Here is a 57,671-nt window from a genome sequence, read left to right as displayed (position 1 = left end):
TTCGGGCCGGCTCTGGCCCTGGAGGGCACGAACAGTGGCGTCTCTGCGGTCGATCGGGTTACGCACACTCCTCCGACTCGACGCGGAATCGGTACCGGAATTCTTCGAGCATTTTTTCGATCTTCCCCCGCATGTGCAGGCGGCCTACCTGTCCGACCGTGCACATCCGGCCGCGACGTTGTCGGCAATGCGACGGATGTTCCTCGCTTCGTCCGCGGATATTCGCGGTGCAATGCTGCGCTCGGCGCTTCACCGGGAAGTTCGATGAAGTGTCGCGCGAAGTCTGAAAGGGGACCATTATGGAACGCATGCGGTCGATATGGAAGGGCTCGATAGCGTTCGGTCTCGTCAACGTGCCGGTCAAGGTGTATTCGGCAACCGAGGATCACGACATCAAGTTTCACCAGGTCCATGCCAAGGACGGCGGGCGGATCAAATACAACCGGGTGTGCACCGAATGCGGCAATGTCGTTCAGTACGCCGATATCGACAAGGCCTACGATTCCGACGACGGTGTCCGAGTAGTCCTGACGGACGACGACTTCGGGAAGCTTCCCGCCGCCGAGAAACACGAAATTCCGGTTCTGCAATTCGTGCCCACCGATCAGATAGATCCCATTCTGTTCGAAAAGAGCTATTACCTCGAACCGGATTCCAGCTCACCGAAGGCGTACGTGCTGCTGGCGACCGCGCTCTCCGAAAGCGACCGTACGGCGCTCGTGCACTTCACGCTGCGTCAACGCACTCGTCTGGCGGCGATGCGCTCCCGCGACGGCGTCCTGGTCATTCAGACGCTGCTGTGGCCTGACGAAGTACGTGAAGCGTCCTTTCCGTCGCTCGACAACGTCGACAAACCGAAGGCGAAAGAACTGGCGATGGCCGAAACGCTGGTCGACAGCATGGCCGAGGATTTCGATCCCACCGAGTTCACCGACGACTACCAGGTTCAGCTACGGGAGCTGCTGGACGAAATGATCAGCTCGGGTGGCAAGAGAGTCATTCCCGTCGCGGAAACCGAGAAGGCCGGTGAAGACGCCGAGGTGGTCGACCTGGTAGCAGCGCTACAACGCAGTGTCGACGCCGCTGGCAAGAAGGCGGCTCCCGCGAAGAAGAAGCCTGCCAAAAAAGCCCCTGCGAAGACCGCGGCGAAGAAACCCGCGTCGAAGTCCACTGCCTCGGAGCGCAAGCGCGCTTGAACGGGCATTCACGCGCAGGGCCCGGCGAGAAGATCTCGCCGGGCCCTGCGCGTGAATGACGGTACCGTCAGACGGTGAAGCCGAGAGCGCGTAGTTGCTCGCGCCCGTCCTCCGTGATCTTGTCCGGACCCCACGGCGGCAGCCACACCCAGTTGATCCGCAAGTCGTTGCACAAACCGCTGCGCACCAGTGCGCCACGCGCCTGATCCTCGATGACGTCGGTCAGCGGGCACGCCGCCGAGGTGAGGGTCATGTCGAGAATGACCACGTCCTCGTCTTCGGTGATGCCGTAGACGAGTCCCAGATCGACGACATTGATGCCGAGCTCCGGATCGACGACGTCGCGCATCGCTTCCTCGAGTTCCTCGAGCCGCTCAGGGGCGGGAACCGCTCCTGAGGTGGAGGGCTTCTCGGTCTGGTCGGCAGTCGGCTGCTCCGTTCCGGCAGCGACATCCGTGTCCGGGGTCTGCGTCTCGCTCATGATGCCTGTCCTCCGATTCGAGCTGGTTCGCCGTCTTCTGTCGCGACCGGATCCTTGTCGGCCACGATCTGAACAACGGCGTCCTTGAATGCCATCCATCCCAGCAGCGCGCATTTGACGCGGGCCGGGTACTTCGAGACGCCGACGAAGGCGATGCCGTCACCGAGGACGTCCTCGTCTCCCTCGACGGTACCGCGACTGCCGACCATCTCGCTGAACGCCGCGACCGTCTGCAACGCCCTGTCCACCGGCATACCCACGACCTGATCGGTGAGAACGGAGGTGGATGCCTGGCTGATGGAACAACCCTGGCCGTCGTAGGACACGTCGGCGACCGTGCCGTCGTCGGTCACGTGCACCCGCAAGGTCACTTCGTCACCGCACGTGGGATTTACGTGATGCACCTCCGCACCGAACGGCTCCCGCAGGCCCCGACCGTGTGGATGCTTGTAATGGTCCAGGATCACCTCCTGGTACATCTGTTCCATTCTCACGCGGGCGCCTCCCCGAAGAAGTCCTGCGCTCGACGGATCGCAGCAGCCAACGCCGCGACCTCGTCGAGTGTGTTGTACAGGGCGAACGAAGCCCGGGCGGTGGCTGCGACTCCGAACCTCCGGTGCAGTGGCCACGCGCAATGGTGTCCGACGCGGATCGCCACGCCCTCGTCGTCGAGAATCTGACCGAGGTCGTGTGCGTGGATCCCGTCGACCACGAATGAGACGGCGCCACCCCGGTCCGCTGACGAGGTCGGACCGATGATCCGTACTCCGTCGATGGCTCCGAGAGCCTCGAGCGTGGCTTCGACGAGCGTGTGCTCGTGCGCCGCGACGGCGTCCATCCCGATGTCCTCGAGGTAGCGCACCGCTGCGCCGAGACCGACTACCTGCGACGTCATGGGCACGCCCGCCTCGAACCGCTGCGGCGGTGGCGCGTATGTCGTGCGCTCCATGGTGACGGTCTCGATCATCGATCCGCCGGTGATGAACGGCGGCATCGCGTTGAGCAGCTCGCGCTTGCCGTAGAGAACGCCCACCCCGGAAGGCCCGAGCATCTTGTGACCGGAGAACGCCGCGTAGTCGACACCGAGCGCATGGAAGTCGACAGCCATGTGCGGCACAGATTGGCATGCGTCCAGCACGACGAGAGCGCCGACTGCGCGGGCACGCCGGACCAGCTCCTCGACCGGCGCTACTGCTCCCGTGACATTCGACTGGTGCGTGAACGCGATGACCTTGACTGCGTCGGTCAACTCGAGGGAGTCGAGATCGATCCGGCCGTCGTCAGTGACTCCGTACCAGCGCAGCGTGGCGCCCGTGCGCCGGGCAAGTTCCTGCCACGGCACAAGGTTCGCGTGGTGTTCGAGTTCGGTGATCACGATCTCGTCGCCCGGTCCGAGGTGCCGATCGAAACGGTCGTCACCGAGCACGTGGGTGACGAGGTTCAGCGACTCCGTCGCGTTCTTGGTGAACACCAATTCGTCGCTGTCCGCACCGACGAACGCCGCGATGGCCGCACGAGCGTTCTCGTAGGCATCGGTGGCCTCCTCCGCGAGTTGGTGCGCGCCCCGGTGCACCGCCGCATTACATGTCGTCAGAAACTCCCTCTCGGCGTCGAGCACCTGAGTCGGGCGCTGCGATGTCGCGCCCGAATCGAGGTACACCAGCGGTTTTCCGTCGCGCACCGTTCGAGCCAGGATCGGGAAATCCTCCCGGATCCTGGTGACGTCGAACACGCTCACCGAGGTGGTCATCTGCGTTTATGCTCCTTGCGTTGCGGCAGCCTGGGTGAAGCGCTCGTAGCCGTTGGCCTCGAGCTCGTCGGCCAGTTCCGGCCCGCCCGACTCGACGACACGTCCGCCGACGAACACGTGCACGTATTCGGGCTTGATGTACCGCAGAATGCGGGTGTAGTGCGTGATGAGCAGGATTCCGCCGTGGTCGCGCTCCTTGTAGCGGTTGACTCCCTCGGAGACGACACGCAGAGCGTCCACGTCGAGGCCGGAGTCGGTCTCGTCGAGAATCGCGATCTTCGGCTTCAGGAGACCGAGCTGCAGAATCTCGTGGCGCTTCTTCTCGCCACCCGAGAACCCTTCGTTGACGCTGCGCTCCCCGAAGGACGGGTCGATGTCGAGCTCGGTGAGAGCCTCCTTGACTTCCTTCACCCAGTGGCGCAGCTTCGGCGCCTCGCCGCGCACGGCGGTGGCCGCGGTGCGAAGGAAGTTGGACATCGACACACCGGGAACCTCGACCGGGTACTGCATGGCGAGGAACAGGCCGGCGCGGGCCCGCTCGTCGACGGTCATCTCGAGGACGTTCTCACCGTTGAGGGTGATCGACCCGGAGGTCACCTGGTACTTGGGGTGCCCGGCGATGGCGTAGGACAGCGTCGACTTGCCGGAGCCGTTGGGCCCCATGATCGCGTGGGTCTCGCCGGAGCGCACCGTCAGGTTGACGCCCTTGAGGATGTTGATGGGTTCCGCGTTCTCGTCGGTATTTGCAACGTCGACGTGGAGGTCCTTGATTTCCAGGACGGAGATTTCGGGGGAAGCGTCAGGGGTAGACATGGGAATCCTTCGAAGAAATGGGCAGTAGTGGTCGAGCCTCGTCAGACGCCGACTGCGGCGAGTTCGGCCTCGACGGCGGCTTCGAGACGCTCGCGGATCTCGGCGACGGCGATCTTGTTGATGATTTCGTGGAAGAACCCACGCACGACGAGTCGCCTCGCCTGGTCTTCCGGGATACCCCGGGCGCGGAGGTAGAACAGCTGCTCGTCGTCGAATCGACCGGTGGCACTCGCGTGCCCGGCGCCGACGATCTCGCCGGTCTCGATCTCGAGGTTCGGGACCGAGTCGGCTCGCGCTCCGTCGGTGAGGACGAGGTTGCGGTTCAGCTCGAACGTGTCCGTACCCTCGGCAGCTGCCCGGATCAGCACGTCGCCGATCCACACGGTGTGCGCGTCGGGCTTGCCCGAGTTCGGGTCGCCCTGCAGCGCACCCTTGTAGACCACATTCGACTTGCAGTGCGGCTGTGAATGATCCACCAGCAGGCGCTGCTCGAAGTGCTGTCCGGCATCGGCGAAGTACAGGCCGAGCAGTTCGGCATCGCCACCGGGACCGTCGTACTTGACGGTTGCAGACAGACGCACCAAGTCTCCACCGAGGCTGACCGCGTTGTGCCGCAGCACCGCATCGCGCCCGAGGCGCGCGTGGTGAGCTGCCACGTGGACGGCGTCGTCGGCCCAGTCCTGCACGGCGACAACGGTGAGGCGGGCGCTGTCGCCGAGAACGAACTCCACATTCTCGGCGAAGGTTCCGCTGCCCCGTTGGTCGAGCACGACAGTGGCCTTGGCGAACGCCTCGAGCCGGATCTGCAGGTGGCCGAACGCCACCTTGCCCTCGCCCGGACCCGTGACCGTGATGTTGATCGTCTCGGGAACCTCGACCTCACGGCCGACGGTCACGACGGTGGCCGACTCGAATCCCGAGTACGCCTGCGCGGCGACACGGTCGGCGGGCACGCCTGCCTTGCCGAGCCGGGAATCGTCTCGGCCGACGGTCTCGACCTGCACCGTGTCCGGACCTGCGACATCAACTGTGACGGCACCGTTCGCGACGGCCGTTCCGTCGTGCAACCCGCGCAGGCGACGCAGCGGAGTGAATCGCCAGACCTCGTCGCGACCCCCCGGAACTTCGAAGGCTTTGACGTCGAAGGAGGTGAAAACCTCACCCTTGTTGACGATCGGCGAGCCGGTCGCGGTTCGCTCTATCCGCGGATTCTCTCCCGCGACAGCGCCTTCGACGCCGAGCTTCTCAACACCGGTTTCTGGCGTGGTCACTAACCCACCGCCCCTTCCATCTGCAGTTCGATCAGGCGGTTCAGTTCCAGGGCGTACTCCATCGGGAGCTCCTTGGCGATCGGCTCGACGAAGCCGCGCACCACGGTTGCCATGGCCTCGTCCTCGGTCAGCCCGCGGCTCATGAGGTAGAACAGTTGGTCGTCGCTCACCTTGGAGACGGTCGCCTCGTGGCCCATCGTCACGTCGTCCTCGCGGATGTCGACGTAGGGGTAGGTGTCGCTACGGCTGATCTGATCGACCAGCAGAGCGTCACACTTGACGGTCGACTTCGACCCGTACGCTCCCTTGTTGACCTGAACGAGTCCGCGGTAGGACGCCCGTCCACCGCCGCGAGCCACCGATTTGCTGATGATGGTGGACGACGTGTGGGGCGCGAGGTGGAGCATCTTCGCACCGGTGTCCTGGTGCTGTCCCTCGCCCGCGAACGCCACGGAGAGAACCTCGCCACGCGCGTGCTCGCCCATCATCCACACGGCCGGGTACTTCATCGTGACCTTGGAGCCGATGTTGCCGTCGACCCATTCCATGGATCCGCCGGCCTCCACCTTGGTGCGCTTGGTCACCAGGTTGTAGACATTGTTCGACCAGTTCTGGATGGTCGTGTAGCGGCAGTGGCCGCCCTTCTTCACAATGATCTCGACCACGGCGGAGTGCAGAGAATCCGACTTGTAGATCGGCGCAGTGCAACCCTCGACATAGTGCACCGACGCACCTTCGTCGACGATGATCAGTGTTCGCTCGAACTGGCCCATGTTCTCCGTGTTGATACGGAAATACGCCTGAAGCGGGATGTCCACGTGCACGCCCGGCGGCACATAGATGAACGATCCACCCGACCAGACGGCCGTGTTCAGGGCGGAGAACTTGTTGTCACCGGCGGGAATGACCGTGCCGAAGTACTCACGGAAGAGCTCGGGGTGCTGCTTCAATCCGGTGTCGGTGTCGAGGAAGATGACACCCTGCGACTCGAGGTCTTCACGGATCGAGTGGTACACCACCTCGGACTCGTACTGTGCTGCGACACCTGCCACGAGGCGCTGCTTCTCCGCCTCGGGGATGCCCAGCTTGTCGTACGTGTTCTTGATGTCCTCGGGCAGATCTTCCCAGCTCTCGGCTTGCTTCTCGCTCGAGCGCACGAAGTACTTGATGTTGTCGAAGTGGATGCCCTCGAGGTTGGAACCCCAGTTCGGCATCGGCTTCTTGTCGAAGGTCTTCAGCGCGCGTAGGCGGATGTCCAGCATCCAGTCGGGCTCGCTCTTCTTCGCGGAGATGTCGCGCACGACGTCCTCGGACAGACCGCGCTTGGCGCTGGCACCTGCCGCGTCCGAATCGGACCAGCCGTACCCGTAATGCCCGAGCGAGGCGATGGTCTCTTCCTGCGTGAGCGGCTCGGCATTTGCCGACGCAGCGGATGTCACCTGGTCTGATGTGACGGTCATGCGAGCTCCTTCCGGAGTCTTGTTACGTGACCGGCGAGGGCTGGTCGCCGGGGATCGGTGGCAATGGGGTGTATCGGCGGCACTATTTCGGCCCCGCCGGCGGTACGAGTGGAACGTGCGTGGTGCAGGCGCAGTCACCGTTCGCGATCGTGGCGAGCCGCTGAACGTGCGTGCCCAGTAACTGCGCGAACGCTTCCTGCTCGGCGTCGCACAATTCGGGGAACTCCTCGGCGACATGCGAGACCGGGCAGTGGTGCTGGCAGATCTGGACACCGTTTCCGACCGGGCGCGTGGACGCCGCGAATCCGGCGCTCGTGAACGCATCCGCAATGGCATCCGCGGTCTGTTCGAGATCCTCGGGGGTCTGAGCGGAGGCGGGCTCGACCTCACCGACGATTGCCTGGACGCGGCGCCGGGCGAAGTCGGTGATCGCAGCGTCTCCACCAACTTCGCGCAGTTGACGCATCGCTGCACCGGCAAGATCGTCATAGGCGTGGCCGAGCCGCCCACGACCCTTGGCGGTGATTTGAAAGTACTTGGCGGGGCGTCCGCGACCACGATGGCGCGCCGCACCTGCGGACGCTTCCCGGGCCTCGCCCGACTCCAGCAGCGCGTCGAGGTGACGACGTACACCCGCGGCACTGAGACCGAGCCGAGTGCCGATCTCCGACGCGGTGATGGGCCCGTCCTCGAGCAGGAGCTTCACCACGGCCGCCCTGGTGTGGCCTTCGTGGCCGGCGGCGACGGGAGATGCGGTGCCGGCCGGCAACGCAGAGGAACGCGCCTGAACAGCGCTTTCCTTGCTCGCTCGGGTGGTCGCATCCGTTTTCACAACACCAGTGTGACGGAATTCCGATCGCAGGTCTACTAAGGGTGCCCTGCCTTACACCTGTGATTATTCACCCGTTCCCGGTGGGAATGCTGGCCGGACGAACTGTGTTCGAACCACCGCTACGCTTCCTGTGTGCCGCAGATCCCCGAGAACCCGGACTCGTCCCGCGTCCAGCCGATCCGCGCGGCTCGCGTCGCTCTCCGACACTCCACCGCATTCGGACGCCGGGCACTGGGAATCGACGGCCGGTCGCCGCGTCCGTCCGTCGCGGCCGTTCTCCATGGTGACGAGGTGGAAACCGCCGGACTCAACGCGCAGGAGACCGCGCAGCTGCGCGGAATCCGCAGATTCGGCGCCACCGGGGCCGTGTTGATGGCGGTGGGTGCGCTCGGCGCCGGCGCCCAACCGGTGTTGCAGAACCCTGTGCAAGGGCTGCGATTCATCGGCCTTCCGGCGAGAATCCCGAGTGTCGCACTGACACTGACCATGACCGGAACCGTGATGATCGTCCTCGCGTGGCTGCTGCTGGGGCGATTCGCGATCGGCAACCTGCAGTCGGGTCCGGTCCGGCGGTTGAACCGCTCGCAACTCGATCGCACCCTGCTCTTGTGGGTGATCCCACTGTCCGTGGCGCCCCCGATGTTCAGCAAGGACGTCTACTCCTACCTCGCGCAGAGTGAGATTGCGTCACGGGGGCTCGATCCGTATGCCATCGGTCCGGCGGGCGCACTCGGCGTCGACCACGTCCTCACCCGGACCGTTCCCACCATCTGGCGCGACACCCCCGCACCGTACGGTCCCCTTTTCCTCTGGATGGGCCGGGGAATCAGTGCTCTGACCGATGACAACATCGTCGCCGGCATCTTTCTGCACCGGCTGCTCGCACTGGCCGGCGTAGCGATGATCGTGTGGGCACTGCCGCGGCTGGCGCGGCGCTGCGGCGTCGCCGAGGTGAGCGCGTTGTGGCTGGGCGCGGCCAACCCACTCCTGCTGTTCCACCTCGTCGCCGGCATCCACAACGAGGCCTTGATGCTCGGATTGATGCTCGCCGGCATCGAACTCGCGCTGCGGTCCATCGAACACGCCGGACCGATTCGTGGCCGATCACTACTGCTGCTGCTGTCGGGAGCGGCGCTCATCGCCCTGTCGTCGACGATCAAGATCCCGTCCCTGCTGGCACTGGGCTTCGTCGGGATGGCGTTGGCGCGGCGCTGGGGCGCGAACCTGCGAGCGGTAATCACCGCCGCAGCCCTGCTCGGTGGCGTCGCACTCGTCGTCACACTCGCCATCAGCACATCCAGCGGGCTCGGGATCGGGTGGGTCCACACGCTCGGGACGGCGAATGCGGTTCGCAGCTGGATGTCGATCCCCACCCTTCTCGGCCTGGGCACCGGACTCGCCGGCGTCCTCCTCGGCCTCGGCGACCACACGACGGCGGTGTTGAGTCTCACTCGGCCGATCGCGTCGGTAGTGGCCGCGTTCATCACACTCCGCATGCTGGTGGCCGTCCTCATGGGACGCATTCACCCGGTCGGCGCACTCGGTGTGTCGCTCGGGGCGGTGGTACTGCTGTTCCCGGTGGTCCAGCCCTGGTATCTCCTGTGGGCAGTCCTCCCGCTCGCGGCGTGGGCGACGGCACCGGCCTTCCGGGTGCCTGCCATTGCGTTCTCCTCGGTGGTCAGCGTCATCCTGATGCCCAACGGCGGCGAGTACCAGCCGTTCGTCATCGTCCAGGCCGCCATCGCGACCGTGTTCACGGCGGGAACTTTGATCGTCATCACGCGCAACCGGCTGCCCTGGCGTGTCGGGCCGGAACCTGTCCGCGCCGTCGCCGACACACTCCGACAGCCCGCCGCAGGCGCGGACGCCGAAAGCCGGGGCACCGGCCGGGTCACACCAGGCCAAGGCTTACGCTGATTCCCCGTGACCTCGCGAACGCCCGGATCGGCGCAACCCGCTGTACGCCTGGAAGGCGTGGTGAAGACCTTCGACGGCGTGCGGGCAGTGAACAACCTCGATCTGCTCGTCGAACAGGCGCAGGTCGTTGCACTGCTGGGTCCGAACGGGGCAGGCAAGACCACCACGGTCGAGATGTGTGAGGGCTTCGTCCGGCCCGACAGTGGACGCGTGCAGGTACTCGGCCTCGACCCGATCGCCGACGCGGGGAAGGTTCGCGCACGGATCGGCGTGATGCTGCAAGGTGGCGGCGCCTACCCGGGGTCGCGGGCCGGGGAGATGCTCGACCTCGTCGCCGCTTACTCCGCAGATCCGCTCGACCCCGACTGGCTGTTGCGCAGCCTGGGTCTCGAGGATTCCCGTCGTACCCCGTACCGCCGGTTGTCGGGTGGGCAGCAGCAACGGTTGTCGTTGGCGTGCGCCCTGGTCGGTCGCCCCGAACTGGTGTTCCTCGACGAACCGACCGCCGGGCTCGACGCCCAGGCGAGGCTGATGGTGTGGGAACTCATCGACGCCCTGCGCCGCGATGGAGTCGGTGTGCTGTTGACGACGCACGTCATGGACGAAGCCGAAGAACTCGCGGATCAACTCGTCATCATCGACCACGGGTCGGTCGTGGCGGCCGGCACGCCCAGCGAGGTGACGAGCCGCGGCGCCGAGGGTCAGCTCCGACTTACCGCGCCGGCCGGCCTCGACCTCGCCCGGCTCACTCTTCCGGACACGTTCCGTGTCTTCGAGTCCACGCCCGGGACCTACCTCGTGGAGGGCCCGATCGATCCTGCGGTGGTGGCCGCGATCGCCTCCTGGTGCGCTGATCTCGGCGCACTGATTCACGACATCCGGGTCGACCAGCGCAGTCTCGAAGACGTGTTCCTCGAACTGACCGGCCGGGAACTGAGGGGATGACCATGAACGCCAGCGACCGTCTGACGGACAACCGATTCGCGCCGGGCACTTTTTCCCCCGATCCGCGTCCCAGCGCGGCCGCAGTCATGCTTCGAGCACAAACCGTTCTCGAACTGAAGCTCCTGCTGCGCAACGGCGAACAGCTTCTGCTGACGATGTTCATCCCGATCACCCTGCTGGTCGGTCTGTGTCTACTTCCTATCGGTGATCTCGGAGCGACCCGGGTCGACAAGGTGGTCCCGGCTGTGATGATGGTGGCCGTCATGTCCACGGCCTTCACAGGCCAGGCAATCGCAGTCGGCTTCGACCGCCGCTACGGCGCCCTCAAGCGGTTGGGCGCCACTCCCCTTCCGACCTGGGGAATCATCGCGGGAAAAAGCGCCGCAGTCGTCCTGGTCGTGGCACTGCAGTCGGTTCTGCTGGGTGCGATCGGCGCCGCCCTCGGATGGCGGCCGAGCGTGTGGGGTCTGGCACTCGGGGCGGCGGTCATCGCGCTGGGCACGGTGACCTTCGCCGCCATGGGACTACTCCTGGGCGGAACGCTGCGGGCCGAGATCGTTCTGGCGTTGGCGAACATTCTGTGGTTCATCATGGTCGGCGTGGGAAGCGTCGTCTTCGTCACCGGTGAGCTCTCCGTGTTACTTCACACAGGCGCCAGGCTGATCCCCTCCGGCGCTCTGGCCCTGGCGTTGGACGCCGCGCTCAGGGGAGCGATAGACGTAGTCAGCGTCGTTGTTCTCCTGGTATGGGGCGTCGCCGCCGGGGTTCTCGCGGCGAGGACGTTTCGGTTCACATGAGGATGTTCGCGCGCCGAATTTCCGGTCGGCCCCGGTCCGCTGCGACAGTTCTCGTGGTGCTGGGTGCGCTGCTGGCCTGTGTCGCTCCGCCCGCCGGTGCCGCACCTCACTGGGGGCCGCCGGCACCACCGAATCCGTATCTGGGCCCCGCAGGCACCTCGACCATGCACGGTGACGCCGGTTCCACCGACGTCACCCCGCTTCCAGGCCCCGGCACCGGTCGGCATTCGCTCTCCGCATATCCGCTGGTATCGGCCTGCCCGACCTTGCTCCAGGGGTCCGACCGGCTCGTCGTCGCACTCTGCACCGCAGTGGCCGGGCAGGTTCCCACAGTTCACCTCATCGACCCGGCAGCCCCGGCTGCACCATTCGGTCGCTCGCTCGCTCGATTCGAACTCGCGAAAGGCAGTCTCCTCGGCGGCGTCTACGCGTATCTCGACAACGACAATCGCCTGGTCGTGGTCGACGGTAACCGGCAACTTCTACGACTCGGCCACTCGAGGGACGCCGGCGGCGCCTGGCGGCTGACCGTTGATTCCCGGGTCGACCTGTCCGGCAGCGTCCCCCCGGGCGACAACGTGACCGGACTGACGCCCGACTGGAACGGCAACGTGTGGTTCGCCACCGGAGGCGGAGTGGTCGGTGCGGTAGACCGCGCAGGCATCGCCCATGCTCGCGCCCTTCCCGCCGGAGAGGAGGTACAGAACAGCATTTCCAGCTCACCCGCCGGAACCGCCGTGGCCAGCACACACGCGCTGTACCAATGGTCCTTCCGGGACGGTGACCTTCACCTCGACTGGCGGCGCGACTACGACCGAGGCGGCTCCCGCAATCCGGGTCAGCTGAGCTGGGGTACCGGTTCCACTCCCACCTACTTCGGGCCGTCCACCGGCAGCGATTTCGTCGCGATCGTGGACAACGCCCAGCCCCGCGCGCAGCTGCGCGTGTTCCACACCGAGTCCGGCGACGAGGTGTGCACCCTGCCCGTGCTGGCCGATCCCGGCGGAAGCGAGAACTCTCCAGTCGGTGTCGGCAACTCGGTGTACGTGGCCGGAACCTACGGCTACCCGTATCCGGTGACTCCCCCCGGTGCCGGGCCGGCCGAACCCGCGAGTGCACCCTTCACCGGGGGTATGGCCCGGATCGACATCGATCCCATCGGTTGTCACGAGGTATGGAACAACGACGTCCGCAGCGCTGCGGTCCCCCGCCTCTCGACCGGCGACGGCCACCTGTACACGGTGATCCGTGAAGGCCCTGCGGTCACCACACCGCTGGACGACTTCTCCTTCGTCGTGATCGATCCCGCCGACGGGTCGCTCGAGCACACCAGTCCACTGCCGGGCACAGCCGTCAACGACACCCTCCAGATGTCCGGTCTCGTCACCGACACCGGCGATTTCTGGCAGGGCACCGTGACCGGCATACTGCGGATACGCGCGGAGTAGTTCGCCGTCGCCGGAGATCCGCCGCAAAGGCGGACGCGAGACGAATCGAGTTCTCGACCCCCAGCCCAACGACAGCGTGTAGTTGATCGCCCTCTACCATCGACATCGTGCTATCTCGCGGGTTTCTGAGCCTGGTCGACCGACTCCCACTTCCGTCGCTCGCCGTGCAGCGTGTCATCGCCTTCGCGGTGATCCTCACGCAGGGCGGAATCGCCGTCACCGGCGCCGTAGTACGGGTCACGGCCTCAGGCCTCGGTTGCCCCACGTGGCCGCAGTGTTTTCCGGGAAGTTTCGTCCCGGTTGGGCACGGTGAGATCGCGGTGCTCCATCAGGCCGTCGAATTCGGCAACCGGCTGCTCACCTTCGTCGTCGTGGTCGCCGCCGCACTGATCGTCCTGGCCGTGACTCGCGCACGCCGCCGCAAGGAAGTGCTTGTCTACGCCTGGCTCATGCCGCTCGGCACTGTGATGCAAGCCGTCATCGGCGGCGTGACCGTGTTGACCGGCCTGCTCTGGTGGACAGTCGCAGTGCATCTCCTCGCCTCCATGGCGATGGTCTGGGTCGCCACCGTGATGTATGCCAAAATCTCCGAACCCGACGACGGCCACGTCATCGCCGTGATTCCCGCGCCGCTGAGGTGGCTCACGGCACTGTCCGGTGTCGCGCTGGCCGGAGTGCTGATCGCCGGAACCCTCGTCACCGGAGCCGGCCCGCACGCTGGTGACAAGAGCCTGGATCGCGTCGTTCCCCGCCTCGAAGTGGAGATCGTCACCCTCGTGCACCTGCACTCGCAGTTGCTGGTCGGCTACCTGGCCCTGCTGGTCGGCCTGTGCTTCGGCCTCTATGCCGTGGGGGCCGACCGCACGGTGAAGGTCCGACTGCAGGTCCTGCTCGCCCTCGTGGTGGCGCAGGCGCTGATCGGAGTCGTGCAGTTCTTCACAGACGTTCCCGCCGCCCTCGTCGCCTTCCATGTGGCCGGGGCTGGGCTGTGCACCGCAGCCACGGCAGCGGTGTGGGCTGCGGGACGCACAAGGGAGCACGTTCCGCAGCCCGCGACTGCCAGGGTTTAACGCTCGTTACGCGCCTTGGGGAATCGTGTCTGCCGCGCAACCCAGCCGGCCATCTTCTGGAAGTGCCCCTTCCGGGGAGTCACGATGCTGGTGAGGGACCGGTCCCATTCGCCGATCGTCACGTTGTCGACAGCGGCGACCACCGCGTTGGCGGTTGCCAGATCGTTCACCAACTGATCGCCGAGGATGCCGTCGGCTCCGACGAGGGTGATCCGGACACTGGCGAGACCGACCGGCTGGATCACGGCGCTGGCGGAACCACCGTGCTCGCTGACGAACTTCTTGATTGCATCGACCGTGTGGGACGGCAGTGAAGGCGCCGCGCCGGCTGACGCCTCTTCGGCGTGGGTATCGGTACTCATGCCCCGAGAATACTGGGCGGTAGCCGCCACCTGCCCGTCAGGTTCCGGGCGGGTCGCACGTGTAGAACAGAAACCATGCGCGCAATACAGGTTTCACGTCTCGGTGGTCCCGACGTCCTCGAACCGGCCGACGTCCCCGAACCTCGGATCGGGCCCTCGGATCTCCTCGTTCGCACCGAGGCGATCGGCATCAACTACATCGACACCTACTTCCGGTCCGGCCTCTACCCGCGCACGCTCCCCTACGTTCCCGGTGACGAAGGCTCGGGTGTGGTGGAGTCTGTGGGCACCGAGGTGACGGACTTCGAGCCCGGAGACAGGGTGGCCTGGTGCACCGCTCCCGGTAGTTACGCCGAAAAAGTGCGGGTCCCGGCCGCAGCAGCGATCGCCGTCCCCGACGTCGTACCCGCATCGCAGGCCGCGTCCGCGTTGTTGCAGGGCATGACGGCGCACTACCTGGCGTACTCCACCTACCCCATCCGCGAAGGGGACACCGTGCTGGTACATGCCGGAGCGGGTGGTGTCGGCCTGCTGCTGACTCAGCTCGCGACCCGTCTCGGGGCGCGCGTCATCACGACAGTGTCATCGGATACGAAGGAAGAGCTTTCCCGGAGCGCGGGCGCGCAGGAAGTACTGCGATACGACGAGGACATCGCCGCCCGGGTGCGGGAGCTGACCGGCGGGGAGGGCGTCGCGGCCGCCTACGACGGTGTCGGCGCCTCGACATTCGAGGCGAGCCTGGCTTCGGTCCGCATCCGGGGCACGCTCGCACTGTTCGGTGCCGCGAGCGGTCCGGTGCCGCCGTTCGACCCGCAACGGCTCAATCCGGCAGGCTCGCTGTTCCTGACCCGCCCGACACTGGCACACCACATCCGCGACCGCGAGGAATTGGTGTGGCGAGCGGGCGACGTCTTCGCGGGTGTGGCGGACGGCGCGCTGACAGTGCGGGTCGGCGCCGAATACCCGCTCGAGCGAGCGGCAGATGCACACCGCGATCTGGAGGGACGGGCGACGACGGGGTCGATCGTGCTTCGGCCCTGACCGGGACGGATCAGGTGAACAAGCTGCTGACGGTCGGCAGCCCGAGAACGGAGTCGACAGCCAGACCGACGAAGACGACGGCCAGGTAGTTGTTGGACTGCAGGAAGAGCCGGAGCGGCTTCACGGCCGCTCCGCCTCGCACGCTGCGATACAGCTGGTGCGCCATCAGAAGGAACCAGGCGCCGGCGACGAATGTGACGGCCATGTAAACGACCCCCGCTGCGGGTACCAGCGCAAGGGACGTGACGACCATTGCCCAGCTGTACAGCAGGATTTGTTTGGTGACGTGCTCCTCGGTCGCTATGACCGGGAGCATGGGCACGCCCGCCGCCTTGTAATCCTCCTTGTAGCGCATCGCGAGCGCCCAGGTGTGCGGCGGCGTCCAGAAGAAGATGACGAGGAACAGGACGAGTGGTTCCCAGTCGAGCGAGCCGGTGACGGCCGACCATCCGACCATTACGGGCATGCAGCCGGCCGCGCCGCCCCACACGACGTTCTGCCAGGTCCGACGCTTGAGCACCATCGTGTAGATCAGCACGTAGAACGCGATGGTGAGAACGACCAGGCACCCGGAGAGGAGATTGGCCCGCCACCACAACCACAGGAACGACGCGAGACCGAGGGTCATGCCGAACACGAAGGCGTGCGACGTGGGCACAGCTTCGCGCGCCAGCGGGCGGCGGGCCGTGCGTTTCATGACCTTGTCGATGTCGGCGTCGACGACGCAATTGAGTGCATTCGCGCTCGCCGCGCCCATCCAGCCGCCGAACAGGGTGCTCAGGATGAGCAGGATGTCGACGTTGCCGCGATCCGCGAGGAGGATCGCAGGAATGGTGGCCACGAGGAGGAGCTCGATGACCCGCGGTTTGGTGAGCGCGATATAGGCCAGAACCTTGCCCGTGGCGCGGCCGATCACCGTGCGAGTGTTGGTCACGCGGGGGGCGGCGCTGGGGCTACCGAAGCCGTGTCCGCTCGGCTGATGCCCTGTCCGCACGTTCTCTCCTCGCACCACGCGTAATTCCACATCTGATAGCCGGTGTCTGCCCGCACGCCGCCCAAGGACAGCCGGGGTCTACTACAACCGATGGTAGACCGCCCCAATGCACGAACCGAATCGACCCGGATAGGACTGCACACTAGGCTGGGGTGGCACAAGAGGCTCACGCATCCTCAGGCTCCACGTTCACCCATGTCAGGAGACTTCTGCCCGTGTCGATCACAGACGACATCCACGTCCTCACGCAACCGGTTCACCCAGCAGACTGGACCGAACTGGACACCAAGGCCGTCGACACCATCCGCGTACTCGCCGCGGACGCGGTGCAGAAGGTGGGTAACGGCCACCCCGGCACGGCCATGAGCCTCGCACCCCTCGCTTACACGCTCTTCCAACGCGTCATGCGCCACGACCCCACCGACGCCGACTGGATCGGCCGCGATCGTTTCGTCCTCTCCTGTGGGCATTCGAGCCTGACGCTCTACATCCAGCTCTACCTCGCCGGCTACGGCCTCGAACTCGACGACCTGAAGCAGCTGCGCACGTGGGGCTCGAAGACCCCAGGACACCCCGAGCACGGTCACACCCGCGGCGTGGAGATCACCACCGGTCCACTCGGTCAGGGTCTGGCCTCTGCCGTCGGCATGGCGATGGCGGCTCGCCGCGAACGTGGCCTGTTCGACCCGGAGCCCGCACCCGGTGAGAGCCCGTTCGATCACCACATTTACGTCATCGCCTCCGACGGTGACATCGAAGAAGGTGTGACCTCCGAGGCGTCGTCGATCGCCGGCGTTCAGCAGCTGGGCAACCTCACCCTGATTTACGACGACAACAAGATCTCCATCGAGGACGACACCGCGATCGCCTTGTCCGAGGACACCGCCGCCCGCTACGAGGCGTACGGCTGGCACGTCCAGATCGTCGAGGGCGGCGAGAACGTCGTCGCGATCGAGGAAGCGCTCCAGAAGGCTCGCGACGTCCTCGACCGCCCGTCACTGATCCTGTTGCGCACCATCATCGGCTACCCGGCGCCCACCAAGATGAACACGGGTGCCGCCCACGGTGCGGCGCTCGGCGCCGACGAGGTTGCCGCAGTGAAGACGGCACTCGGCTTCGACCCCGATAAGACGTTCGAGGTCACCGACGAGGTCATCGCGCACACCCGCAAGGTCGTCGAGCGCGGTGCCCAGGCGCACAAGGAGTGGCAGGCCGGCTTCGACGAGTGGGCTGTGCGCGCCCCCGAGGGCAAGAAACTCCTCGACCGCCTCACCGGTCGCGACCTGCCCGCCGGCTGGTCCGACGTACTTCCGACCTGGGAACCGGACCCCAAGGGTGTCGCCACCCGCAAGGCGTCCGCAGCGGTCCTGAACGCTGTCGGCCCGGTGCTCCCGGAACTCTGGGGCGGTTCCGCCGACCTCGCCGAAAGCAACAACACCACCATCAAGGGCTCCGACTCGTTCGGCCCCGCCTCCATCTCCACGTCGATGTGGAACGCCGACCCCTACGGCCGGACCCTGCACTTCGGTGTCCGCGAGCACGCGATGGGGTCGATCCTCAACGGCATCGCCCTACACGGGCCCACCCGCCCCTACGGCGGCACCTTCCTGGTGTTCAGCGACTACATGCGTCCCGCCGTGCGGCTTGCGGCGATCATGAAGACCCCGGTCACCTACGTCTGGACTCACGACTCCATCGGTCTCGGCGAAGACGGCCCGACCCACCAGCCGATCGAGCACCTCGCCGCGCTGCGCGCCATCCCGGGCCTGAATGTGGTGCGCCCCGGTGATGCCAACGAAACCGCCCACGCCTGGCGGGCCGTCCTCGAGAAGGGTGCCGACGAGGCGACCCGCGCGCCCTCCGGCCTGGCCTTGACTCGCCAGGATCTGCCCGTCCTCGAAGGAACCAGCTACGAGGGAGTGTCCCGTGGTGGGTACGTCCTCGCCGATGCCTCCTCCGGTGTTCCCGAGGTCATCCTGATCGGCACCGGTTCCGAACTCCAGATCGCCGTGGCCGCCCGCGAGACCCTCGAGGCCGAGGGCATTCCCACGCGGGTGGTGTCGATGCCGTGCGTCGAGTGGTTCGACGCCCAGGACGAGGCCTATCGGGACGGTGTGCTGCCTCCGACCGTCAAGGCCCGCGTCGCCGTCGAGGCCGGCATCGCGATGCCATGGTACCGCTTCGTCGGCTCGGACGGCGAAATCGTCTCGATCGAACACTTCGGCGCCTCTGCCGACTACAAGACCTTGTTCCGCGAGTTCGGCTTCACCGACGAAGCCGTCACCGCGGCCGCACAGCGCTCGCTCTCCCGAGTGAAGGGATAGAAAAACGTCATGACTCAGAATCCGAATCTTCAGAAGCTCTCCGAGGCCGGGGTCTCCGTGTGGCTGGACGACCTCTCGCGTGACCGCATCGAGTCCGGCAACCTGGCCGAACTCGTCGCCACCAAGAGTGTCGTCGGCGTCACCACCAACCCGTCCATCTTCCAGGCCGCGCTGAGCAAGGGCCACGTCTACGACGCGCAGGTCAACGAGCTGGCCGAGCGGGGCGCCGACGTCGAAGCCACCATCCGCACGGTCACCACCGACGACGTGCGCGCTGCCTGCGACATCCTCGCCCCGCAGTACGAAGCGAGCCACGGAGTCGACGGCCGGGTCTCCATCGAGGTGGATCCGCGGCTGGCACACGACGCCGACAAGACCGCCGCGCAGGCGGTGGAGCTGTGGAAGATCGTCGACCGGCCCAACGTGTTCATCAAGATCCCGGCCACCGAGGCCGGCATCCCCGCCATCGCGAAGGTCATCGGCGAAGGCATCAGCGTCAACGTCACCCTGATCTTCTCGGTCGAGCGATACGAACTCGTCATGGGCGCCTACCTCGACGGGCTCGAGGCTGCCAAGGCAGCAGGACACGACCTGTCCCGCATCCACTCGGTCGCGTCGTTCTTCGTCTCCCGCGTCGACACCGAGATCGACAAGCGACTCGAGGCGATCGGTACGCCGGAGGCACTCGAACTCCGCGGCAAGGCGGCGCTCGCCAACGCACGACTGGCGTACGCGGCCTACCAGCAGGTGTTCGAGGTCCAGCCGCGGTTCCAGGGGCTTCTCGGCGACGGCGCCCGGCCCCAGCGTCCGCTGTGGGCGTCGACGGGTGTCAAGAACCCCGACTACTCCGACACCCTGTACGTCACCGAGCTGGTGGCACCGAACACGGTGAACACCATGCCCGAGAAGACGCTCGACGCCGTCGCCGACCACGGTGACATCACCGGTGACACGGTGTCCGGCACCGCAGCCCAGTCGCAGGAGGTCTTCGACAAGATCGCCGCCGTCGGCGTCGACTTGACCGACGTCTTCCTCGTCCTCGAGAACGAGGGTGTCGACAAGTTCGAGGTGTCGTGGAACGAGCTGCTCGAGGCCACGGCGGAGCAGCTCCGTACAGCAGGGCAGAAGAGCTGATTCGTGAGGGTGCCCGCAGCGTCAGACGATTGGGTCAATCCGCTCCGCGACGGTAGGGACAAGCGCCTACCGCGCATTGCCGGGCCGTGTGCGCTGGTGATCTTCGGTGTCACCGGCGACCTCGCGCGGCGCAAGCTGATGCCGGCCGTCTACGACTTGGCCAATCGTGGTCTCCTCCCCCCCGGCTTCGCCCTCGTCGGGTTCGCCCGGAGGGACTGGGACGACCAGGATTTCGGCAAGGTCGTGCACGACGCGGTGCGCGAGCATTCGCGCACCCCGTTCCGGGAAGATGTGTGGGATCGGCTGTCGGAGGGCCTGCGGTTCGTGCAGGGCTCCTTCGACGACCCGGCATCGTTCTCGGAGCTTGCGTCCACCCTCGACACGCTCGACCGCGAACGTGGGTCCGGCGGCAATCACGGGTTCTACCTCGCGATTCCGCCGGCCGCGTTCCCGGTGGTTCTCAAACAGTTGTCGGAAGCCGGGCTCGCCCAGTCCGACGACGGCCAGTGGAAACGAGTAGTGATCGAGAAGCCGTTCGGCCACGATCTCGACAGCGCTCGCGAGCTCAATGCGGTCGTGAACCAGGTCTTCCCCGAGGACACCGTCTTCCGGATCGATCACTACCTGGGCAAGGAAACCGTTCAGAACATCCTGGCACTGCGATTCGCCAACCAATTGTTCGATCCCATCTGGAACGCCCACTATGTGGACCACGTCCAGATCACGATGGCCGAGGACATCGGTCTCGGTGGACGGGCCGGCTACTACGACGGAATCGGGGCGGCGCGCGACGTCATCCAGAACCATCTCCTCCAACTCCTCGCCTTCACCGCGATGGAGGAGCCGATCAGTTTCGAACCGTCCGAACTGCAGGCGGAGAAGATCAAGGTTCTCTCAGCAACCCGGCTCGCGGAGCCGCTCGACGAAACCACCGCCCGCGGCCAGTACGCCGGCGGCTGGCAAGGCGGGCTTCCTGTGGTCGGTCTGCTGGAGGAGGAGGGTTTCGCTACCGACTCCACTACCGAGACCTTCGCCGCGATCACGCTCGAGGTCGATACCCGGCGGTGGGCGGGAGTGCCCTTCTATCTGCGAACCGGAAAGCGACTGGGCAGGCGGGTCACCGAGATCGCCGTCGTGTTCAAGCGTGCACCGCACCTTCCGTTCGACCAGACGATGACGGAGGAACTCGGCCAGAATGCTCTCGTCATCCGGGTGCAGCCGGACGAGGGTGTGACCATGAGATTCGGGTCCAAGGTTCCCGGGTCGAGCATGGAAGTCCGGGACGTCAACATGGACTTCAGCTACGGGCAGGCCTTCACCGAGTCGTCTCCGGAAGCCTACGAACGTCTCATTCTCGACATGTTGCTCGGTGAGCCGTCGCTCTTCCCCGTCAATGCGGAAGTCGAGCTGTCGTGGGAGATCCTCGATCCGGTACTCGCGCACTGGGCCGCGGAGGGCAAACCGGAACCCTACGAGGCCGGAACGTGGGGCCCACACTCGGCGGACGAGATGATGCGCCGCACCGGCCGCGAATGGAGAAGGCCGTAGATGATCATCGACATTCCCTCGACTACCACCGGCCAGGTCAACAAGAAGCTGGTCGAGCTACGTAAGACCGGCGGCGCTGTCACGCTCGGCCGCGTGCTCACCCTCGTGGTGTGCACGCGCGACAGCGACAACTCCGAGGACATCATCGATGCCGCCAACGAGGCGAGCCGGGAACATCCCTGCCGTGTGATCGTCGTGGCCCACGGTGAGCGGGAAGCGGCGCCGCGGTTGGACGCTCAGATCCGTGTCGGTGGCGACGCCGGCGCATCCGAGGTCGTCGTGCTCCGACTCTTCGGCGAATTGGCCGACCACGAAAGCAGCGTGGTGGTCCCCTTCCTCCTGCCGGACACACCAGTGGTCGTCTGGTGGCCCGAGATCGCTCCGGCCGTTCCTGCCCAGGACCCCGTGGGCAGGCTTGCGATCCGCCGCATCACCGACGCCACAGGCCGCGACGATCCGACGGCGGAAATCAAGGGCCGGCTCACGTCGTACACGTCCGGTGACTCAGATCTCGCGTGGAGTCGCATCACGTACTGGCGGGCGCTGCTCGCGTCCGCGGTCGATCAGCCGCCGCACTCGGCGATCACCTCAGCGGTGGTGTCGGGTCTGGTGGACGAACCCGCTGTCGATCTGATCGCCGGGTGGCTGGCGAGCCGGGTCGACATGCCCGTGAGTCGCAGGACCGGCCCGCTGTTCGTGGAATTGACCTTTGCCGACGGCGGATCGCTGACTATCAGTCGCCCTCAAACGGGAACGACAGCAACACTGTCGCGGACTGGGAAACCGGACGCGCTGGTGGCCCTGGGCCGCCGGGAAACGCGCGACTGCCTGGCGGAGGAACTGCGCCGACTCGATGCCGACGAGGTCTACGAAGCCGCATTGTCCGGCCTGACGAAGGTGACGTATGAGTGACATTCACGTAGAGGTCCATCCCGACACGGACACGCTGGTGGCTGCGGCCGCCCGACGTTTCGTCGACACGGTCGTCGCCGCCCAGAAATCTCGTGGGTCGGCGTCGGTGGTTCTCACCGGTGGCGGAACTGGGATCGGGATGCTCGCGGAGGTGCGGAAGAATCCCGGTGACATCGACTGGCGTGAACTCGACATCTATTGGGGCGACGAACGATTTCTGCCCACCGGCGATCCGGAACGCAACGACGTGCAGGCGCGGGCCGCGCTCCTCGACCACGTCGATGTCGACCCGGACCGGGTCCACACGATGCCCGTGTCCGACGGTATCTACACCGACGACCCAGAGGCCGCTGCGGTCGCCTACGCGCAAGTATTGGGCGCGCACGCCAATGGCAAGCAGGTTCCGGTGTTCGATGTCCATCTCCTCGGCATGGGCGGCGAGGGTCACGTCAACTCCCTGTTCCCCGATACCGACGCGGTACGTGAAGAACACCGATTCGTCGTCGCGGTGACGGACTCCCCCAAGCCGCCGCCCGTGCGCATCACCCTTACCCTTCCCGCTGTGCGACACGCAGACGAAGTCTGGCTGGTCGTCTCCGGTGAAGCCAAGGCCGAGGCGGTGGCCGCCGCCGTCGCGGGCGCACCCCCGGTGGAGATACCGGCCTCCGGCGCGCGGGGACTGACCGCCACACGTTGGCTGCTCGATTCTTCGGCCGCATCGCGACTGCCGAGCTGATCCATTCACAGGTGGGGGTCCTTGTCGTCCTCGGCCGGCAACGTCGCCGAGGGACGAGGGCCCTTCTCCGCCTCGATCCGCGTCACGTGGCATGCGGTACTGATCCGGCCGCCGCGGTGCGCGCTCGACCGGCCCGTCCCCCTCTGTCCGTAGCCCGCTCGCCAGTGCTGAGGTTTCCCCGCGCAGCGCCCCATCCTGTAACCCCATTCCGCCTCGAGAGGGTCACGGTCTGTCCCGTTTCGACCCCTTTCCCCGTTTGACGCAGTGGGCCGACAATCGGTTCCCCCGGACCGAAAGTCGCGTGGCGGCGTTGGTGCAGGACAGCTAACCGCTGTTCCGGAGCGCGGTGGCCAGCCCGTTCATCGTGAGCTGGATACCGCGGCGGGTCTGGTCGCTGTCGTCGCCGGCGCGGTATCGGCGCAGCAACTCCACCTGAAGGTGGTTCAGTGGTTCGAGGTACGGGAAGCGATTGTGCACCGACCGTTCGAGCCCCGGGTTGTCGGCGAACAACGTGTCGTTTCCGGTGATCGTCTTGTACATCCGGATGGTGCGTTCGTGCTCCTCGGTGATCTTCCCGAACACCCGTTGCCGCAGCCCCTCGTCGGGAACCAACTCCGAATACCGTGCCGCCAGACCCATGTCGGATTTGGACATCACCATCGCCAGGTTCGACAGGACCGTGCGGAAGAAGGGCCACGTGTCATAGAGCCGTGACAGCGTGGCGACCTTCTCGGGGTCGCCGGCAGTCCACTGCTCGAACGCGGAGCCGGTGCCGTACCACCCTGGCAGCATCACCCGCGACTGGCTCCAGGACAGCACCCAGGGGATCGCGCGCAGGTCGGCGATCGACGTCGTCTGCTTCCGGGACGCGGGCCGGCTGCCGATGTTGAGTGCCCCGATCTCCGCGACGGGCGTCGACATCTCGAAGTACTGAACGAATCCTGGTGTGTCATGGACGAGTTCGCTGTACGCACGGCGCGCGAGTGCGGCGAGTTCGTCGAGGACGCGATAGGCGGGTTCGGCGGCGGCGCCGAGTCCCTCCACGTCGAGCAGGGTGGCCTCGAGGGTTGCCGCGAGAAGGGTTTCGAGGTTGCGTTGCGCGAGGCGGGGTTCCGCGTACTTGGCGGCGATCACCTCGCCCTGCTCGGTGATCCGCAGCGAGCCTGCGACGGCTCCCGGCGGTTGCGCGAGGATCGCCTCGTAGCTGGGTCCACCGCCACGCCCGACGGTGCCACCGCGACCGTGGAAGAGGCGCAATCGTATTCCCGTTTTCCGGGCCGCCTCCACCAGATCGAGCTCGGCCCGGTACAGCGCCCAGTTCGCAGCGAGATACCCACCGTCCTTGTTGGAGTCGGAGTATCCGAGCATCACTTCCTGCGAGTCGCCCCGGGACGCCACGAGGGCCCGGTAGAGCGGAATCGCGAGGGTCGCCTCGAGCGTGGATGCGCCGTGCTGGAGGTCCTCGATCGTCTCGAAGAGCGGCACGATCCCCACCGGACACGACGGGTTCTCCCCTGGGCCGGGATCGAACAGCCCCACTTCCTTGAGCAGGATCGCCGCCTCGAGCATGTCGCTGACCGAGGTACACATACTGATGATGTAGTTGGGCACCGCTCCGGACCCGAGCGTCCGCACCGCCTCGGCCCCGGCCTCGAGTATGGCGAGCTCCTTGGTGGTCAGTTCGCTGAACTCCGCCTTTGCTGCCGTCAGTGGGCGCCTCGTCGAGAGCTCCGCGGTGAGCAACTCGACCCGTTCGTCCTCGGACAACGACGTGTAGTCGGGATGCACCCCGGCCCAGGCGAGCAGCTCGGCGACGACCGTTTCGTGCACCTCCGAGTTCTGCCGCATGTCGAGGCCCGAGAGATGGAACCCGAACACGTCCACCGATTCGCGGAGGCGGGCGAGGCCGTCGTCGGCGATCGTGCCGTCGCCACCGCGCCGCAGGGACTCGTCGACCACATCGAGCTCGTGGAGCATTTCCCGCGGTGAGTCGTAGGGCGCAAGCCCGAGGTCGAGGGCGTACGCGGGCACCTCCCCGAGGATACGGAGCGCGGTGGCGGTCAGGCGGCCGCGGATCCCGCGGACCGCACGCCGGTACGGCTCGTCGGCACGGAACGGCGAGTCGTCCTTCGAGGCCGCTGCCAGAAGGTCGAGGTCGGGAGTGACCGTTACCAGGCGGGCAGACATCGACAGTTCCCGTTCGAGCGTCGCCAGTTCGCACAGATGATGCTCGACGGCGGTTGCGGCGGCGCGGCTCGTCGCCTGCCTTACGACGTCCGCGGTGACGTTGGGATTGCCGTCCCGGTCGCCACCGATCCACGACCCCGGCCGGAGAATCGGTTCCCGCCCGAGATCGGTGTCGGGCCACCGAGCTTGGAGAGCGTTGCGGAGTTCGGCATTGATCGTGGGCACGACCTCGAAGAGCGCGGCGTCGTAGTAGCGCAGCCCGACTTCGATCTCGTCCTGAATACGCAAGCGGGACAGCCGGATCAGTGCGGTCTGCCACAGGGTGAGGATTTGGCGCCGAAGCCGCACGTCGACGTCGGCGATTTCCGACTCGGTGAGCGCGGTCCGCTCCCGGAAGCGCATCAACTCAGTGATCCGCGTCTGGGTGTCGAACACCGTCCGTCGACGTGTTTCGGTGGGGTGGGCGGTGATCACCGGTGAGACGAGCGCCCCACGTAGGGCTGTCGCGACCACTTCTCGGTCGAGGTCGGCGGCATCGAGCTTCGCGAACGTGGCCGCGAGAGTGCTGTCGGGAGCCGGTTCGCCTGCTGCCACGTGCACAGCCCGCCGACGTTCCCGGTGAATGTCCTCGGCAAGATTTGCCAGAAGAGCGAAATGGCTGAAGGCGCGGATGACGGGGATGGTGTCCCCGGTGGCGACCTGCGTGAACATGTCGGCCAGTTCGGCGCGGTCGATTTCCGAACGCCGAACACGGAACGATTCGACCCGGGCCTTCTCCACGAGATCGAAGATGTCGTCGCCGGCCTGTTCGCGCACGATCTGACCGAGGATGCCGCCGAGCAGCCGAATGTCTTCGCGGAGTGGTTCGGTGGCTTCACGGGGGGTTTCGGTCATGCACCCAGTATCAACTGCCACTGCGGGGTCCGCATGGTGAAACTGCGGGGTCCGCAGGGTGACGGCTGATCAGCCGAACTTGATCTCCAGGCCGATGCCGATGATCGAGATCAACCAGATCAGGCCGGTGAAGACGGTGAGGCGGTCGAGGTTCTTCTCAACCACGGTGGAACCGGACAGGCTCGACTGGACGCCGCCGCCGAAGAGGCTGGACAACCCGCCGCCCTTACCGCGGTGCAGGAGCACCAACAGAATCAGCAGCAAGCTGGTGGCAACCAGCAAGATATCCAGGAACAGTTCCATGTCTGTCTACGTCCACCCATCGAGTAGCAACAACTACGACCTCGTACACCCTACAGGCGCTCCGCGCTCGTGCGCCTTTCTGGTAGCGGTGGCTACCAGAAAGGCGCACGAGCGCCGGAGGCGCCTCAGGGCAGGGGCCCGCCGGCAGCGATCGCCGACAGCGTCGCGAACTCGTCGGCCTTGAGTGAAGCGCCGCCCACGAGGGCGCCGTCCACATCGGACTGCCCGACGATCTCGCCGACGTTCTTGGCGTTGACGCTTCCGCCGTAGAGCACACGGACCGTGGAGGCCACCGCAGGGGTGGCCAGTTCGCCGAGGGCGGCGCGGACCGCAGCACAGACTTCCTGGGCGTCCGACGCACTGGCGACCCGGCCGGTGCCGATGGCCCACACCGGCTCGTACGCAATGACGACCTTGGCGACGTCTTCGGCGGACAGCCCGGCGAGCGAGCCCCGCAACTGTTCGACGTTGTACGCCACGTGCTCGCCGGCCTCACGGATGTTGAGGCCCTCACCGATGCAGACGATCGGGGTGAGCCCGTTCTTCAGTGCTGCCTTGGTCTTGGCCAGCACAGTGTCGTTGTCCTCACCGTGCAGGGTCCTACGCTCGGAGTGTCCGACGACGACGAACGTGCACCCCAGCTTGGCCAGCATGGAACCGCTGATCTCGCCGGTGAAGGCACCCGAGTCGTGCGCCGACACGTCCTGCGCCCCGTAGGTGAGCAGGAGCTTGTCACCCTCGACGAGGGTTTGGACACTGCGGATGTCGGTGAACGGTGGGAGCAGCGTCACGTCGACCTTGTCGAAATACTTGTCCGGCAGCGAGAAGGCAATCTTCTGAACCAGCGCGATCGCCTCGAAATGGTTCAGATTCATCTTCCAGTTGCCGGCGATCAGCGGCTTGCGCGCCATCAGCCCTCCAGAACCGAGATGCCGGGCAGTTCCTTGCCCTCGAGATATTCGAGGGAGGCTCCACCACCAGTCGAGATATGCGAGAAGCCGTCCTCGGGGAGATCCAGCTGACGCACCGCGGCCGCGGAGTCGCCGCCACCGACGACGCTGAAGGCGCCCTTGCCGGTGGCCTCGATGATGGCCTCGGCAACACCCTTGGTGCCCGCCGAGAACTTCTCGAACTCGAACACACCCATCGGGCCGTTCCAGAACACCGTCTTCGCGCTGGTGAGGATCGCCGCGAATCGGCGCACCGACTGCGGTCCGATGTCGAGGCCCATCCAGCCGTCCGGGATCTCGAGTACCGACACGGTCTTGGACTCGGCATCCGCCGAGAAGGAGTCCGCGATCACCACGTCCTGCGGGATGTGAATGACGTCGGCGTACCGGTCGAGTAGCCCCTTGCACGTCTCGATCATCGACTCCTCGCACAGCGAGTTGCCCACCGAGACGCCCTGCGCGGCCAGGAACGTGTAGAACATGCCGCCACCGATGACGAGGGTGTCGACCTTGGGGGCCAATGCCTCGATCACCGCGAGCTTGTCCGACACCTTCGACCCGCCGAGCACCACCGCGTACGGCCGTTCGGCGTCCTGGGTCAGCTTGCCGAGAACCTCGACCTCCGCGGCGACGAGTGTGCCCGCATAATGCGGAAGCAACTTGGCCACGTCGTAGACGGACGCCTGCGCGCGATGGACGACACCGAAGCCGTCGGAGACGAAAGCACCGTCGTCTCCGACGAGCTCGACGAGCGCCTCGGCGAGCTTGGTGCGCTCCGCCTCGTCCTTGCTCGTCTCGCGCGCGTCGAAGCGGATGTTCTCGAGCAGGAGCACGTCGCCGTCCGTGAGACCCTCGGAGCGGGCCAGAGCGTCCTGGCCGACGACGTCCCCGGCGAGCTGGACGTTGCGGCCGAGTACCTCCGCCAGCTTCACTGCCACGGGTGCGAGCGAGAACTTCGGATCGGGCTTGCCGTCGGGACGGCCCAGGTGGGCGGTGACGATGACCTTGGCCCCGGCTTCCGCCAACGCCTTCAAGGTGGGGGCGGACGCGATGATGCGGCCGGGATCGGTGATCTTGTCACCGTCGAGCGGAACGTTGAGGTCAGAGCGCACCAGCACGGTGCGACCCTCCACCCCAGCGTTCAGCAGATCCTGGAGAGTCTGAACTGCCACTGTTATCTGACCTTTGCTCAGAGAGACTTGGCGACGAGACCGATGAGGTCGGCCAAGCGGTTGGAGTAGCCCCACTCGTTGTCGTACCAGGACACGACCTTCGCCTGATCCTCGATGACCTTGGTGAGTCCCGAATCGAAGATGGACGAGTGCGGATCGGTGACGATGTCGGAGGACACGATCGGCGCGTCGGTGTACTTCAGGATGCCCTTGAGCGGTCCCTCGGCCGCAGCCTTCATCGCGGCGTTGATGTCCTCGACGCTCGCCGACTTCTTCAGGTTTGCGGTGAGGTCGGTGACCGAACCCGTGGGGATCGGCACGCGCAGCGCGTAGCCGTCCAGCTTGCCGAGGAGCTGCGGAAGCACGAGGCCGATCGCCTTGGCCGCACCGGTACCGGTGGGAACCACGTTGAGAGCGGCGGCGCGGGCCCGACGCAGGTCGCTGTGCGGGCCGTCCTGCAGGTTCTGGTCCTGGGTGTAGGCGTGAACCGTGGTCATGAGCCCCTTGACGATGCCGAACTCGTCGTCGAGCACCTTGGCGATGGGCCCGAGGCAGTTGGTGGTGCACGAGGCGTTAGAGATGATGTTCTGGCTGCCGTCGTACTTGTCGTCGTTGACGCCCATCACGATGGTGATGTCCTCGCCCTTGGCCGGGGCGGAGATGATGACCTTCTTGGCTCCGGCGTCGAGGTGACCCTTCGCCTTCGCGGCGTCGGTGAAGATACCGGTGGACTCGACGACGACGTCGACGCCAAGGTCACCCCACGGAAGTGCCGCGGGACCTTCCTTGATCGCGAGAGCCTTGATCTTCTGGCTTCCGACCACGATCGTGTCTTCACCCTCGAGCGAGACGTCGTGCGGAAGACGACCCAGGATGGAGTCGTACTTCAGGAGATGCGCGAGCGTTGCGTTGTCCGTGAGGTCGTTGACCGCCACAATCTCGATGTCGGTGGTTCCGAGCGCCTTCTGCGCATCCACCGCCCTGAAGAAGTTACGCCCGATACGGCCGAAACCGTTTACGCCTACCCGGACAGTCACAATCTGCTCCTTTGCGCATGATTCTGGTGTACAGCTCTGCTGCTCCCGCACCACTCGAATCCACGTGTGCATGGCCGGGCGCGAGGGTCCATCGGTCGATGTGATTCTTACCCTAGTGCTCAGGATCGCCCGGCGCGCACTCCACCCACGCACACCACAGTCCCGCACTCCGGCAAACGGGACCGTGGGCGGGCCGGACAGCTACGCGTCGTCGAGAAGGTCTGCGGTGACGGCCGACTCGGTGTCGGGGATCCCGGTTTCCTTGGCTTTGCGGTCCGCCATGGACAAAAGACGCCGAATTCGCCCTGCGACAGCGTCCTTCGTCATCGGCGGGTCGGCGAGCTGGCCGAGCTCTTCCAGCGACGCCTGCCGGTGCTCGACGCGCAGATGCCCGGCCGCCGCCAGGTGGTCCGGCACCTCGTCGCCCAAAATCTGGAGGGCCCGCTCGACGCGGGCTGCGGCTGCCACTGCCGCACGGGCGGAGCGCCGCAGGTTCGCGTCGTCGAAGTTGGCCAGCCGGTTGGCGGTGGCCCGAACCTCACGGCGCATCCGGCGTTCTTCCCACACGAGGCGGGTGTCCTGCGCCCCCATCCGCGTGAGCAGAGCCCCGATAGCCTCGCCGTCGCGAATGACGACACGGTCGGTGCCGCGGACCTCCCGCGCTTTCGCCGAGATCCCGAGCCGGCGAGCGGCGCCGACGAGCGCGAGCGCGGCCTCCGGACCGGGGCAGCTGACTTCGAGTGCCGAGGACCGTCCCGGTTCGGTGAGCGAGCCGTGCGCGAGGAACGCACCTCGCCACGCCGCCTCCGCGTCGGCGACACTGCCGCCGACGACCTGGGCCGGCAGACCGCGCACTGGACGTCCCCGCAGGTCGAGGAGCCCCGTTTGACGGGCGAGGGCCTCACCCTCCTTCGCAACACGCACGATGTACCGCGACGACTTCCGGAGTCCCCCGGCGCTGAGGACATGGACGTCGGCGCTGTAGGTGAACAGGTCGAAAATTTCCCGGCGTAGTCGCCGAGCCGTGGAGCCGAGGTCGACTTCGGCCTCCACCACCACACGACCACCGACGATGTGCAATCCCCCGGCGAACCGCAGCAGCGACGAAACCTCGGCCTTCCGGCAACTCACATGAGTGACGACGAGACGACTGAGTTCGTCTTTGACCTCTGCTGTCATTGCCACGAAGCGCTCTCCCTTTCCTCTGGTGTCTCGGCCACAACGCTCCCCCGAGACCCCGGGTCGGGGCCGCTCCAGAGCTGTTCGAGAACGGACGCAAGTTTGCCTGCATGGTGCGTGTGGGTGCCGTGTTCCGACACGTCGGCGTAGACGACGCGGGCCCGGAACTGCTCCGCGGCGCGGTCGAGATGCTCGCGTTCCCGGCCCGGGGGGACGGACGCGGAATCGACGACCACGAAGTCGACGGTGAGCCCCGGTGCGTGCCGGGACAGGACGTGTAAGTGCCGTTCCGTGGAGAAACCTGCGGTCTCACCCGGCTCCGGCGCGAGGTTGAGCACCAGAACCTTCCGGGCGACGGTCGCGATCAGCGTTTCGAGAAGTTCGGGTACCAGGACGTGCGGGATGACACTGGAAAACCACGATCCCGGACCGAGGACCACCATGTCGGCGGCCTCGATCGCTCGCACCGCGTCGGGACATGCCGGTGGGTTCGCGGGCAGCAACCGAACGCGGCGCACCTTGCCCGGGGTGGTCGCGACCGCGACCTGCCCGCGGATGCAGCGGCTGACTCGTGGGTCGGCCTCGAGGCCTTGCACATCGGCTTCGATATCGAGTGCGATCGGCGACATCGGCAGCACCCGGCCGTCGATGCGGAGCAGCCGGGCGAGTTCGTCCAAAGCGGCAACGGGGTCGCCGAGAACTTCGGTCAGGCCCGCCAGCATGAGATTTCCCACCGAATGCCCGGCCAGAGCGCCGATACCCCCGAACCGGTGCTGGATGGTGTCCGTCCAGTCCTGCACGTCCGGGTCGTCCGCAGCGAGCGCCGCCAGCGCCATCCGGAGATCTCCGGGTGGGATGACGCCCAGTTCCGCGCGCAGGCGACCCGACGAACCTCCGTCGTCGGCGACGGTGACGACGGCGGTGACGTTCCGGCTGAGTCGGCGCGCCGCACTCAGCGTGGCGAAAAGCCCATGACCTCCGCCGAGCGCGACCACTGCGGGATAGGCGTGCTCCGCCGTCATTCGCGCCCCAGATCACGGTGGACGACACGCACGCCGAGCCCGGAGTCGTTTCCGAGCCGGCCTGCCAAGGCCTCGGACATCGCGACACTGCGATGCTTACCGCCGGTGCAACCCACCGCGATGGTCATGTAACGCTTCCCCTCCCGACGATATCCCGCGATCGTCAGATCCAGCAGATGGTGATAGGTGGTCAGATAGTCGTCCGCGCCGTCCTGCGACAACACGTAGTCCCGCACGTCCGGGCTCTGCCCCGTGTGCGGGCGCAGTTCGGGGATCCAGTGCGGATTGGGAAGAAACCGGACGTCGCAGACCAGGTCCGCGTCCATCGGAAGACCGTACTTGAAACCGAACGACTGGACCGTCACCTGCATCGTGCGGTGCTCGGCGTCCCCGAAGGCGTCTTCGATCTTCTGCCTCAGCTGGTGCGCGGCGAGGGACGAGGTGTCGATCACCAGATCCGCGGCGGCCTTGACCTTGGCGAGTTGGTCGCGCTCGGCGGCGATGCCCTCGGACAGGGTTCCCTGGGCGCCGCCCCCGGACAGCGGATGACTTCGCCGAACCTGCTCGAAGCGGCGCACCAACACCTCGTCGGACGCATCGAGGTACAGCACCCGGGTGTGCACCGGCTTGTACTCCAGCTCGGTGAGAACCCAGCCGAGGTCTCCGGTGAACAGCCTGCTGCGCACGTCGATGACCACCGCGAGGCGTTCGAGTCGCGAATCGGATTCCAGACTCAGATCCACCATGCGGGAGATCAGTTCCGGTGGCAGATTGTCGGCGACGTACCACCCGAGGTCTTCGAGAACCTTCGCGGCGGTTTGCAATCCCGCCCCCGAAAGCCCGGTGACGAGAAGGAAGTCCATCGGCCGAACCGTGGGTGGACGGTCGCTCTGCGCGTGCTGATCGTTCACTCGACACCTGTCCGTTGCGAAGCGTGTAGCCCTACTGTGTCGCGGTGTGCCGGCGGCTCCTGCTCTGCGGCCGGGTCCTGCTGTGCTGCCGTATCGTGCCGGATGTCTGCGCCGTTCTCTTCTGTGATGCCGGTTCCATTGCGATCGGGTTCATCATCCCCCACTCCCGCCACCGCCGCAGACAGTTCCCCGGCCCCGAGGGCGCTGAGGACGGCCTTCGCCGTGGTCGTGCCGATCCCGGGCACCGCCGTGATCTCCTCGACAGTGGCCTGCTTGAGGCGGGCGACAGAGCCGAAATGGGTGACCAGCGCCTTGCGGCGGGTATCGCCGAGACCGCGTACGGAGTCGAGCGCCGATGCCGTCATCCGGCGCGAGCGCTTGCTGCGGTGGAAGGTGATGGCGAAACGGTGCGCTTCGTCCCGCACCCGCTGCAGGAGGTACAGGGACTCACTGGTCCGGGGCAGGATCACCGGATCCTCCTCCCCCGGTACCCAGACCTCTTCGAGTCGCTTGGCGAGCCCTATCACCGCGACATCGGTGATGCCGAGTTCCTCGAGAACGGCGGATGCGGCCGCCACCTGCGGCGCACCCCCATCCACCACGAAAAGGTTGGGCGGATACGCAAAGCGTCGCGGACGCTCGGTCTGAGGGTCGATCGCCGCCTCGGGTGCGAGATCGCCGCCTTCGGAGCCTTCACCCGCCGCCTCTGCCTCCGCCCTCAGCACACCGACGTCGCGGTTGTGCCGCAGGAAACGCCTGCGGGTGACCTCGGCGATACTCGCGACGTCGTCGGAGCGGCCGTCGCCGGCGGCCTCCTTGATCGCGTAGTGGCGGTAGTCGGACTTGCGGGGCAAGCCGTCCTCGAAGACGACGAGTGATGCCACGACGTCCGTGCCCTGCACGTGGCTGATGTCGACACACTCGATGCGCAGGGGCGCGGAATCCAGATCGAGAGCCTCCTGGATCCCCTGTAGTGCAGCCGACCGGGAGGTGAAGTCACCAGCGCGTCGCAGCTTGTGTTGCGCCAGCGCCTCCTGCGCATTGCGCTGCACCGTCTCGGCGAGGGCCTTCTTGTCGCCGCGCTGCGGCACACGCACCCGGACTCCTGATCCACGCAACCCGCTCAGCCACTCCTGCACCTGCTCGGTGTCGTGTGGCAGCACCGGGACGAGCACCTCTCGCGGGACGCCGTTGCTTTCGCTCTCGCCGTCGGCGCCGCCCGCCAGCGCCGCCTGCTCGCCGTAGAACTGAGTGAGGAACTGCTCGACGAGAAGCGGTAGGTCCGAGCCCGCCTCGGAATCGACCGTTGCCCAGTCGATGACGTCTCCGGCTTTTTCGACCACCCAGCCGCGCTGCCCGCGGACCCGGCCACCGCGCACGTGGAACACCTGGACCGCCGCTTCGAGTTCGTCGGTCGCGAAGGCGACGAGGTCGGCATCGGTGCCGTCGCCGAGCACCACCGCCTGCTTCTCGAGTGCCCGCCGTAGCGCGCCGACGTCGTCACGCAGCCGCGCCGCCAACTCGAAGTCCAGCTCTTCGGACGCCTTCTGCATGCGTGCCTCGAGCTCGCGGACCAGCTTGTCGGTGCGGCCGGACAGGAAGTCGCAGAAGTCCTCCACGATCTGCCGGTGTTCCGCCGCCGACACGCGCCCCACACAGGGCGCCGAGCACTTGTCGATATAGCCGAGCAGACAGGGCCTGCCGATCTGATTGTGCCGCTTGAACACTCCGGCCGAACAGGTCCGGGCCGGGAACACGCGCAGCAGCAGATCCAGGGTCTCGCGGATTGCCCACGCGTGGGAGTAGGGACCGAAATACCGCACCCCTTTACGACGCGGACCGCGGTAGACGAACAACCGCGGAAACTCCTCGTTCAACGTGACCGCGAGCACCGGGTACGTCTTGTCGTCGCGGTACCGGACGTTGAACCGCGGATCGAATTCCTTGATCCAGTTGTATTCGAGCTGGAGTGCCTCCACCTCGGTGCTCACCACGGTCCACTCGACGCTGCCCGCGGTGGTGACCATCTGACGGGTACGCGGATGCAGCGTCGTGACGTCGGCGAAATAGGAGTTCAACCGCGAACGAAGACTCTTCGCCTTCCCCACGTAGATGACCCGGCCGTGCGGATCGCGGAACTTGTATACCCCCGGCGCCACCGGAATCGTTCCGGTCGCGGGGCGATATGTCGAAGGATCGGGCACCCCTCCACGTTAGTCGGCGCCACCGACCAACCCCGCATCCGCGACGGCCGGAACAGGCCGGCCAGTCAGGACGGTGCGTACTCCGACACGAGGTCGCGGAAGCGGTGCACGGCGTCCACCGCGTAGTCGCGGTCGTTCGACTGGATCGCCATCACGGGAACGTACTCGTCGTCGGGGAGTTCTATCCGCGCCCATGCCGCGCCGTCGGGAAACGAGAGTCCCTCGTACAGGTCCCAGTCGACGATCCGTTCACCCAGGACGTTGCGGACAGCGATGCCGCGGGGGCCGACGCGCAATCGCGGACGTGTGAGCAGAAGCACCGCCCCGGCGAGCAGACACCCGATGCCGACGAAGGCCACCTGATCCGCGAGCCGGAAGTAGACGCCCGTCGAATCACCGCGCAGGAGAATGGCGAACGTCACGTGAAGGACGACCATGAGAATCGCCACGCCGATCGCGTACCGGCTCGACTTGCGTGGTCGCGAGACGAACTGCCACTCGGTTTCCGAGGAGGTCATGCGAGCGCATCTTCCGTTCGTTCCCGGCGCAGGCGCGCCAGGGTGACCGCAGTGTCGAGCGCCGCAGCGCACGCCTGCCCGCCCTTGTCCTCCACCGCACCGGGCAGGCCGCTGCGGTCGATCGCCTGCTGTTCGGTATCGGTGGTGAGAACACCGTTGCCGACGGGAGTGCTCTCGTCGAGGGACACCCTCGTCAGGCCGGCGGTCACCGCGTCGCAGACGTATTCGAAGTGCGGGGTACCGCCGCGGATCACGACACCGAGGGCGACCACGGCATCATGAGTGCGGGCCAGTTGCTGCGCGACTACCGGCAGTTCGATCGCACCGGCCACGCGCACCAGGGTGACTTTCTTCACCTTCGCGTCCGCGGCGACCCGCTGGGCACCGGCAATCAGCGCCTCCGAGATCTCCGCGTGCCAGCTTCCCGCCACGATCGCCAGCTCGAGGTCCTGAGCCTCACCGAGTTGCAGGTCAGGCAGACCTTCACCACTCACAGCAGCTCTCCCGCTTCGAAGTCGTCGAGCCCGATCAGGTCGTGCCCCATCCGGTCGCGCTTGGTGCGCAGATACGTCAGGTTCTCGGCGTTCGCGCGCAGCGGCATCGAGACACGCTCGGTGATCTGGAGGCCATAACCGTCGAGACCGACCCGCTTGGCCGGATTGTTCGTGAGCAACCGCATCGACGAGATGCCGAGATCGACAAGGATCTGCGCACCGATCCCATAGTCGCGGGCATCTGCCGGCAGACCCAGCTCGAGATTGGCATCGACGGTGTCCGACCCGGCGTCCTGCAACTGGTAGGCCTGCAGCTTGTGCATCAGTCCGATGCCGCGACCTTCGTGCCCCCGCATGTAGAGCACCACGCCGCGACCTTCCTGCGCCACCATGTCCAGCGCGGCGTCGAGCTGGGGACCACAGTCGCAGCGCAGTGACCCGAACACGTCACCGGTGAGGCACTCCGAGTGCACTCGCACCAAGACGTCGCTGCCGTCACCGTCAGGACCCGGCAGGTCGCCGCGGACGAGCGCGACGTGCTCGACGTCGTCGTAGATGCTCCGGTAGCCGACGGCGGTGAACTCGCCGTGACGGGTGGGGATCCGTGCGGCCGCGACCCGTTCGACGTGCTTTTCGTGCTTGCGACGCCAAGCGATGAGATCGGCGATGGAGATCAGCGCGAGATTGTGGTCGTCGGCGAAGACCCGCAACTCGTCGGTCTGGGCCATATGGCCCTCGTCCTTCTGGCTGACGATCTCGCAGATCACGCCCGCCGGCCGGAGGTCGGCCATCCGGGCCAGGTCGACGGCGGCCTCGGTGTGGCCGGGGCGGCGCAGCACCCCGCCCTCCTTGGCGCGCAGCGGCACGACGTGGCCGGGACGGGTGAAGTCCTGGGCTCCGCTGGACGGGTCGGCGAGCAACCGCATGGTGGCGGCGCGGTCGGATGCGGAGATCCCGGTTCCGATGCCCTCACGGGCGTCGACGGTCACCGTGTACGCCGTGCCGTGCTTGTCCTGATTGGTGGCGTACATCGGGGGCAGACCCAGCCGATCGCAGTCCGCACCGTCGAGGGGCACACACAGGTATCCGGAGGTGTATCGAACCATGAAGGCAACCAACTCGGGGGTGGCCTTCTCCGCCGCGAAGATGAGGTCTCCCTCGTTCTCCCGGTCTTCGTCGTCGACGACGACGACAGCCTTACCTGCGGCGATATCCGCAACGGCGCGCTCGATACTGTCGAACCTGGTCACGTGCTCGGTCTCCAAAGTCTTGACTTACGCATCTTCGAATACAGCAATCGCATCCGTCGGATGCTTCTCAACAGTACGACTCAGCGGCCGGCGGCTTGCAGGCGCTCCACATACTTGGCGATCACGTCGACCTCCAGATTGACGGGTGCGCCGACCGGCGCCGCTCCCAGTGTGGTCAGGTTCAGCGTGGTGGGGATCAGCGAGATTTCGAAATACTCGTCGCCGCGCTCACCACCGAGCGCCGACACGGTCAGCGATACCCCGTCGACCGTGATCGATCCCTTCTCCACTACATACTTCGAGATAGCGTCGGGCAGAGCGATCCGCACCACTTCCCAGTTGTCGGACGGGCTCCGGCTGATGATGTGACCGGTACCGTCGACGTGCCCCTGAACGAGGTGACCGCCGAGCCTGCTGTTCAGCGCTGCCGCCCGCTCGAGGTTGACCCGGCTCCCGACATCGATCTTCTGCAGACTCGACCGGTTCAAGGTCTCCTGCATGACGTCGGCCGTGAACGACCCGTCGGCGAGCACTTCGACGACGGTGAGGCACACACCGTTCACGGCAATCGAGTCTCCGTGCGACGCATCAGAAGTGACCACCGGACCGCGCACGGTGAACCGTGCGGCGTCAGCCAGCTCTTCCTTGGCGACGACCTCACCCAATTCTTCGACGATTCCGGTGAACACGGTGGCTACTCCTCGTTTTCAGGCTGACAGTGATATTCAGGGCTTGCTGGACAGGGCGGGGTGCTCCGGCAGTGCCGGAATCAAACTCAACAACAAATCGGGGCCGATTGTTTCGACGGACTCGTGGTTGAACCGCAGTGCGCCGTCGATCGTGAACACCCCCGCCTCCGACACCGCGGGCCTGCCGGCACCGAGTACCAGCGGAGCGAGGTAGGCCTGGATCCGGTCGACCCGGCCTGCGGCAAGGAAGGCACCCGCCAACCGGGGCCCACCTTCGAGCAGAACGTCGGTGTACTCGGCGAGGGCGGCGACGACGTCGTTCACATCGTGGGTGCGGAGCAGCAGCGTGGGCGCCGAGTCGTCGAGAACCCGAGCGCGCGGCGGAAGCTCGGTCCGGCCGACGACCACGCGCAGCGGTTGGTGGGCGGCGAGGGACCCGTCGGGCAGCCGAGCCGTCAACCGTGGGTCGTCGGCGAGCACGGTCCCCGTGCCGACCACGATCGCATCGAGCTTCGCGCGGTCGGCGTGGACCCGTGCTCGGGCGTCGGGACCGGTGATCCACTTGCTGGTTCCATCCGCTGCGGCACTACGGCCATCGAGGGTCGCCGCGTATTTCCAGGTGATGTGCGGCCGGCCGGTGCGTTGCCGGTGCAGCCAGGCCCGGAGCGGCCCGCGCTCGACTTCCTGGGCGCGCAGTCCGGAGGCGACGGCGACGCCGGCGGCCGCGAGAGTTTCGGCGCCACCGGCCGCCTCTGGGTTGGGATCGGCCACCGCATAGTGGACGGCCACGACCCCGGCCTCGATCAGCGCGGTGGAGCAGGGCCCCGTGCGGCCGTGGTGGTTACACGGTTCCAGAGTGACCACGACCGTGCCTCCGCGCGCCGCGTCACCCGCCTCCCGCAACGCCACGATCTCGGCGTGGGGACCGCCCGGGGGCTGGGTCATTCCCACCCCGGCGATACGCCCGCCGGCGTCGAGCACGACAGCACCGACCGCGGGGTTCGGGCTGGTGAAACCACGGGCGGACTCCGCGGCGCCGATGGCGATCAGCATCGCGGCGTCGAGGTCTGCGGCAGAATTCTCGTGGGGCACGTTCACGGCTCGGCTGGGCCGTTACCGCGAGATGCTCAGGTGCGGAGAGGCTTTGGCAGCACTGGCTCGGAGCGCCTGCACCGCTTCGGCGGGATCGGAGGCGCCGTAGACAGCGGATCCGGCGACGAAGCAGTCGACTCCCGCCTCGGCGGCGGCCTCGACGGTGTCGGCGTTGATGCCACCGTCGATCTCCACGATCAGCGTCAGCTCACCCGAGTCGACCAGGCGCCGTACAGCCTTCGCCTTGGACAACACCTCCGGGATGAAGGACTGTCCGCCGAATCCGGGCTCCACGCTCATGACGAGAAGCGTGTCGAAATCCTTCAGAATTTCCAGGTAGGGCTCGATCGGCGTTCCCGGCTTCACACTGAGTCCTGCTTTCGCGCCGGCCGCCCGAATGTCGCGGGCCACCGACCGCGGGTCGTCGGTGGCTTCGGCGTGGAAGGTCACGTTGTGGGCGCCGGCTTCGGCGTAGGGCGGTGCCCAGCGACCCGGGTCGTCGATCATGAGGTGGCAGTCGAGCGGAATGTCCGTCGCCGCGAGCAGGCTCTTCACCACCGGAAGACCGAGCGTGAGGTTCGGGACGAAATGCGCGTCCATCACGTCGACGTGAAGCCAGTCGGCACCGGCGACCGCGGTCGCCTCCTCGGCGAGACGAGCAAAATCTGCAGACAGGATGGACGGTGCGATCATCGGGGTTGCCACGCGCCGGAGTTTAGTCGCACGCGGGAACGTCTCGGACCACGCGGTCGGCACCCCGAGAAACTTCGTCGCCCGCCGTCACGATTCCGCCATACTTGGGGGCATGGCGACCTGGGCGGACGTGGTGGACATCGGGAGGTCACTGCCCGCAGTGCAGGAAAGCACGTCCTACCGGACCCCGGCGCTGAAGGTGGCCGGCAAGCTGATCGCGAGACACCGCACGGAGTCCGACGGCGGGCTCATGGTGGTGTGCGGTCTCGACGAGAAGGCCGCTCTCCTCGAGGAGGGAAACGCCTTCTACACCATCCCCCACTACGACGGGTACGGCGCGATTCTGGTCCGTCTCGACGAGGTCGGCCTCGACCAACTCACGGAGCTTCTGCAGGATGCCTGGCGGATCAAGGCCTCTGCTCAGCTCCGCAAGCAGGTCGACCGTCCCTGATCGCCAAGTCCGGGGCGATCGTAGGCCGCGGTGCGACGCCGGCGCGAAATCCGGTACGCAGACTCAGACCCCCAGCTTGAGACCCGCTCCCGCGTCGACCCGGAGCTGCTGTCCGGTGACGAACCGCGACTCGTCGGACGAAAGGAATACCACCGCGTGGGAAATATCCTCGGGCTCCACCCACGGCGTCGGCATCGCCTGCATGAAGGGGAACGTCACCTTCGCGTCTTCGGCGGTCGGGTTCTCGAGGTCGGGCCGGAACGTGCGGAACATCGGCGGGCTCTGGAGCATGTCCGTGTTGCAGTTGGTGGGATGGATGGCGTTGACGCGAATGGACTTCGGGCCCAGGGTGAGCGCCAGCGAATGCGTGTAGGTCTGCAGCATCTTCTTGGCCAGACCGTAACCGTCTCCGCCCGGCCCCTGGAGTGCCTGCTGACCGTTGAGGCCGGTCTGGGGGACGAGGCCGGCCACCGAACCGGTGGCGATGATCGACGCCCCACCGCCGAGATGCGGCAGAGCGACGTGGATGGTGTTGACCACACCCACGAAGTCGACGTCGAATGCGTCCACGAACCCTTCGACCGGCACATCGTTGCCGAGTGGGGCGATACCCGCGTTGGCGACCACCACGTCGAGCCGCCCGAGTCTGGCGACGGCGGCGTCGACTTCCCGTTTCAGCGCCGCGCGATCACGCACGTCGACCTTCGCCGTGACCACGCGACGTCCCGCCTTCTCGACGAGCTTCCCGGTCTCTTCCAGATCGGCCGGCGTCGCGAGGGGATACCCGTTCGATGCAATGTCCTCGCAGAGGTCGAAGGCGATGATGTCGGCGCCCTCGTCGGCCAGGTGGACGGCATGACTGCGCCCCTGCCCCCGTGCTGCGCCGGTGATCAGAACTACTTTCCCCGCTACCCGATTCATCGTGAGTCCTCCACTCGCTTGTGACGGCGACCTTCGTCGCGAGAAAAGTAGAACACGTTTTAGCGCGAATGGGAACAGGTTCTAGTTATCTGAACGCGCGTCAGATCACGGTCACTCCGCCGGCTTCCGCAGCGCAGCGAGGAACATCGCGTCGGTGCCGTGGCGGTGCGGCCACAGCTGCACACTCGTACCGTCACCGAGTCCCGGAACGCCCGGAACCAGCGCCCTCGTGTCGAGCGCTGTCGCGCCATAGCGGCGTACCGCATCCGCCACCACCGCCACTGTCTCCGACAGGTGCGGAGAACACGTGGAATACACGACGACCCCACCCGGGCGCACCAACCCCAGCGCCGAGGCGAGCAGTTCCCGCTGCAATTTCGCCAGACCGGCCACATCGGACGGCTGCCGACGCCAGCGTGCCTCGGGGCGGCGCCGCAGGGCACCGAGACCGGTGCACGGCGCGTCGACCAGGATTCGGTCGTACCCACCGGCAAGCCCGGGATCGCGCCCGTCCGCGACATGCACGTCGACCGGGAGTTCCCGCGTCGTCTTACGAATGAGGTCGGCGCGGTGCGCCACCGGCTCCACCGCATCGAGTCGCCCGCCCTCGATACCTGCGAGTGCGCCGAGAAGCGCGGCTTTACCACCGGGTCCGGCACAGAGATCGAGCCACCGTCCGCCGTCCGCTCCCTCGAGTGGGGCCAGGGCGAGTGCCCGGGCCACCAGCTGACTGCCCTCGTCCTGCACACCGGCCAGACCCTCGCGCACAGCGTCGAGCTGGCCCGGGTCGCCACCGTCGAGATACACCGCATACGGCGAGTACCGGCCGACCTCTCCCCCGGTGACCAGAGCCAATTCTTCCGCCGAGATCTCACCCGGCCGCGCGACGAGGTGAACGGCCGGACGTGAATCGTCGGCGATCAGGACATCCTCGAGTTCGCCGGCATCGGGCCCCAGCGCATCCGCGAACACCTGCGCGATCCAGGCCGGGTGCGCATGCTGGAAGGCCAGCCGCCCGATCGGGTCGGACGGCGCCAACCGCTCCACCCACTCCGCTTCCGACCGCTCCGACACCCTGCGCAACACGGCGTTGACGAACCCGGCCTTGCCCGGACCCGCCTCTGCGCGGACGAGGTCGACAGAGGTGGCGACGGCGGCGTGCGGGGCCACCCGCGTACGGAGAAGCTGGTAGGCGCCCAGCTGGAGCACATCCAGCAGCGGGCCGTCGACCTCCCCGATCGGGCGGCCCGCACAGTCCGCGATGACCGCGTCCAGCAGTCCCCGCGCTCGCGCCGCGCCGTAGGCCAATTCCGTGGCAAGCGCGGCGTCCCGGCCGTCGAGTCGCCGCTCCCGCAGCAGTCCGGGGAGGACCAGGTTCGCGTAGGCGTCCCGTTCACGCACTGCCCGCAACACGTCACGTGCAGCGAGCCGAGGTTGATCCAGACCCGCCTGGGCGGCATCGGGCCGACGCGCCTGGCGCGGCCGATTGTTGCTCGCGCCTGTTCCTGCCCTCTTGCCGCGTGCGGGTCTTCTCGAGTCGCTCACTGTGCCCGTACCTTCGCGTCGAGTCGTGCGCCCCGCGCCCAGTCGAGAGCGGACATCTGTTTTTTTCCTTGAGGTTGGATCCGGTCCAGCCGGACTGCCACCGTGGAGGTTCCGACGAGGAAGTCGCTCTTGGTCACGGAGATTTCTCCGGGCTCGAGCCTGTCGTCGGTGAGGGTGAGCGGGCCGACCTTGACGCGAACGTCCCCGATCGTCGTCCATGCTCCCGGTGCGGGTGTCACCGAGCGGACATGCCGATCGATCACCACAGCCGTTCTGTCCCAACGGATTCGGGCTTCCTCCACGGCGACCTTGGGTGCATACGAGACGCCGTCTCCCGGCTGCGGAACCGCGGTGATCGTGCCGTCCGCCAGTCCGTCGAGAACGGATTCGAGGAGAACCGCCCCGCTGTCGGCCAATCGGCCGAGAAGGTCACCCGCGGTATCGGTGGCGCGGATTCGCTCGGTCACGACCCCGTATACCGGGCCCGTGTCCATTCCAGCCTCGAGCCGGAAGGCGCTCGCGCCCGTCATGTCGTCGCCGGAAGCGATTGCCGCCTGCACCGGCGCCGCACCCCGCCAGGCGGGCAGCAACGAGAAGTGCAGGTTGACCCAGCCAAGGGCCGGAATGTCCAGCACCTTCTGCGGAAGCAACGCACCGTAGGCGACGACGGGAGCACACTCGGGCGCCAGGTCGGTCAGTCGTGCGAGGAACTCCGGATCCGAGGGTCGCTCGGGCGTGAGCACCTCGATACCGTGCGCGTCCGCAAGGGCACCGATCGGCGATCGGACTACCTTCCGTCCTCGCCCGGCCACCGCGTCCGGCCGTGTGATCACGGCGACCACCTCGTGACTTGCGGAACGGATGAGTCGCTCGAGAGACGGCACAGCGGGTTCGGGTGTACCGGCGAAGACTAGGCGCACGTCGGCGACCCACACAGCTGACGACGGACCGCGGTGCGGGCCGAAACGATACTCACGAAAAAAGCTCCCCTTGGGTCGACGGTGTGACGACCAGTCTAGGGAGTCGCGCGCCTCACGATGACACTGCGATGCGCAACCACGACAAACCGGCGGGCTCCAGGAAATGTCGCGGCACGATGTCGAAATTGCGAGCGCAGCTCCGTCCCAGGGTTGAAATACGGCCACAATGGGCCGTACACCACACCGAGGAGAAGACGATGGCCAAGTACCTGCTGCTCAAGCACTACCGAGGCGCACCGGCACCGGTCAACGACGTACCGATGGATCAGTGGACGCCGGAGGAGGTTTCGGCCCACATGCAGTACATGGAGAACTTTGCCGCTCGGATCGAAAGCACCGGCGAATACGTCGACAGTCAGGCATTGTCACCGGAAGGCACGTTCGTCCGGTACGACGGCGAGGGGCGTCCGCCGGTGACCGACGGCCCGTTCGCGGAGACCAAGGACCTGATCGCGGGCTGGATGGTGATCGACGTCGAGACCCGCGAGCGGGCGCTCGAACTCGCCGGTGAATTGTCTGCAGCTCCAGGCGCGGGCGGGAAGCCGATCCACGAGTGGCTCGAGGTGCGCCCGTTCCTGACCGAGCCGCCCACCATCACGGAGTGACCGAGGTGGACGAGGTCGTGCTGCGGACCCTCACCCCCACGGTGATCGGGATCCTCGTCCGCCGCGGAGCCGACTTCGCGGCGGCCGAGGACGCCGTGCAGGACGCTCTGGTGGAAGCGGTGCGCGTGTGGCGGGCCGATCCGCCGCGAGATCCCCAGGGCTGGCTGATCACCGTCGCCTGGCGCAAGTTCCTCGACGCCACCCGCACCGATACCTCCCGGCGCCGGCGCGAGGCGCTCGTCGAGGTGGAGCCCGCACCGGGCCCGGCACCGTCGGTCGACGACACACTCCAGCTGTACTTCCTGTGCGCGCATCCTTCCCTGGCACCGGCGTCGGCCGTCGCGCTCACGTTGCGCGCGGTCGGCGGCCTGACCACGCGTCAGATCGCGCAGGCCTACCTCGTACCCGAGGCGACCATGGCCCAGCGGATCACGCGGGCCAAGCGGACCATCTCCAAAGTCCGGTTCGACCAGCCCGGTGACGTCGCCACGGTGTTGCGTGTGCTCTACCTCGTCTTCAACGAGGGTTACTCCGGCGATGTCGACCTCGCCGCGGAGGCGATCAGGCTCACCCGCCAACTGGCAGCCGAGGTCAGGCACGAGGAGGTGGCGGGCCTGCTCGCGCTGATGCTGCTCCACCACGCCCGACGCCTGGCACGGACCGCCGCCGACGGTAGCCTCGTGTCTCTCGCCGAGCAGGACCGCAGTTTGTGGGACACCCGCCTGATCGCCGAGGGCATCGACGTACTGCAGGCAGCCCTCGCCCGCGACCGATTGGGCGAGTTTCAGGCCCAGGCCGCCATCGCCGCGCTCCACGCCGATGCCCGTACCGCCGAGGAGACCGACTGGGTGCAGATCGTCGAGTGGTACGACGAACTGGTGCGCCTCACCGACAGCCCGGTAGCGCGCCTCAATCGGGCTGTCGCAGTCGGCGAGGCCGACGGTCCGCGGGCCGGCCTGGCTGCCCTCGCGGAGATCGACCCCGCCCTGCCCCGGTACGCCGCCGTCGGGGCATACCTCCACGAGCGGGATGGTGACCCCGTGACCGCTGCACGGCTCTACGCCGACGCTGCCCGATGGGCGTCCAGCCTCGCCGAACGCGACCACCTCACGCGACAGGCGGCACGCCTCAACGCGCAAAAGTGCCGGTGATCCCCGGGCAACAGGCCACACTCGCGTCTGAAATTTCAGAAGTTACTGTCGACGACTACCTGGGGAATGTCCGCGCCGATCGGAACGAACTCGCATCGCGCAATCGGAATGGCGTTGGGGTCCAGAGCCGTTCGGATGAGATCCAACGCGAACGGATCGTACGGTGCCCGGAAATGCCCCGACCCGTCCTGCGGACACAGGTCCTGGATGACGAGGTTCACCGCCCCGTCGCCGTGCAGCGCCATGTTGGAAAACGGCTGGATCATTTCGTCGTAGCGCGAACTGACGGTGGTGTAGGAGACACCGGGAACCGTGTCGCCGCCGGCATTCAGTTCGGTCATGAACGGTGACCCCTGCATCTGCTGACCGACCGCCACAGAGGTGAGCTCGGTAACCACGTCCGGCCCACCGGGGAGCGCCTGGAACATCGGGGCTAGCCCGAACATCACACCGCCGTAACTGGGGGAAGCGAGCCCTACCCACTGGTCGACGAAGCGTGCACCACCGAGCTTGTTCACGTAGTAGCGGCTGACATTCGCTCCTTGCGAGTATCCGACCACGTCGACTTTTTCCGCACCCGTCGACTCGCGGACCTGAGCGACGAATCGGCCGAATTCTCCGGCACTGTCGACGATGTCTTCGGTGCCGTACGTGTCGGCGCCGGGTTTGCCGCCGTAATTGAGGGCGAACACGCAGTATCCGTCCGCCGCGAGCAAGGGAGACAACGCGGCCCAGTCGGTGTAGGCGCTGGCGTCGGTGCCATGCGCGAGAACGACGGGCTCGGGATGCTCGGGCGCGGGCGTACAGGAGAAATCGTTCGATCCGGCGGGAGCGCTGCCCGGATGCGCTTCCGCGTACGCGGCGGCCGCGCTGCGCGCGCTCTGCGGTACTCCGACACCTGCGGGCACTTCGAGTCCCGACGCCGGAACGTCTTCGGCCTGGGCTGTGGTCAGCCCGGCGGAAAACAGCAAAGCAACACAAGCAGCGACCGTGACAACACCTCGAAGGTTCATGATCTCTCCCCGACACCGCGGCTATTCCCTGTGAACTTTCCCAGAGTGTGCCCGTGGTGTCGCGACGAGAGTGGGACCCTGCGCGCGGTGTGTCGCTAGGAGTCGGCGCTCTTCGTGTCGCCGGAGTCCTGTTCGTCCTCCGCGAGAAGCCGGTACAACGCACGCCGGGTTTCGGTGAGAATTTCTCCGGCGCGTCGGATCTGGTCCTCATTCCCCACAGCGGCGACCTGCCCTGCCGCGCCCATGAGCTGCCCGATCAGGCCGCGCAGGTCTTCCGCCGGCCGGCCGACACTCTCGCGGACGTCATCCCAGGGGGTGCCGAGCTCAGCGGTGTTCGCCTCGACGAACGTCTTCCCTTCCTCGGTCAGACGAGCGGTCTTGCGTCCCGCGACCTTCTCGATGAGAACGAGCCCCTCGTCCTCGAGCTGGGACAGTGCGGGGTAGATCGATCCGGGGCTGGGCTTCCACACCCCACCACTGCGGTCGACGATCTGCTGGATGAGCTCGTACCCGTGCATCGGTTCCTCCGCGAGCAGCAGGAGGATCGCCGAACGGACATCACCGCGTCGCCCCCTGCCACCGCGGCCCCGGCCTCGGCCGAACGCCATACCCGGACCGAATCCGGGATCTCCGTCCGGACCGAACGGCCCGCGACGGTGCCCGTGACGGTGCGGGCCGTTCGGGCGGCCCGTCCGCTGGTGTGCGAATCGGTCCCTGCGGGAACCGCGGTGTCCGATATGAAAGTTCTGCATGTCAGCCTCCTCAGGCTTATCGATGATGCATCAACGATATATCGTCAAAATCGTTCGCGCAACCATCAGGGATGAGTTCATTGGGCATCAGCCGATGTGGATGGGGTCGATCTGGACTCGCACCGGATGCGATTCCCGCCGGGCACTGCGGACCGCTTGAGCGGCAGACAGCGCCTCTGCCAATGGTTTTCCCTCACCACGGGGTACGCGCACCAGCATCCGCTCGATATCGGCCGGCTCCGGCGACTCACCGGCGACAGGCAAGCGGGCCCCCGCCGGCAGTTCCACAGGGCCCAACAACTCCGCGTTATCGGGGAGGTCGGCCAGTTCCAGGAGCTCCGAAATAGCCTTTGCGCTGCCGTCGACGGCCGCCAGATGAATCGCCGGCGGAAACCCGACTTCTGCCCGTTCTTCGTACTGCGCGCGGGCGTGACCGACCGGATCCCAGCGCACCAGGGCTTGCACTGTCGGAATACCCGAATCGGCTACGACGACCACCTGGCCACCGTCACCGAACGGCTTCACGAGGGCCGAAGCCGTCATCCAGCGCCGCAGGGTCTCCTCAGCCGCTCGCAGATCCGGACGTCCGAGCAACGCCCAGCCGTCCAGGAGCAGTGCGGCGCCGTATCCGCCGGTCATCACCGGTTCGGCGCCGACAGTGGAGACCACCAGCGCCGGCCCCTGCTCGACGACGTCGATGACATCGCTTCCCCCGGACATCCGGACCGGTACACCGGGAAACGCTCGCCCGAGTTCCTCCGCCGTCCGGCCCGCTCCTACCACCACGGCCCGCAGAGCTCGGGCGCCGCAGGCGTGACAGCGGTGCGCGGCGTCCGCGACTCCGCACCATCGGCACGCCGGTGTGCCCGCCCCGTCCGGACCGGCGGCCGACGGTAGCGCCAAGGGCCCGTTGCACCGTCTGCAGCGGGCAGGAGCGCGGCATTTGCCGCACGCGAGACTCGGGACATACCCCCGGCGGGGCACCTGGACCAGCACTCCCCTGCCTGCACCGAGCGCCTCGCGTGCCGCGGCGAAGGCAATGGCAGGCAGGCGGGCAGCGCGGGCTCCCGGATCTCTGGCGAGCGCGTGATCGCTGTCAGCGAGGGCGGTGATCTTGGGGGCGCGGGCCCGGACCACGTCGCGGGACGCGACCAGGTCGTGTGCCCATCCGGAGTCGACGAGGGCCTGCCCCTCGGCGGTGCGGGCATGCCCGGCCACCACCATTGCGCTCCCGCCGGCGTACGCCCGCAGGAGCGCCACCTCGCGAGCGTGAGGGTAGGGAGCCCGAGGCTCGGAGTGACTGTCGTCGCCGTCGTCCCAGATGACGATCAGACCTGTCCGAGGCGTCGGCGCGAACACGGAACTGCGGGTGCCCACGACCACTTTGGCGGTCCCCCGAAGGGCGGCAAGCCAACGCCGGTACCGCAGCGCGGGGCCGAGACCCGCGGCGAGACCGACGACCCGGTTACTGCCCAGCAGGGACTCCACGGCCGCAACCACCCGATCCAGATCGCGCTGATCGGGCACCACGATGACCGTGCCGGTGTCGGCACCGGCGGCGATTGCCGACAGTTCGGCCAGCCGTGCCGGCCAGTCCTCGCCGGGCAGCGCCTGCCAGACGGCCCGCGGACTCCGCTGCTCCGCAAGGGCGGTCAGGAACGCCTGACCGTGAACGTACTGGGCCCACGCTTCTCGGTCGACGGCGTGTTCCGGTGCCGGAGCCGATTCCGGCGCGGCCTCCGCTTCTGCCCGGGCGTGCCGCGGTGGAACGGCCAGACGCAGCACATCCGCTCGGGTACCCGCGTACCGAGCGGCAACGAGTTCCACGAGCCGGGTGATCTCCGGAGTGAGTACTCGCTCCGGAGAGATCACCCGTTCGAGCCAGCCGAAGCGTCCCTGGTGATCACTGGTCGCCGTACGGGAAACCACGAAACCGTCCACGAGACGCCCTGCAAACCGGATGCGCACCCGCACACCCGGTTGAGCCTGCTCTTCGAGCTCGCGAGGAACGAGATAGTCGAACTCACGGTCGAGGTGCGGGAGCGGCAGCATCGGCAGCACCCGCGCCACCGGATCGACCTCCGCCGCAAGCTTGGCTGACGTCACAGCCTGCCCTCCACCGGGAGGACGCCCACAGCAGGGCGGCTACCGATCAGAGACCTGCAGCTGCGCGCAGCTTCTCCGCCCGATCGACGCTCTCCCAGGGAAGATCGATGTCGGTGCGGCCGAAGTGACCGTACGCGGCAGTTTGTGCGTAAATAGGGCGCAGCAGGTCGAGGTCGCGGATGATGGCGCCCGGACGCAGGTCGAAGGTTTCGGTGATCGCCTGTTGGATCCGCACCGGATCGGTCTTCTCGGTTCCGAACGTCTCGACGAACAGCCCGACCGGCGCAGCCTTTCCGATCGCGTACGCCACCTGAACCTCGATGCGATCCGCGAGACCTGCCGCGACCGCATTCTTGGCCACCCAGCGCATGGCGTAGGCGGCAGACCGGTCCACCTTCGACGGGTCCTTGCCGGAGAACGCGCCACCACCATGACGGGCCATACCGCCATAGGTGTCGACGATGATCTTCCGCCCGGTCAGCCCGGCATCACCCATCGGGCCACCGAGGACGAACTTGCCCGTCGGATTGACGAGAAGTCGAATGTTCGACGTGTCGAGCTCCGGCATCCGGAGGTCGGCGAGCACCGATCCGAGAACCTTCTCCCGCAGATCCGGTGTGAGGAGGTTGTCGAGATCGATGTCGGCAGCGTGCTGCGTGGAGATGACAACGGTGTCGAGGCGGACGGGCTTGTCCCCGTCGTACTCGATCGTGACCTGCGTCTTACCGTCCGGCCGCAGGTACGGCAGGACGCCGGACTTACGGACCTCGGTAAGGCGACGGGAGAGCCGGTGAGCCAGCGCGATCGGCAGCGGCATCAGTTCAGGGGTGTCCGTGGTGGCGAACCCGAACATCAGTCCCTGGTCGCCGGCCCCTTGCCGGTCGATGTCGTCGTCGGTCAGGCCACCGGTCCGGGCTTCGTGTGAATGGTCGACGCCCTGCGCGATCTCCGGGGACTGCGCACCGATCGCCACGTTGACGCCGCAGGAATTGCCGTCGAAACCCTTCGCCGACGAGTCGTACCCGATCTCGAGCACAGTGTCGCGCACGATCTTGGGGATGTCGGCGTAGGCGGTGGTGGTCACCTCTCCGGCGACGTGGACCTGTCCCGTGGTAACCAGGGTCTCGACTGCGACCCGGGCGCGCGGATCGTCCGTGAGGAGGGCGTCGAGGATGGAGTCGCTGATCGCATCACAAATCTTGTCCGGGTGCCCCTCGGTCACAGACTCACTGGTGAATAGCCGACTACCGGACTGGCTCACAGAATTCCCTCTCGACAGTTGTCTTCTGGACAGCGCTTGGAAACAGCTTAGCTATGTACCATCGCGAACGACCCTAGCGGCACCCCGGTGTGAGTGACACCTTTACGCTCACCGAAACAACCGAGGATTAGTCCTCAGCCGGCCCGGAACAGGTGCTCGACGGCATCGAGCACCCGGCTCGCCATCAGTGCCTTCGAGCCGTGCTCGAGGGCGGACTCCGAACCGTCCGCGCCGAGTAGCCATCCGTCGTTGTGGTCGACCTCGAAGGCTTTGCCCTCCCCGACCGCGTTGACGACCAGGAGGTCGCATCCCTTCCGGGCGAGCTTCGCGCGCGCATAGGTCAGGACGTCCCCGTCCGCGTCACCGGTCTCGGCGGCGAAACCGACGATCACGGTGTCCGACGGAATCTCGCCCTCGGCCCGGGACTGCACCAGACCGGCCAGAATGTCCTCGTTCTTGGTCAGCGCGATGGAGTCAGGCTCTCCGGCGCCCTTCTTGATCTTGCTGGCCACCGTGGTCGACGGCCGGAAGTCGGCGACCGCGGCCGCCATCACGACCGCATCGAACTCGGGTGCGTGTTTGGCGACGGCAGCACGCATGTCCTCGGCCGTGCGCACGTGAACGACGTCGACGGCGGCCGGATCAGCGAGGCCTGCGGTGTATCCGGACACCAGCGTGACGTCGGCGCCGCGCTGCACCGCGAGACGGGCGATGGCATAGCCCTGCTTGCCGGAGCTGCGATTACCGAGGAAACGGACCGGATCGAGCGGTTCCCGGGTGCCACCGGCCGAGACGAGGATCCGACGCCCCTCGAGATCACGCGGCAACGCGTCGGGCCGCTCGAGGAGCAGCGAGGCGAGTCCGACGATCTCATCCGGTTCGGGCAGTCGGCCGGCGCCGGTGTCCTTGCCCGTCAGGCGACCGGATGCCGGCTCGATCACCGTGGCCCCACGCAGGCGCAGGGTTGCCACATTGGACACCGTAGCGGGATGCTCCCACATCTCGGTGTGCATCGCCGGCGCGAACACCACCGGACATCGTGCGGTGAGCAACGTCGCGGTAAGCAGGTCGTCGGCCCGCCCGGCGACGGCACGGGCCATCAGATCCGCGGTGGCAGGCGCGATGACTACGAGGTCCGCTTCCTGCCCCAGGCGGACGTGCGGCACCTGCGGAACGTCGGCGAATACTCCGGTGTGCACCGGATTGCCGGACAGCGCCTCGAACGTCGCCCGGCCCACGAACTCGAGGGCGGACTCCGTCGGGATGACGCGCACGTGGTGGCCGCCCTCGGTGAACGCGCGGATGATCGCGCAGCTCTTGTACGCCGCGATACCGCCGCCGACACCGACGACGATTCGCTTACGTGCGACTGCGGAAGGGGCAGATTCGGAGAGACCCGTCGCGAGCCCGGGGCTCGCCGCCTTGTCGGGCACGGCAGTTCCTCCGCTCACTCGCCTTCGGTGTGCTCGAGCAGATCGGAGTGGATCTCACGCAGCGCGATGGACAAGGGCTTTTCCTGCAGGCCCGGCTCCACCAGGGGGCCGACGTACTCGAGGATGCCGTCACCGAGCTGGTTGTAGTAATCGTTGATCTGACGGGCACGCTTGGCCGAGTAGATGACCAGCGCGTACTTCGACGAGGTGCGTGCGAGCAGCTCGTCGATCGGAGGATTCGTGATTCCGAGCGGTGTGTCATAGGCAGGCAGGGCGCCGTGGCTGGGGGTTGCGGACGCGACTGCGGGGGTGCTGCTCACTCGGTATCTCCTGAAATAGTTCTGGCTAGTGGATGTGAGAACTAGTGGTCTACCCGGACTGTTCCCGGGGTCCAACCAACAATGATACCAACTCGTCGCACGATCGGCTGACATCCTCGTTGACGATGACCTCGTCGAACTCGTCCTGAGCCTCGAGCTCGACCTTCGCGGTGGCGAGACGACGCTCCACCACTTCCGGCGATTCGGTGCCCCGGCCGGTCAAGCGCTCGACAAGTGCTTCCCAACTGGGCGGGGCCATGAAGACCAGAAGCGCCTCCGGCATCGCAGCCCGCACTGCCCGGGCGCCGGCGAGATCAACCTCGACCAGCACCGGTTTTCCCTGCTCGATGGCGCGGCGGACCGGTTCGGCTGGGGTCCCCGACAGCTGGAGACCACCGTGGATCTCCGCCCACTCGAGCAGCTCGCCCGACTCGATCATCCGCTGGAATTCGTCGCGAGAGGTGAAGCGGTAATCCTTGCCGTCCACCTCGCCCGGGCGTGGGTCCCGTGTCGTCGCGGACACGCTGAAGACGAGCTCCGGCAGCCGTTCCCGCAACAATCGCACCACGCTGGACTTACCGACAGCCGAGGGGCCGGCCAGGACAACCAGCCGACCCCTCCGCACTGCGGTCTTTCTTTCTGACACTCGAGCGTCAGCTACCACTGTCGTGCTCAGGCCTCGAAGTCGAACCTGGCGAGCAGGGCCTTACGCTGCCGATCGCCGAGGCCACGGAGGCGACGGGTCGGAGCGATCTCCAGCTCGGTCATGATCTCCTGCGCCTTGACCTTGCCCACCTTGGGCAGTGCCTCGAGCAACGCCGACACCTTCATCTTGCCCAAGATCTCGTCGTCCTCGGCGTCCTTGAGAACCTGCTTGAGGTCGGTGCCGCCACGCTTCAGGCGCTCCTTGAGCTCAGCCCTGGCTTTACGGGCAGCAGCTGCCTTCTCCAAAGCAGCAGCGCGCTGCTCATCAGTCAACTGGGGAAGGGCCACGGTTCCTCCGTCTCGTCGTTGGCAAATAGTCCAAACCACTGGATAACCAGCAGCGATAGCGACCGTACTCACGCCCGGCGCCGATTGCGAACCCACCCCCCGAGGCCAAAGCCGGATTCCGGTGGGCTATGAGAGTGCGGACTCGACCTCGTCACGAACCTTCACAGCGGCCGCACGCAGGGCCGTCACCGACGGACCCTCACGGAGAATACCGCGAGAACTGTTCGGCAGCAGCAACTTCCGGGAATCGGGAAAAATGTCCGCAAGGTCACGTGCTGTGGCACCCTGGGCACCCAGTCCCGGCGCCAAAATTGGTCCAGAAAAATCTGACAAATTCAGACCGTGTCCGCGTGTCGCACCGACGACCAGCCCGACCAGGTCGGATTCTGCCGCATTGCGCTCGGCCGCCGCATTCACCACGGACTGCGCCACCGACACGCCCCCGGCAACGTCAGCACCCTGCAACTCCCCGCCTTCGGGATTCGAGGTGCGAGCAAGCACGAACAGCCCGCGGCCCTGCTCCGCCGCCAGCGAGAGGGCCGGTTCGAGCGCACCGAACCCCAGATAGGGCGAGACCGTCACCGCATCGGAAGACAGCGCCGAGTCCGGGCCGAGCCACGACTGCGCGTAGGCGGCCATCGTCGACCCGATGTCACCGCGTTTGGCATCCGCGACGACGAGCGTCCCGGCCTCCCGGAGCACACAGATGGTGCGTTCGAGCACCGCGTACCCGGCCGAGCCGTACGCTTCGAAGAACGCCACCTGGGGCTTCACGACGGCCACCTCACCGACGAAGGCCTCCACGCAGATCTCGGCAAAGGCCTCGAGCCCCTCCGCATCGACGGGAAGGTTCCACGCCTCGAGCAACCCCGGGTGCGGGTCGATGCCGACGCACAGGCGGCCGCGGTGCTCGACCGCGGCCCTCAGCCGAGCACCCCACGCCTGGTCGTGGTGCCGGTCCGTCACGAGGTGAGCGAACCGGTGTCGGACCCCTCGAACGGGGCCGGTGAGCGCAGCCGGGCGTGCAACGCCTGCAGCGACTGAACGCCGATGTCGCCGCGGATTGCGGCCTCGATGCCCTGGACTGCAGCGGACGCGCCCTGCACGGTGGTGACGCAGGGGATGTTCACGCCGACGGCCGCGCTACGGATCTCGTACCCGTCCACCCGGGGACCGGAGTTGCCGTACGGGGTGTTGATCACCATGTCGACCTCACCGTCACGGATCTGGTCGACGATGGTGCGGGCGCCCTCCTCGAGGGGCTCGCCGGAGTGCTTGTGCACGTCCTCGCAGACGATGCCGTTGCGGCGCAGGACCGCCGCGGTGCCCTCTGTTGCGAGGATCCGGAAACCCAGGTCGGCCAGCCGCTTGACCGGGAAGATCAGCGACCGCTTGTCCTTGTTTGCGACCGACACGAACACCGACCCGGAGATGGGGAGTGAACCGTATGCAGCTGTCTGACTCTTGGCGAACGCGGTGCCGAAGTCGGCGTCGATACCCATTACCTCGCCCGTCGACTTCATCTCGGGGCTCAGCAGTGTGTCCACCCCGGTGCCGTCGGCGCGCCGGAACCGGTTGAACGGGAGAACCGCCTCCTTGACGGCGACGGGTGCGTCCGCCGGGGTGAAACCACCGTCACCGGTGGCCGGGAGGAGTCCGGTTTTCCGCAACTCCGCGATGGTCTCGCCGAGCATGACGCGTGCGCAGGCCTTGGCCAGTTGCACGGCCGTGGCTTTCGACACGAACGGTACGGTCCGGCTGGCACGGGGGTTGGCCTCGAGGACGTACAGGATGTCGTCCTTGAGGGCGTACTGCACATTGAGCAGCCCCTTGACGCCGATACCCTTCGCGAGCGCCTCCGTCGAACGGCGGACGTTCTCGAGGTCGGCGCGCCCGAGGGTGATCGGGGGCAAGGCGCACGCCGAGTCGCCGGAGTGAATGCCGGCTTCCTCGATGTGTTCCATCACTCCCCCGATGTACACCTCGTTCCCGTCGCAGAGCGCGTCGACGTCGATCTCGATGGCGTCTTCCAGGAACCGGTCGACCAGTACGGGCCGGTCGTCGGAGATCTCGGTGGCGCGGGAGATGTAGCTCTCGAGCGAGGCCTCGTCGTAGACGATTTCCATGCCTCGGCCACCGAGCACGTACGACGGTCGCACGAGCACCGGGTATCCGATGCCGGCGGCGATGTCGCGGGCACCGGCGAACGTGGTTGCCGTTCCGAACTTGGGCGCCGGCAATCCCGCCTCTACCAATACCTTGCCGAACTCGCCACGGTCCTCGGCGAGGTCGATGGCCTCGGGGCTGGTGCCGACGATGGGCACACCTGCGGCTTTCAGCCGTTTCGCCAGACCCAACGGTGTCTGTCCGCCGAGCTGCACGATCACGCCGGCGACGGTGCCGGACAGCGACTCCGCCCGGTACACCTCGAGCACGTCCTCGAACGTGAGCGGCTCGAAGTACAGCCGGTCGGCGGTGTCGTAGTCGGTGGAGACGGTCTCCGGGTTGCAGTTGACCATCACCGTCTCGTAACCGGCCTCGGACAACGTCAGGGCCGCGTGGACACAGGAATAGTCGAACTCGATGCCCTGACCGATGCGGTTGGGGCCCGAACCGAGGATGAGGACCTTCGGACGCTCCGTCTGCGGAGCCACCTCCGACTCGGCCTCCGGATCGAGCTCGTAGGTGGAGTAGTGGTACGGCGTCTTCGCCTCGAACTCGGCTGCACAGGTATCCACGGTCTTGTAGACGGGGTGGATGTTCCACTGCTCGCGCAGCGCCCGAACGGAATCTTCGTCACCCAGCTCGGGGCGAAGCGCCGCAACCTGCCGGTCGGAGAACCCGTGGTGCTTGGCGCGCCGCAGCACGCGCTCGTCCACCTCGTCGACCTCGCGCAGCTCGCTACCGAGCTCGTGGATCTGCAACATCTGGTCGAGGAACCAGGGATCGATTCCCGTGGCATCGAACAACTGCTCGATGGTGGCACCGAGACTCATGGCCTTCTCGATGCCGTACAGCCTGCCCTCGTGCGGCACGGCGAGCTCGGCGAGCAGCGTGTCCAGGTTCTCGGTGGCCACCTGCGGCCCGGTCCAGAATCCGGTCTGCTTCGTCTCCAGCGAGCGCATGACCTTCCCGAGCGCCTCGGTGAAGTTACGGCCGATCGACATGGCCTCACCGACCGACTTCATCGTGGTGGTGAGAGTCGCGTCGGCACCGGGGAACTTCTCGAACGCGAAGCGGGGAGCCTTCACCACCACGTAGTCGAGCGTGGGTTCGAAACACGCAGGGGTTTCCTTGGTGATGTCGTTGACGATCTCGTCGAGGGTGTAGCCGATGGCGAGCTTCGCCGCGATCTTCGCGATCGGGAAGCCCGTCGCCTTCGACGCCAGCGCACTCGACCGCGACACCCGCGGATTCATCTCGATGACGACGAGGCGGCCGTCGGCCGGGTCCATCGCGAACTGAATGTTGCAACCACCGGTGTCGACGCCGACCTCGCGCAGGATGTCGATCGACAGGTCGCGCATCGCCTGGTACTCGCGGTCGGTGAGAGTCATCGCTGGAGCGACGGTCACCGAGTCACCGGTGTGCACGCCGACGGGATCGACGTTCTCGATGGAGCAGACGATGACCACGTTGTCGCGGCCGTCGCGCATCAGCTCGAGTTCGTATTCCTTCCACCCGAGAATCGATTCCTCGATGAGCACGTTGGCGGTGGGCGACGCGGCCAGTCCGCCACCGGCGATGCGGGCGAGGTCCTCGTCGTCGTACGCCATGCCCGACCCCAGGCCACCCATGGTGAACGACGGCCGGACCACCACCGGGAAGCCGAGTTCGGCCACCGTGTCGCGGACCTCGTCCATCGTGTAGCAGACCCGGGACCGGGCCGACTCGCCACCGACCTTGGCGACGATGTCCTTGAATTTCTGGCGGTCCTCGCCGCGTTGGATCGCTTCGAAGTCGGCGCCGATCAGTTCGACGTCGTACTTCTCGAGGATCCCCTGCTCGTGCAGGGCCACTGCGGTGTTGAGCGCGGTCTGACCACCGAGGGTCGCGAGAACCGCGTCGATGGGGTGACCGTTCGCGGCCTCGAGGGCGATGACCTTCTCGACGAACTCCGCCGTGATCGGCTCCACGTAGGTGGAGTCGGCGAACTCGGGGTCCGTCATGATGGTGGCCGGGTTCGAGTTGACGAGGCTGACCCGCAGGCCCTCTTCGCGCAGCACCCGGCACGCCTGCGTACCGGAATAGTCGAACTCGCAGGCCTGGCCGATGACGATCGGGCCGGAGCCGATCACCAGGATGTGGGAGAGATCTGAACGGCGTGGCATTACTTCTTGACTCCCTCGAGCAGGCTGGTGAATCGGTCGAACAGGTAAGCAGCATCGTGCGGGCCGGCGGCGGCCTCAGGGTGATACTGCACCGAGAAGGCCGAGCCGTCGAGCAGACGGACTCCTTCGACGGCGCCGTCGTTGGCGCAGGTGTGGCTGATCACCGCCCTGCCGAAGGGCGTG

The 57,671-nt window shown here is 66.7% G+C and carries 54 protein-coding genes (2 of these 54 cut by a window edge); 16 read left to right on the top strand and 38 right to left on the bottom strand.

Translation table 11 applies throughout. The annotated features are described in order from the left end of the window. Positions 1–268, top strand: partial view of a lycopene cyclase family protein gene (locus HYG77_RS30985; protein WP_208961500.1) — the end only. The gene continues 881 nt to the left of window position 1, outside the view; only the last 268 of its 1,149 coding nucleotides appear in the window; the start codon falls outside the window, past its left edge; the stop codon is at positions 266–268. Positions 269–299: 31 nt separating this feature from the next. Further along, a complete protein-coding gene (locus HYG77_RS30980) occupies positions 300–1,196 on the top strand; it encodes a Ku protein (protein WP_208961499.1) in 897 nt (298 codons plus the stop codon). A gap of 67 nt (positions 1,197–1,263) precedes the next feature. On the opposite strand, the gene HYG77_RS30975 is transcribed toward HYG77_RS30980, so the two are convergent. From HYG77_RS30975 to HYG77_RS30945, 7 genes are all read right to left on the bottom strand, one after another. Then, the gene (locus tag HYG77_RS30975; protein WP_208961498.1) at positions 1,264–1,677 is read right to left on the bottom strand and encodes a metal-sulfur cluster assembly factor; all 414 of its coding nucleotides are present in this window, start codon (positions 1,675–1,677) and stop codon (positions 1,264–1,266) included. Then, positions 1,674–2,171 carry a Fe-S cluster assembly sulfur transfer protein SufU gene (gene sufU / locus HYG77_RS30970; protein ID WP_109330198.1) on the bottom strand — a complete coding sequence of 166 codons (498 nt, stop codon included), beginning with the start codon at positions 2,169–2,171 and terminating at the stop codon, positions 1,674–1,676. Before sufU ends, HYG77_RS30975 begins: the two co-directional genes overlap by 4 nt. After that, a complete protein-coding gene (locus HYG77_RS30965) occupies positions 2,168–3,427 on the bottom strand; it encodes a cysteine desulfurase (RefSeq protein ID WP_109330200.1) in 1,260 nt (419 codons plus the stop codon). The genes sufU and HYG77_RS30965 overlap by 4 nt, the downstream gene beginning before the upstream one ends. A gap of 6 nt (positions 3,428–3,433) precedes the next feature. Further along, complete coding sequence (gene sufC, locus HYG77_RS30960; RefSeq protein WP_159922627.1) at positions 3,434–4,240, bottom strand: Fe-S cluster assembly ATPase SufC; 807 nt, start codon at positions 4,238–4,240, stop codon at positions 3,434–3,436. A 41-nt stretch (positions 4,241–4,281) separates the two neighbouring features. Beyond that, positions 4,282–5,511 (bottom strand): Fe-S cluster assembly protein SufD, encoded by a 1,230-nt coding sequence (gene sufD / locus HYG77_RS30955; protein WP_208961497.1) that lies wholly within the window; start codon positions 5,509–5,511, stop codon positions 4,282–4,284. Beyond that, a complete protein-coding gene (gene sufB, locus HYG77_RS30950) occupies positions 5,511–6,971 on the bottom strand; it encodes a Fe-S cluster assembly protein SufB (RefSeq protein WP_109330206.1) in 1,461 nt (486 codons plus the stop codon). The genes sufD and sufB overlap by 1 nt, the downstream gene beginning before the upstream one ends. 82 nt (positions 6,972–7,053) lie before the next feature. Continuing rightward, positions 7,054–7,803, bottom strand: a complete 750-nt coding sequence (locus HYG77_RS30945; RefSeq protein ID WP_269467584.1) for a metalloregulator ArsR/SmtB family transcription factor — start codon at positions 7,801–7,803, stop codon at positions 7,054–7,056. Between the two features lie 231 nt (positions 7,804–8,034). On the opposite strand from HYG77_RS30945, the gene mptB reads away from it, so the two are divergent. The 5 genes from mptB to HYG77_RS30920 all read left to right on the top strand — a co-directional run bounded on the left by mptB (position 8,035) and on the right by HYG77_RS30920 (position 13,980). After that, positions 8,035–9,720: a polyprenol phosphomannose-dependent alpha 1,6 mannosyltransferase MptB gene (mptB, locus tag HYG77_RS30940; RefSeq protein WP_244461396.1), complete on the top strand. Its 1,686-nt coding sequence runs from the start codon at positions 8,035–8,037 to the stop codon at positions 9,718–9,720. A 6-nt stretch (positions 9,721–9,726) separates the two neighbouring features. Beyond that, positions 9,727–10,665: an ABC transporter ATP-binding protein gene (locus HYG77_RS30935; RefSeq protein WP_208961495.1), complete on the top strand. Its 939-nt coding sequence runs from the start codon at positions 9,727–9,729 to the stop codon at positions 10,663–10,665. Then, on the top strand, positions 10,662–11,462 hold the full coding sequence (locus tag HYG77_RS30930) for an ABC transporter permease (protein ID WP_208961494.1): 801 nt from the start codon (positions 10,662–10,664) through the stop codon (positions 11,460–11,462). Before HYG77_RS30935 ends, HYG77_RS30930 begins: the two co-directional genes overlap by 4 nt. A gap of 2 nt (positions 11,463–11,464) precedes the next feature. Continuing rightward, on the top strand, positions 11,465–12,910 hold the full coding sequence (locus tag HYG77_RS30925) for a hypothetical protein (protein WP_208963581.1): 1,446 nt from the start codon (positions 11,465–11,467) through the stop codon (positions 12,908–12,910). 107 nt (positions 12,911–13,017) lie between these two features. Then, the gene (locus tag HYG77_RS30920; protein WP_208961493.1) at positions 13,018–13,980 is read left to right on the top strand and encodes a heme A synthase; all 963 of its coding nucleotides are present in this window, start codon (positions 13,018–13,020) and stop codon (positions 13,978–13,980) included. Here the strand turns inward: HYG77_RS30920 and HYG77_RS30915 are convergent. Continuing rightward, positions 13,977–14,342 carry a hypothetical protein gene (locus HYG77_RS30915; RefSeq protein WP_109330218.1) on the bottom strand — a complete coding sequence of 122 codons (366 nt, stop codon included), beginning with the start codon at positions 14,340–14,342 and terminating at the stop codon, positions 13,977–13,979. The genes HYG77_RS30920 and HYG77_RS30915 overlap by 4 nt on opposite strands. Before the next feature lie 75 nt (positions 14,343–14,417). Between HYG77_RS30915 and HYG77_RS30910 the strand changes: the two genes are divergently transcribed. Next, positions 14,418–15,383 carry a quinone oxidoreductase gene (locus tag HYG77_RS30910; protein ID WP_208961492.1) on the top strand — a complete coding sequence of 322 codons (966 nt, stop codon included), beginning with the start codon at positions 14,418–14,420 and terminating at the stop codon, positions 15,381–15,383. 10 nt (positions 15,384–15,393) lie between these two features. On the opposite strand, the gene HYG77_RS30905 is transcribed toward HYG77_RS30910, so the two are convergent. Then, positions 15,394–16,377, bottom strand: coding sequence for a heme o synthase (locus tag HYG77_RS30905; RefSeq protein WP_208961491.1), 984 nt, complete (start codon positions 16,375–16,377; stop codon positions 15,394–15,396). A gap of 215 nt (positions 16,378–16,592) precedes the next feature. Between HYG77_RS30905 and tkt the strand changes: the two genes are divergently transcribed. Genes tkt through pgl form a run of 5 tightly spaced genes read left to right on the top strand, consistent with a single transcriptional unit; the run spans position 16,593 to position 23,031 of the window. Further along, positions 16,593–18,701 (top strand): transketolase, encoded by a 2,109-nt coding sequence (gene tkt / locus HYG77_RS30900; RefSeq protein WP_208961490.1) that lies wholly within the window; start codon positions 16,593–16,595, stop codon positions 18,699–18,701. A gap of 9 nt (positions 18,702–18,710) precedes the next feature. After that, positions 18,711–19,835, top strand: a complete 1,125-nt coding sequence (tal, locus tag HYG77_RS30895; RefSeq protein ID WP_109330224.1) for a transaldolase — start codon at positions 18,711–18,713, stop codon at positions 19,833–19,835. Between the two features lie 3 nt (positions 19,836–19,838). Continuing rightward, complete coding sequence (zwf, locus tag HYG77_RS30890; RefSeq protein WP_109330226.1) at positions 19,839–21,383, top strand: glucose-6-phosphate dehydrogenase; 1,545 nt, start codon at positions 19,839–19,841, stop codon at positions 21,381–21,383. Next, on the top strand, positions 21,384–22,295 hold the full coding sequence (gene opcA, locus HYG77_RS30885) for a glucose-6-phosphate dehydrogenase assembly protein OpcA (protein ID WP_109330228.1): 912 nt from the start codon (positions 21,384–21,386) through the stop codon (positions 22,293–22,295). It abuts the gene before it with no gap. After that, entirely contained in the window at positions 22,288–23,031 is a 744-nt protein-coding gene (pgl, locus tag HYG77_RS30880) for a 6-phosphogluconolactonase (protein WP_109330230.1), read from the top strand. Before opcA ends, pgl begins: the two co-directional genes overlap by 8 nt. A gap of 324 nt (positions 23,032–23,355) precedes the next feature. Here the strand turns inward: pgl and ppc are convergent, their stop codons facing one another. The 15 genes from ppc to rpe all read right to left on the bottom strand — a co-directional run bounded on the left by ppc (position 23,356) and on the right by rpe (position 39,638). Further along, on the bottom strand, positions 23,356–26,112 hold the full coding sequence (gene ppc / locus HYG77_RS30875; protein ID WP_208961489.1) for a phosphoenolpyruvate carboxylase: 2,757 nt from the start codon (positions 26,110–26,112) through the stop codon (positions 23,356–23,358). Between the two features lie 69 nt (positions 26,113–26,181). Next, a complete protein-coding gene (gene secG / locus HYG77_RS30870) occupies positions 26,182–26,415 on the bottom strand; it encodes a preprotein translocase subunit SecG (RefSeq protein ID WP_109330234.1) in 234 nt (77 codons plus the stop codon). Positions 26,416–26,540: 125 nt separating this feature from the next. Further along, the gene (tpiA, locus tag HYG77_RS30865) at positions 26,541–27,326 is read right to left on the bottom strand and encodes a triose-phosphate isomerase (RefSeq protein WP_208961488.1); all 786 of its coding nucleotides are present in this window, start codon (positions 27,324–27,326) and stop codon (positions 26,541–26,543) included. After that, complete coding sequence (locus tag HYG77_RS30860) at positions 27,326–28,537, bottom strand: phosphoglycerate kinase (RefSeq protein WP_109330238.1); 1,212 nt, start codon at positions 28,535–28,537, stop codon at positions 27,326–27,328. Before HYG77_RS30860 ends, tpiA begins: the two co-directional genes overlap by 1 nt. A gap of 17 nt (positions 28,538–28,554) precedes the next feature. Further along, positions 28,555–29,574, bottom strand: a complete 1,020-nt coding sequence (gene gap, locus HYG77_RS30855; RefSeq protein ID WP_109330240.1) for a type I glyceraldehyde-3-phosphate dehydrogenase — start codon at positions 29,572–29,574, stop codon at positions 28,555–28,557. Positions 29,575–29,775: 201 nt separating this feature from the next. After that, complete coding sequence (gene whiA / locus HYG77_RS30850) at positions 29,776–30,753, bottom strand: DNA-binding protein WhiA (RefSeq protein ID WP_201453625.1); 978 nt, start codon at positions 30,751–30,753, stop codon at positions 29,776–29,778. Continuing rightward, positions 30,750–31,775, bottom strand: a complete 1,026-nt coding sequence (yvcK, locus tag HYG77_RS30845) for a uridine diphosphate-N-acetylglucosamine-binding protein YvcK (RefSeq protein ID WP_109330244.1) — start codon at positions 31,773–31,775, stop codon at positions 30,750–30,752. The genes whiA and yvcK overlap by 4 nt, the downstream gene beginning before the upstream one ends. Continuing rightward, a complete protein-coding gene (rapZ, locus tag HYG77_RS30840; protein WP_204164970.1) occupies positions 31,772–32,638 on the bottom strand; it encodes an RNase adapter RapZ in 867 nt (288 codons plus the stop codon). Before rapZ ends, yvcK begins: the two co-directional genes overlap by 4 nt. Before the next feature lie 44 nt (positions 32,639–32,682). After that, positions 32,683–34,890, bottom strand: a complete 2,208-nt coding sequence (gene uvrC / locus HYG77_RS30835) for an excinuclease ABC subunit UvrC (protein WP_244373340.1) — start codon at positions 34,888–34,890, stop codon at positions 32,683–32,685. Positions 34,891–34,955: 65 nt separating this feature from the next. Further along, positions 34,956–35,408, bottom strand: coding sequence for a PH domain-containing protein (locus HYG77_RS30830; protein ID WP_109330248.1), 453 nt, complete (start codon positions 35,406–35,408; stop codon positions 34,956–34,958). Further along, positions 35,405–35,902 carry a 6,7-dimethyl-8-ribityllumazine synthase gene (gene ribH, locus HYG77_RS30825; RefSeq protein WP_109330250.1) on the bottom strand — a complete coding sequence of 166 codons (498 nt, stop codon included), beginning with the start codon at positions 35,900–35,902 and terminating at the stop codon, positions 35,405–35,407. The genes HYG77_RS30830 and ribH overlap by 4 nt, the downstream gene beginning before the upstream one ends. Then, a complete protein-coding gene (locus HYG77_RS30820) occupies positions 35,899–37,152 on the bottom strand; it encodes a bifunctional 3,4-dihydroxy-2-butanone-4-phosphate synthase/GTP cyclohydrolase II (RefSeq protein ID WP_109335132.1) in 1,254 nt (417 codons plus the stop codon). The genes ribH and HYG77_RS30820 overlap by 4 nt, the downstream gene beginning before the upstream one ends. A gap of 80 nt (positions 37,153–37,232) precedes the next feature. Further along, positions 37,233–37,841, bottom strand: coding sequence for a riboflavin synthase (locus HYG77_RS30815; protein ID WP_109330252.1), 609 nt, complete (start codon positions 37,839–37,841; stop codon positions 37,233–37,235). A gap of 36 nt (positions 37,842–37,877) precedes the next feature. After that, positions 37,878–38,933 (bottom strand): bifunctional diaminohydroxyphosphoribosylaminopyrimidine deaminase/5-amino-6-(5-phosphoribosylamino)uracil reductase RibD, encoded by a 1,056-nt coding sequence (gene ribD, locus HYG77_RS30810; protein ID WP_208963580.1) that lies wholly within the window; start codon positions 38,931–38,933, stop codon positions 37,878–37,880. A 21-nt stretch (positions 38,934–38,954) separates the two neighbouring features. Beyond that, on the bottom strand, positions 38,955–39,638 hold the full coding sequence (gene rpe, locus HYG77_RS30805; protein ID WP_109335134.1) for a ribulose-phosphate 3-epimerase: 684 nt from the start codon (positions 39,636–39,638) through the stop codon (positions 38,955–38,957). Positions 39,639–39,738: 100 nt separating this feature from the next. Here rpe and HYG77_RS30800 point away from each other — a divergent pair, with 100 nt between their 5' ends. Next, positions 39,739–40,077 (top strand): MmcQ/YjbR family DNA-binding protein, encoded by a 339-nt coding sequence (locus HYG77_RS30800; RefSeq protein WP_109330253.1) that lies wholly within the window; start codon positions 39,739–39,741, stop codon positions 40,075–40,077. Positions 40,078–40,140: 63 nt separating this feature from the next. On the opposite strand, the gene HYG77_RS30795 is transcribed toward HYG77_RS30800, so the two are convergent. From HYG77_RS30795 to fmt, 3 genes are all read right to left on the bottom strand, one after another. After that, positions 40,141–40,998 carry a mycofactocin-coupled SDR family oxidoreductase gene (locus HYG77_RS30795; protein ID WP_109330255.1) on the bottom strand — a complete coding sequence of 286 codons (858 nt, stop codon included), beginning with the start codon at positions 40,996–40,998 and terminating at the stop codon, positions 40,141–40,143. 111 nt (positions 40,999–41,109) lie between these two features. Beyond that, the gene (locus tag HYG77_RS30790; protein ID WP_208961487.1) at positions 41,110–42,543 is read right to left on the bottom strand and encodes a transcription antitermination factor NusB; all 1,434 of its coding nucleotides are present in this window, start codon (positions 42,541–42,543) and stop codon (positions 41,110–41,112) included. After that, the gene (gene fmt / locus HYG77_RS30785; protein ID WP_208961486.1) at positions 42,540–43,463 is read right to left on the bottom strand and encodes a methionyl-tRNA formyltransferase; all 924 of its coding nucleotides are present in this window, start codon (positions 43,461–43,463) and stop codon (positions 42,540–42,542) included. The genes HYG77_RS30790 and fmt overlap by 4 nt, the downstream gene beginning before the upstream one ends. 257 nt (positions 43,464–43,720) lie before the next feature. Here fmt and HYG77_RS30780 point away from each other — a divergent pair, with 257 nt between their 5' ends. Further along, positions 43,721–44,128 (top strand): YciI family protein, encoded by a 408-nt coding sequence (locus HYG77_RS30780; protein WP_109330259.1) that lies wholly within the window; start codon positions 43,721–43,723, stop codon positions 44,126–44,128. A gap of 5 nt (positions 44,129–44,133) precedes the next feature. Continuing rightward, the gene (locus HYG77_RS30775) at positions 44,134–45,279 is read left to right on the top strand and encodes a DUF6596 domain-containing protein (protein ID WP_208963579.1); all 1,146 of its coding nucleotides are present in this window, start codon (positions 44,134–44,136) and stop codon (positions 45,277–45,279) included. A gap of 35 nt (positions 45,280–45,314) precedes the next feature. Here the strand turns inward: HYG77_RS30775 and HYG77_RS30770 are convergent, their stop codons facing one another. The 11 genes from HYG77_RS30770 to carA all read right to left on the bottom strand — a co-directional run. Further along, on the bottom strand, positions 45,315–46,292 hold the full coding sequence (locus HYG77_RS30770; protein WP_109330260.1) for an alpha/beta fold hydrolase: 978 nt from the start codon (positions 46,290–46,292) through the stop codon (positions 45,315–45,317). A gap of 95 nt (positions 46,293–46,387) precedes the next feature. Next, entirely contained in the window at positions 46,388–47,044 is a 657-nt protein-coding gene (locus tag HYG77_RS30765; protein WP_109330263.1) for a PadR family transcriptional regulator, read from the bottom strand. An 87-nt stretch (positions 47,045–47,131) separates the two neighbouring features. Continuing rightward, entirely contained in the window at positions 47,132–49,150 is a 2,019-nt protein-coding gene (locus tag HYG77_RS30760) for a primosomal protein N' (RefSeq protein WP_208961485.1), read from the bottom strand. A gap of 46 nt (positions 49,151–49,196) precedes the next feature. After that, complete coding sequence (gene metK, locus HYG77_RS30755; protein ID WP_109330265.1) at positions 49,197–50,411, bottom strand: methionine adenosyltransferase; 1,215 nt, start codon at positions 50,409–50,411, stop codon at positions 49,197–49,199. A 134-nt stretch (positions 50,412–50,545) separates the two neighbouring features. Beyond that, the gene (coaBC, locus tag HYG77_RS30750; RefSeq protein ID WP_109330267.1) at positions 50,546–51,844 is read right to left on the bottom strand and encodes a bifunctional phosphopantothenoylcysteine decarboxylase/phosphopantothenate--cysteine ligase CoaBC; all 1,299 of its coding nucleotides are present in this window, start codon (positions 51,842–51,844) and stop codon (positions 50,546–50,548) included. A 14-nt stretch (positions 51,845–51,858) separates the two neighbouring features. After that, positions 51,859–52,164, bottom strand: a complete 306-nt coding sequence (gene rpoZ / locus HYG77_RS30745) for a DNA-directed RNA polymerase subunit omega (protein ID WP_109330269.1) — start codon at positions 52,162–52,164, stop codon at positions 51,859–51,861. Positions 52,165–52,213: 49 nt separating this feature from the next. After that, on the bottom strand, positions 52,214–52,828 hold the full coding sequence (gene gmk / locus HYG77_RS30740; protein WP_109330271.1) for a guanylate kinase: 615 nt from the start codon (positions 52,826–52,828) through the stop codon (positions 52,214–52,216). 8 nt (positions 52,829–52,836) lie between these two features. Next, positions 52,837–53,157: an integration host factor, actinobacterial type gene (mihF, locus tag HYG77_RS30735; protein WP_005262298.1), complete on the bottom strand. Its 321-nt coding sequence runs from the start codon at positions 53,155–53,157 to the stop codon at positions 52,837–52,839. A 126-nt stretch (positions 53,158–53,283) separates the two neighbouring features. Then, positions 53,284–54,123 carry an orotidine-5'-phosphate decarboxylase gene (pyrF, locus tag HYG77_RS30730; protein ID WP_109330273.1) on the bottom strand — a complete coding sequence of 280 codons (840 nt, stop codon included), beginning with the start codon at positions 54,121–54,123 and terminating at the stop codon, positions 53,284–53,286. Continuing rightward, positions 54,120–57,488: a carbamoyl-phosphate synthase large subunit gene (carB, locus tag HYG77_RS30725; protein ID WP_208961484.1), complete on the bottom strand. Its 3,369-nt coding sequence runs from the start codon at positions 57,486–57,488 to the stop codon at positions 54,120–54,122. The genes pyrF and carB overlap by 4 nt, the downstream gene beginning before the upstream one ends. Beyond that, positions 57,488–57,671, bottom strand: the 3' portion of a protein-coding gene (carA, locus tag HYG77_RS30720) for a glutamine-hydrolyzing carbamoyl-phosphate synthase small subunit (protein WP_159922683.1). Its footprint extends 977 nt past the window's final position; the window shows 184 of its 1,161 coding nt (coding positions 978–1,161); the start codon falls outside the window, past its right edge; it ends in the stop codon at positions 57,488–57,490. Before carA ends, carB begins: the two co-directional genes overlap by 1 nt.

This window comes from Rhodococcus sp. ZPP, assembly GCF_017656075.1.
GTDB classification, from domain to species: domain Bacteria; phylum Actinomycetota; class Actinomycetes; order Mycobacteriales; family Mycobacteriaceae; genus Rhodococcus_F; species Rhodococcus_F oxybenzonivorans.
Note: the sequence above shows the minus strand (reverse complement) of the source record. Positions and strands in the feature narration are given on the sequence as shown.

Bases quoted from the DNA above. Each gene is read 5' to 3' on its own strand.
- yvcK (WP_109330244.1), bottom strand. From the start codon at position 31,775: ATGACGGCGGAGCACGCCTATCCCGCAGTGGTCGCGCTCGGCGGAGGT.
- HYG77_RS30795 (WP_109330255.1), bottom strand. From the start codon at position 40,998: ATGAATCGGGTAGCGGGGAAAGTAGTTCTGATCACCGGCGCAGCACGG.
- rapZ (WP_204164970.1), bottom strand. From the start codon at position 32,638: ATGGACTTCCTTCTCGTCACCGGGCTTTCGGGGGCGGGATTGCAAACC.
- sufB (WP_109330206.1), bottom strand. From the start codon at position 6,971: ATGACCGTCACATCAGACCAGGTGACATCCGCTGCGTCGGCAAATGCC.
- HYG77_RS30910 (WP_208961492.1), top strand. From the start codon at position 14,418: ATGCGCGCAATACAGGTTTCACGTCTCGGTGGTCCCGACGTCCTCGAA.
- HYG77_RS30965 (WP_109330200.1), bottom strand. From the start codon at position 3,427: ATGACCACCTCGGTGAGCGTGTTCGACGTCACCAGGATCCGGGAGGAT.
- carB (WP_208961484.1), bottom strand. From the start codon at position 57,488: ATGCCACGCCGTTCAGATCTCTCCCACATCCTGGTGATCGGCTCCGGC.
- HYG77_RS30980 (WP_208961499.1), top strand. From the start codon at position 300: ATGGAACGCATGCGGTCGATATGGAAGGGCTCGATAGCGTTCGGTCTC.
- sufC (WP_159922627.1), bottom strand. From the start codon at position 4,240: ATGTCTACCCCTGACGCTTCCCCCGAAATCTCCGTCCTGGAAATCAAG.
- whiA (WP_201453625.1), bottom strand. From the start codon at position 30,753: ATGACAGCAGAGGTCAAAGACGAACTCAGTCGTCTCGTCGTCACTCAT.
- tal (WP_109330224.1), top strand. From the start codon at position 18,711: ATGACTCAGAATCCGAATCTTCAGAAGCTCTCCGAGGCCGGGGTCTCC.
- secG (WP_109330234.1), bottom strand. From the start codon at position 26,415: ATGGAACTGTTCCTGGATATCTTGCTGGTTGCCACCAGCTTGCTGCTG.
- opcA (WP_109330228.1), top strand. From the start codon at position 21,384: ATGATCATCGACATTCCCTCGACTACCACCGGCCAGGTCAACAAGAAG.
- HYG77_RS30765 (WP_109330263.1), bottom strand. From the start codon at position 47,044: ATGCAGAACTTTCATATCGGACACCGCGGTTCCCGCAGGGACCGATTC.
- HYG77_RS30915 (WP_109330218.1), bottom strand. From the start codon at position 14,342: ATGAGTACCGATACCCACGCCGAAGAGGCGTCAGCCGGCGCGGCGCCT.
- HYG77_RS30830 (WP_109330248.1), bottom strand. From the start codon at position 35,408: ATGACCTCCTCGGAAACCGAGTGGCAGTTCGTCTCGCGACCACGCAAG.
- HYG77_RS30780 (WP_109330259.1), top strand. From the start codon at position 43,721: ATGGCCAAGTACCTGCTGCTCAAGCACTACCGAGGCGCACCGGCACCG.
- HYG77_RS30975 (WP_208961498.1), bottom strand. From the start codon at position 1,677: ATGAGCGAGACGCAGACCCCGGACACGGATGTCGCTGCCGGAACGGAG.
- HYG77_RS30770 (WP_109330260.1), bottom strand. From the start codon at position 46,292: ATGAACCTTCGAGGTGTTGTCACGGTCGCTGCTTGTGTTGCTTTGCTG.
- ppc (WP_208961489.1), bottom strand. From the start codon at position 26,112: ATGACCGAAACCCCCCGTGAAGCCACCGAACCACTCCGCGAAGACATT.
- HYG77_RS30800 (WP_109330253.1), top strand. From the start codon at position 39,739: ATGGCGACCTGGGCGGACGTGGTGGACATCGGGAGGTCACTGCCCGCA.
- tpiA (WP_208961488.1), bottom strand. From the start codon at position 27,326: ATGGCGCGCAAGCCGCTGATCGCCGGCAACTGGAAGATGAATCTGAAC.
- HYG77_RS30930 (WP_208961494.1), top strand. From the start codon at position 10,662: ATGACCATGAACGCCAGCGACCGTCTGACGGACAACCGATTCGCGCCG.
- HYG77_RS30925 (WP_208963581.1), top strand. From the start codon at position 11,465: ATGTTCGCGCGCCGAATTTCCGGTCGGCCCCGGTCCGCTGCGACAGTT.
- pgl (WP_109330230.1), top strand. From the start codon at position 22,288: ATGAGTGACATTCACGTAGAGGTCCATCCCGACACGGACACGCTGGTG.